This is a genomic window from Tenacibaculum sp. Bg11-29, from assembly GCF_002836595.1.
Lineage (GTDB): Bacteria > Bacteroidota > Bacteroidia > Flavobacteriales > Flavobacteriaceae > Polaribacter.
Genome location: NZ_PJBB01000003.1, coordinates 2555375 through 2613045, shown reverse-complemented (window position 1 = coordinate 2613045; position 57671 = coordinate 2555375). Strand labels below are relative to the sequence as shown.

Annotated in this window: 52 protein-coding genes and 1 other RNA gene (2 of these 53 running past the window's edge); 28 read left to right on the top strand and 25 right to left on the bottom strand. The window is 29.2% G+C overall.

The window, feature by feature from the left end; translation table 11 throughout:
- Together yaaA and CXF68_RS11855 are read right to left on the bottom strand one after the other, a co-directional pair.
- Positions 1–70, bottom strand: the beginning of a protein-coding gene (gene yaaA, locus CXF68_RS11860; RefSeq protein ID WP_101044949.1) for a peroxide stress protein YaaA. Its footprint begins 689 nt before the window's first position; 70 of the gene's 759 nt are visible here — the first part of the coding sequence; its start codon is at positions 68–70; its stop codon lies off the left edge, out of view.
- Between the two features lie 107 nt (positions 71–177).
- Complete coding sequence (locus CXF68_RS11855) at positions 178–954, bottom strand: MBL fold metallo-hydrolase (RefSeq protein WP_101044947.1); 777 nt, start codon at positions 952–954, stop codon at positions 178–180.
- An 82-nt stretch (positions 955–1036) separates the two neighbouring features.
- Here CXF68_RS11855 and CXF68_RS11850 point away from each other — a divergent pair, with 82 nt between their 5' ends.
- The 4 genes from CXF68_RS11850 to CXF68_RS11835 all read left to right on the top strand — a co-directional run bounded on the left by CXF68_RS11850 (position 1037) and on the right by CXF68_RS11835 (position 4126).
- A complete protein-coding gene (locus CXF68_RS11850) occupies positions 1037–2479 on the top strand; it encodes a nicotinate-nucleotide adenylyltransferase (RefSeq protein WP_101044945.1) in 1443 nt (480 codons plus the stop codon).
- Positions 2480–2540: 61 nt separating this feature from the next.
- Positions 2541–3086 (top strand): RNA polymerase sigma factor, encoded by a 546-nt coding sequence (locus CXF68_RS11845; protein WP_101044943.1) that lies wholly within the window; start codon positions 2541–2543, stop codon positions 3084–3086.
- A 33-nt stretch (positions 3087–3119) separates the two neighbouring features.
- Positions 3120–3659, top strand: coding sequence for a hypothetical protein (locus CXF68_RS11840; RefSeq protein WP_101044942.1), 540 nt, complete (start codon positions 3120–3122; stop codon positions 3657–3659).
- A gap of 2 nt (positions 3660–3661) precedes the next feature.
- Entirely contained in the window at positions 3662–4126 is a 465-nt protein-coding gene (locus CXF68_RS11835; protein WP_101044940.1) for a sensor of ECF-type sigma factor, read from the top strand.
- Between the two features lie 18 nt (positions 4127–4144).
- On the opposite strand, the gene CXF68_RS11830 is transcribed toward CXF68_RS11835, so the two are convergent.
- The 4 genes from CXF68_RS11830 to kdsB form a co-directional block, all read right to left on the bottom strand.
- Positions 4145–4342, bottom strand: a complete 198-nt coding sequence (locus CXF68_RS11830) for a hypothetical protein (RefSeq protein ID WP_101044938.1) — start codon at positions 4340–4342, stop codon at positions 4145–4147.
- A 136-nt stretch (positions 4343–4478) separates the two neighbouring features.
- Positions 4479–4745 (bottom strand): hypothetical protein, encoded by a 267-nt coding sequence (locus CXF68_RS11825; protein ID WP_101044936.1) that lies wholly within the window; start codon positions 4743–4745, stop codon positions 4479–4481.
- A gap of 149 nt (positions 4746–4894) precedes the next feature.
- Positions 4895–5581, bottom strand: a complete 687-nt coding sequence (locus CXF68_RS11820) for an HAD family hydrolase (RefSeq protein WP_101044934.1) — start codon at positions 5579–5581, stop codon at positions 4895–4897.
- Positions 5574–6308: a 3-deoxy-manno-octulosonate cytidylyltransferase gene (gene kdsB / locus CXF68_RS11815; RefSeq protein ID WP_101044932.1), complete on the bottom strand. Its 735-nt coding sequence runs from the start codon at positions 6306–6308 to the stop codon at positions 5574–5576. The genes CXF68_RS11820 and kdsB overlap by 8 nt, the downstream gene beginning before the upstream one ends.
- A 474-nt stretch (positions 6309–6782) precedes the next feature.
- Here kdsB and CXF68_RS11810 point away from each other — a divergent pair, with 474 nt between their 5' ends.
- Complete coding sequence (locus tag CXF68_RS11810) at positions 6783–7109, top strand: hypothetical protein (RefSeq protein ID WP_101044930.1); 327 nt, start codon at positions 6783–6785, stop codon at positions 7107–7109.
- 44 nt (positions 7110–7153) lie between these two features.
- On the opposite strand, the gene CXF68_RS11805 is transcribed toward CXF68_RS11810, so the two are convergent.
- Genes CXF68_RS11805 through idi form a run of 3 tightly spaced genes read right to left on the bottom strand, consistent with a single transcriptional unit; the run spans position 7154 to position 9054 of the window.
- A complete protein-coding gene (locus CXF68_RS11805; RefSeq protein WP_101044928.1) occupies positions 7154–8125 on the bottom strand; it encodes a type I phosphomannose isomerase catalytic subunit in 972 nt (323 codons plus the stop codon).
- A 4-nt stretch (positions 8126–8129) separates the two neighbouring features.
- Positions 8130–8543 (bottom strand): 6-carboxytetrahydropterin synthase, encoded by a 414-nt coding sequence (locus tag CXF68_RS11800; RefSeq protein WP_101044925.1) that lies wholly within the window; start codon positions 8541–8543, stop codon positions 8130–8132.
- Complete coding sequence (idi, locus tag CXF68_RS11795) at positions 8536–9054, bottom strand: isopentenyl-diphosphate Delta-isomerase (protein ID WP_101044923.1); 519 nt, start codon at positions 9052–9054, stop codon at positions 8536–8538. Before idi ends, CXF68_RS11800 begins: the two co-directional genes overlap by 8 nt.
- 107 nt (positions 9055–9161) lie before the next feature.
- Here idi and CXF68_RS11790 point away from each other — a divergent pair, with 107 nt between their 5' ends.
- The 5 genes from CXF68_RS11790 (at position 9162) to CXF68_RS11770 (ending at position 15563) form a co-directional block, all read left to right on the top strand.
- Complete coding sequence (locus tag CXF68_RS11790; RefSeq protein WP_101044921.1) at positions 9162–10751, top strand: peptide chain release factor 3; 1590 nt, start codon at positions 9162–9164, stop codon at positions 10749–10751.
- Between the two features lie 30 nt (positions 10752–10781).
- On the top strand, positions 10782–12410 hold the full coding sequence (locus CXF68_RS11785) for a hypothetical protein (RefSeq protein WP_232771647.1): 1629 nt from the start codon (positions 10782–10784) through the stop codon (positions 12408–12410).
- 94 nt (positions 12411–12504) lie between these two features.
- On the top strand, positions 12505–13434 hold the full coding sequence (locus CXF68_RS11780) for a peptidylprolyl isomerase (protein WP_101044919.1): 930 nt from the start codon (positions 12505–12507) through the stop codon (positions 13432–13434).
- 179 nt (positions 13435–13613) lie between these two features.
- Positions 13614–14201, top strand: a complete 588-nt coding sequence (locus CXF68_RS11775) for a hypothetical protein (RefSeq protein WP_101044917.1) — start codon at positions 13614–13616, stop codon at positions 14199–14201.
- A 225-nt stretch (positions 14202–14426) separates the two neighbouring features.
- Entirely contained in the window at positions 14427–15563 is a 1137-nt protein-coding gene (locus tag CXF68_RS11770; protein WP_198553808.1) for an energy transducer TonB, read from the top strand.
- 421 nt (positions 15564–15984) lie between these two features.
- Here the strand turns inward: CXF68_RS11770 and CXF68_RS11765 are convergent, their stop codons facing one another.
- From CXF68_RS11765 to CXF68_RS20595, 5 genes are all read right to left on the bottom strand, one after another.
- Positions 15985–16299: a hypothetical protein gene (locus CXF68_RS11765; protein ID WP_157821915.1), complete on the bottom strand. Its 315-nt coding sequence runs from the start codon at positions 16297–16299 to the stop codon at positions 15985–15987.
- Between the two features lie 507 nt (positions 16300–16806).
- Entirely contained in the window at positions 16807–17244 is a 438-nt protein-coding gene (locus CXF68_RS11760) for a DUF4440 domain-containing protein (protein ID WP_101044911.1), read from the bottom strand.
- A 143-nt stretch (positions 17245–17387) separates the two neighbouring features.
- Positions 17388–20423 (bottom strand): aminotransferase class III-fold pyridoxal phosphate-dependent enzyme, encoded by a 3036-nt coding sequence (locus tag CXF68_RS11755; RefSeq protein ID WP_101044909.1) that lies wholly within the window; start codon positions 20421–20423, stop codon positions 17388–17390.
- A 5-nt stretch (positions 20424–20428) separates the two neighbouring features.
- The gene (locus CXF68_RS11750; protein WP_101044907.1) at positions 20429–20941 is read right to left on the bottom strand and encodes a GNAT family N-acetyltransferase; all 513 of its coding nucleotides are present in this window, start codon (positions 20939–20941) and stop codon (positions 20429–20431) included.
- A 113-nt stretch (positions 20942–21054) separates the two neighbouring features.
- Positions 21055–21198: a hypothetical protein gene (locus tag CXF68_RS20595; protein ID WP_157821914.1), complete on the bottom strand. Its 144-nt coding sequence runs from the start codon at positions 21196–21198 to the stop codon at positions 21055–21057.
- Between the two features lie 745 nt (positions 21199–21943).
- Here CXF68_RS20595 and CXF68_RS11745 point away from each other — a divergent pair.
- Positions 21944–22696 carry a hypothetical protein gene (locus tag CXF68_RS11745; RefSeq protein ID WP_101044905.1) on the top strand — a complete coding sequence of 251 codons (753 nt, stop codon included), beginning with the start codon at positions 21944–21946 and terminating at the stop codon, positions 22694–22696.
- Between the two features lie 55 nt (positions 22697–22751).
- On the opposite strand, the gene rny is transcribed toward CXF68_RS11745, so the two are convergent.
- From rny to CXF68_RS11725, 4 genes are all read right to left on the bottom strand, one after another.
- Positions 22752–24317: a ribonuclease Y gene (rny, locus tag CXF68_RS11740; protein WP_101044903.1), complete on the bottom strand. Its 1566-nt coding sequence runs from the start codon at positions 24315–24317 to the stop codon at positions 22752–22754.
- A gap of 49 nt (positions 24318–24366) precedes the next feature.
- Positions 24367–24473, bottom strand: a non-coding RNA gene (ssrS, locus tag CXF68_RS11735) — 6S RNA.
- Between the two features lie 57 nt (positions 24474–24530).
- Positions 24531–24818 (bottom strand): cell division protein ZapA, encoded by a 288-nt coding sequence (locus tag CXF68_RS11730; protein WP_028889497.1) that lies wholly within the window; start codon positions 24816–24818, stop codon positions 24531–24533.
- Between the two features lie 12 nt (positions 24819–24830).
- The gene (locus CXF68_RS11725; RefSeq protein ID WP_101044901.1) at positions 24831–25121 is read right to left on the bottom strand and encodes a hypothetical protein; all 291 of its coding nucleotides are present in this window, start codon (positions 25119–25121) and stop codon (positions 24831–24833) included.
- A gap of 147 nt (positions 25122–25268) precedes the next feature.
- Here CXF68_RS11725 and CXF68_RS11720 point away from each other — a divergent pair, with 147 nt between their 5' ends.
- The 3 genes from CXF68_RS11720 to CXF68_RS11710 all read left to right on the top strand — a co-directional run bounded on the left by CXF68_RS11720 (position 25269) and on the right by CXF68_RS11710 (position 30505).
- Positions 25269–26960: a M23 family metallopeptidase gene (locus CXF68_RS11720; protein ID WP_101044899.1), complete on the top strand. Its 1692-nt coding sequence runs from the start codon at positions 25269–25271 to the stop codon at positions 26958–26960.
- A 12-nt stretch (positions 26961–26972) separates the two neighbouring features.
- Positions 26973–29417, top strand: a complete 2445-nt coding sequence (locus CXF68_RS11715; RefSeq protein WP_101044896.1) for a TonB-dependent receptor — start codon at positions 26973–26975, stop codon at positions 29415–29417.
- Positions 29418–29596: 179 nt separating this feature from the next.
- On the top strand, positions 29597–30505 hold the full coding sequence (locus CXF68_RS11710; protein ID WP_101044895.1) for a zinc metalloprotease: 909 nt from the start codon (positions 29597–29599) through the stop codon (positions 30503–30505).
- Positions 30506–31081: 576 nt separating this feature from the next.
- Here the strand turns inward: CXF68_RS11710 and CXF68_RS11705 are convergent.
- The gene (locus CXF68_RS11705; RefSeq protein WP_101044892.1) at positions 31082–31306 is read right to left on the bottom strand and encodes a hypothetical protein; all 225 of its coding nucleotides are present in this window, start codon (positions 31304–31306) and stop codon (positions 31082–31084) included.
- A 20-nt stretch (positions 31307–31326) separates the two neighbouring features.
- Positions 31327–32721 (bottom strand): MATE family efflux transporter, encoded by a 1395-nt coding sequence (locus tag CXF68_RS11700; protein WP_101044890.1) that lies wholly within the window; start codon positions 32719–32721, stop codon positions 31327–31329.
- A 112-nt stretch (positions 32722–32833) separates the two neighbouring features.
- Here CXF68_RS11700 and tpx point away from each other — a divergent pair, with 112 nt between their 5' ends.
- The 6 genes from tpx to ribB all read left to right on the top strand — a co-directional run bounded on the left by tpx (position 32834) and on the right by ribB (position 39559).
- Positions 32834–33331 carry a thiol peroxidase gene (gene tpx / locus CXF68_RS11695; protein WP_101044888.1) on the top strand — a complete coding sequence of 166 codons (498 nt, stop codon included), beginning with the start codon at positions 32834–32836 and terminating at the stop codon, positions 33329–33331.
- Between the two features lie 6 nt (positions 33332–33337).
- Positions 33338–33718, top strand: a complete 381-nt coding sequence (locus CXF68_RS11690) for a diacylglycerol kinase family protein (protein ID WP_101044885.1) — start codon at positions 33338–33340, stop codon at positions 33716–33718.
- Between the two features lie 27 nt (positions 33719–33745).
- Positions 33746–36190: a DNA translocase FtsK gene (locus CXF68_RS11685; RefSeq protein ID WP_101044883.1), complete on the top strand. Its 2445-nt coding sequence runs from the start codon at positions 33746–33748 to the stop codon at positions 36188–36190.
- Positions 36191–36225: 35 nt separating this feature from the next.
- The gene (locus CXF68_RS11680; protein WP_101044881.1) at positions 36226–36879 is read left to right on the top strand and encodes an outer membrane lipoprotein carrier protein LolA; all 654 of its coding nucleotides are present in this window, start codon (positions 36226–36228) and stop codon (positions 36877–36879) included.
- Between the two features lie 89 nt (positions 36880–36968).
- Positions 36969–38417, top strand: a complete 1449-nt coding sequence (locus CXF68_RS11675; protein ID WP_101044879.1) for an LptF/LptG family permease — start codon at positions 36969–36971, stop codon at positions 38415–38417.
- Entirely contained in the window at positions 38417–39559 is a 1143-nt protein-coding gene (gene ribB, locus CXF68_RS11670; RefSeq protein ID WP_101044877.1) for a 3,4-dihydroxy-2-butanone-4-phosphate synthase, read from the top strand. Before CXF68_RS11675 ends, ribB begins: the two co-directional genes overlap by 1 nt.
- A gap of 66 nt (positions 39560–39625) precedes the next feature.
- On the opposite strand, the gene CXF68_RS11665 is transcribed toward ribB, so the two are convergent.
- The 3 genes from CXF68_RS11665 to CXF68_RS11655 all read right to left on the bottom strand — a co-directional run bounded on the left by CXF68_RS11665 (position 39626) and on the right by CXF68_RS11655 (position 42641).
- The gene (locus CXF68_RS11665) at positions 39626–40567 is read right to left on the bottom strand and encodes a nitronate monooxygenase family protein (protein WP_101044875.1); all 942 of its coding nucleotides are present in this window, start codon (positions 40565–40567) and stop codon (positions 39626–39628) included.
- 98 nt (positions 40568–40665) lie between these two features.
- Entirely contained in the window at positions 40666–41853 is a 1188-nt protein-coding gene (gene mnmA / locus CXF68_RS11660; RefSeq protein ID WP_101044872.1) for a tRNA 2-thiouridine(34) synthase MnmA, read from the bottom strand.
- Between the two features lie 89 nt (positions 41854–41942).
- Positions 41943–42641 (bottom strand): toxin-antitoxin system YwqK family antitoxin, encoded by a 699-nt coding sequence (locus CXF68_RS11655; protein WP_101044870.1) that lies wholly within the window; start codon positions 42639–42641, stop codon positions 41943–41945.
- A 64-nt stretch (positions 42642–42705) separates the two neighbouring features.
- Here CXF68_RS11655 and CXF68_RS11650 point away from each other — a divergent pair, with 64 nt between their 5' ends.
- Positions 42706–43284 carry an adenylosuccinate lyase gene (locus CXF68_RS11650; protein WP_101044868.1) on the top strand — a complete coding sequence of 193 codons (579 nt, stop codon included), beginning with the start codon at positions 42706–42708 and terminating at the stop codon, positions 43282–43284.
- A 278-nt stretch (positions 43285–43562) separates the two neighbouring features.
- On the top strand, positions 43563–44207 hold the full coding sequence (locus CXF68_RS11645) for a hypothetical protein (RefSeq protein ID WP_101044866.1): 645 nt from the start codon (positions 43563–43565) through the stop codon (positions 44205–44207).
- A gap of 165 nt (positions 44208–44372) precedes the next feature.
- Here the strand turns inward: CXF68_RS11645 and CXF68_RS11640 are convergent, their stop codons facing one another.
- Complete coding sequence (locus tag CXF68_RS11640; RefSeq protein ID WP_101044864.1) at positions 44373–45245, bottom strand: sterol desaturase family protein; 873 nt, start codon at positions 45243–45245, stop codon at positions 44373–44375.
- Between the two features lie 499 nt (positions 45246–45744).
- Between CXF68_RS11640 and CXF68_RS11635 the strand changes: the two genes are divergently transcribed.
- The 3 genes from CXF68_RS11635 to CXF68_RS11625 all read left to right on the top strand — a co-directional run bounded on the left by CXF68_RS11635 (position 45745) and on the right by CXF68_RS11625 (position 48210).
- Positions 45745–46512 (top strand): sensor histidine kinase, encoded by a 768-nt coding sequence (locus CXF68_RS11635; protein WP_157821913.1) that lies wholly within the window; start codon positions 45745–45747, stop codon positions 46510–46512.
- A gap of 1 nt (position 46513) precedes the next feature.
- A complete protein-coding gene (locus tag CXF68_RS11630) occupies positions 46514–47215 on the top strand; it encodes a LytTR family DNA-binding domain-containing protein (protein WP_101044860.1) in 702 nt (233 codons plus the stop codon).
- Between the two features lie 128 nt (positions 47216–47343).
- Positions 47344–48210 carry a M48 family metallopeptidase gene (locus CXF68_RS11625; RefSeq protein WP_101044858.1) on the top strand — a complete coding sequence of 289 codons (867 nt, stop codon included), beginning with the start codon at positions 47344–47346 and terminating at the stop codon, positions 48208–48210.
- Positions 48211–48596: 386 nt separating this feature from the next.
- Here the strand turns inward: CXF68_RS11625 and CXF68_RS11620 are convergent, their stop codons facing one another.
- Positions 48597–49124: a YkgJ family cysteine cluster protein gene (locus CXF68_RS11620; RefSeq protein ID WP_101044856.1), complete on the bottom strand. Its 528-nt coding sequence runs from the start codon at positions 49122–49124 to the stop codon at positions 48597–48599.
- A gap of 450 nt (positions 49125–49574) precedes the next feature.
- On the opposite strand from CXF68_RS11620, the gene CXF68_RS11615 reads away from it, so the two are divergent.
- From CXF68_RS11615 to lpdA, 3 genes are all read left to right on the top strand, one after another.
- Positions 49575–54395 carry a T9SS type B sorting domain-containing protein gene (locus CXF68_RS11615; protein ID WP_101044854.1) on the top strand — a complete coding sequence of 1607 codons (4821 nt, stop codon included), beginning with the start codon at positions 49575–49577 and terminating at the stop codon, positions 54393–54395.
- A 174-nt stretch (positions 54396–54569) separates the two neighbouring features.
- Entirely contained in the window at positions 54570–56345 is a 1776-nt protein-coding gene (gene argS / locus CXF68_RS11610; protein WP_101044852.1) for an arginine--tRNA ligase, read from the top strand.
- 271 nt (positions 56346–56616) lie between these two features.
- A protein-coding gene (gene lpdA, locus CXF68_RS11605) for a dihydrolipoyl dehydrogenase (protein WP_101044850.1) crosses the window boundary here: on the top strand, positions 56617–57671 show its 5' portion. It continues 334 nt past the right edge of the window; only the first 1055 of its 1389 coding nucleotides appear in the window; the start codon lies at positions 56617–56619; its stop codon lies off the right edge, out of view.

The window sequence follows — 57671 nt, the reverse complement described above, 5'->3', positions numbered from 1 at the left end:
GTGTATATAAGTTTGTAATTGCTTTACTTTCAAAATCCAATGACTTTGCTGGAGATATAATAATTTTCATTTAACTAATATTTAATGTGAAAATAAGGAGCTATTTTAAAACTTCAAATTATTCGTAGTAATTTCAATCAATAGTGCTATAGATAATAGTAATGTTGTTATTATTTCTTAAATTTTTAAGCCATCAAAGGCCAAAAAAACATTTTCAGGCAACTCTTTTTCAACTTCTTTATGTAAACCTAATAATTCACTTATATGTGTTAAATATGCCTTTTTAGGTTTAACTTCTGCAATAAACGCCAAAGCTTCATCAAGATTAAAATGTGTTGTATGAAGTTCTTTCCTTAACCCTGTTACTATTAATGTATCTAAATTAGATAATTTATTTTTTTCTTCTTCAGATATTGTTTTAATATCTGTTATATATGCTATATCATTAAAACGATAACCTAATATAGGTAATCGACCATGCATTACCTCAATTGGAGTAATTTTCACATCATCTAAATAGAAAATTTCATGATGTGAGATTATATTGGTTGCTACCTGTGGTGCACTAGGATACCTATTTTCTGTTTTAAAAATATAATCATATCTTCTTTTCAAAACACCAAAAACCCTTTCAGTTACATAAATAGGTACAGCTCCCATTTGAAAACAATAAGGTCTAATTTCATCTAATCCTGCAATATGATCAGCATGTTCATGCGTAAATAAAATTCCGTTTATAGACGCTACCTCTTCACGCATCATTTGCTGGCGAAAATCAGGACCGCAGTCAATAACATAATTAATATTGTCCCAAGAAATAACAATTGAAGAACGTAATCTTTTATCACGAAAATCTTTAGATAACGCTACAGGGTGCTTGCTAGTAAGCATCGGAACTCCAGTGGAAGTCCCTGTTCCTAAAAAAGTTACTTTTAATTCTTTATTTTCTTTCATATTTTAATACAAAAATACAACAAAAATTGTCTGGTAATTCGTATTTTCAGTACATTTGTTGATCGTAACAAAAAACAACAAAATGGCAATTACGCTAAAAGGAGATCAGAAAATAAGTACCGTACCTACAACTAACAGTAAAGCTTTAAAGGTCAACTTAAATGCTCACATTTATGGAACATTTGCTGAGATTGGTGCAGGGCAAGAAACCGTTCGTAATTTTTTTAGAGCAGGAGGAGCTTCTGGTACTATTGCAAAAGCAATGAGTGCTTATGATAAGGATTTTTCTGATGCCATTTATGGAATTGAAAATGATAATCGATATGTTACTGAAGATCGTTTAAAAAAAATGCTTAAGCATGAAATGGATTTAATTGAAGATCGTCTTGATCGTCAAAAACATCCTGATAAATTGTTTTTTAGTTACGCTAATACTGTAGCTACAATTAACTTTACAAAAAAATTTAAAGGACATGGTTGGATTGGTATTCGTTTTCAACTAGACCCGCTTGAAGATTATAATGAAATTATTTTACATCTTCGTTTTAAAGAGACTGATGCACGCCAACAACAAGAAACTTTAGGTATTTTAGGGGTTAACTTGGTTTACGGAGCATATTATTTAAATGATAACCCAAAAGAACTATTAAAATCTTTTTACGATAATATTGATAGTGATCGTTTAGAAATAGATATGGTTAATTTTTCTGGACCTCGTTTTATGTATGTTGATAACCGTTTAATGAGTTTACAATTAGTTAAAAACGGAATGACAAATGCAGTTATGTTTGGCCCTGACGGAAACAACTTACTTCCTGCTCAAGTACTATATAAAAAGAATATTTTAGCATTACGCGGAAGTTATCGCCCTGTTACGAAAGTAAATATGGATATGTTCGAAAGGGCTAAAGAATTATTCTTAGCCGAAAAGAAAGTTAATCCTGAAAAAACACAAGTTATTTTTGAAATCACCTTAAGTAACCTTCGTGCCGAAGGAGAAATTAATGAACGTGATTTCTTAGATAGAGCTGAACTACTTTGTGCTCTTGGACAAAATGTAATGATAACAAACTATCAAGAGTACTTTAGGTTAGTTGATTATTTTAGTGAATTCACTAAAGAAAGATTAGGTCTCGCTATGGGAGTTAACAACTTAATTCAAATTTTTGATGAAAAGTACTATCGTGATTTAAGTGGCGGTATTTTAGAAGCTTTTGGTAAACTTTTTTACAAAGATTTAAAAGTATACATGTACCCTTATAAAGATGAAGAAACTGGTGAATTTATTACCAGTAAAAATTTAAAGGTACACCCTAGAATGAAAGAGTTATATAAATTCTTTAAAAATAATGGTAGACTTATCGATATTAAAAATCTTGACCAAGATAGTTTACATATTTTCTCTCGAAAAGTATTGAAAATGATTAAAAACAACGAAGAAGGTTGGGAAGCAATGCTGCCTGAAGGTGTTTCTGAAACCATTAAAGAAAAACGTTTATTTGGTTGCTCTAGAAAACGAATTTAAAAATAAAGTTTAGTTTTAAACCTTTTAGTATCTTTAAAGTCTAACAGCTAAACAATTTTAGTTGACCGACGAAATTACACTTATAACACAGCTACAAAACAAAAAAACAAAGGAAGTAGCTTTTAAACAACTATTATCGTTATATAAAGAACGATTGTATTGGCATATCCGAAAAATTGTAGTTTCTCATGATGATGCTGATGATGTTTTACAAAACACTTTTATTAAAATTTTTAAAAATATTGAGAATTTTAAAAAAAACAGCAAGCTTTATTCTTGGATGTACCGAATTGCAACTAATGAAGCTATAACATTTATTAATAAAAGAGCAAAAGAAAGAAATGTTGATATAACAGAATATCAACAACAATTAATATCAACACTAGATAGTGATCATTGGTTTACTGGTGATGAAATTCAACTCATCTTACAAAAAGCTATTGCAATTTTACCTCAAAAACAACGATTGGTTTTTAATATGAAGTATTTTGATGAAATGAAATACAGTCAAATATCTGAAATATTAGAAACATCAATAGGTGCTTTAAAAGCATCTTACCATATTGCTGTAAAAAAAATTGAACAATTTATTAAAGACTACAATTAAACCTTTTTAAAAAATTAAAGTCTTAAAATAGAGATGAATAAAACAACAAAAAATAGCACAGACTATATAAACAAAAAAATGGGTAAGAAAACTGGTTTTTCTACTCCTGATAGTTATTTCAATAAAGTAGATGATCGTATTTTATCAATGATAAAACCTACATCTTTATCTAAAGGAATTAACATTTTTTCAACTCCAGACAATTATTTTACTACTGTTGAAGATGATATTTTCGAAAAATTAAATATAAAGAAAACTAAAAATATAAAAGTTATCTCTTTACGTAAAAGAATATTACAGTTTGTTCCTCTTATTGCTGCTGCATCCGTTTTATTATTTATCAGTTTAAATTACCTTAATACTAGTACCACATATGATTTTGAAGATATAACTGAGGCCGATATAACATTTTGGTATGAAAATGGCTACGGAAGTGCAGATAGCAATGAATTAGCGACTGTTATAGATAATTCTGATTTTGATGAAGCTTTTTTAACGACAATAAATGATGAAAGCATAGAGAGTTACCTAAACACAATGGACAACTCAATACTTATAAATGAAATTCAATAATAATGAAAAAAAATATACTCTTACTATTATTTATTACTTTCTTAAGTAACCTACCTGGTCAAGCTCAAGTAAGAAAGCGTAGTTATGAAAAAATTCGCGCTTATAAAATTGCTTACCTAACAGATAAGTTAAATTTAACAGAAGATGAAGCTCAAAAATTTTGGCCTTTTTACAATAAGTACAACAAAAAAATGATGCAGCTTCATAGAGAAGAACATTTTAATATTAAAAAAAACATATTAAAAAATGGTGGTATTGATAGTTTGTCTGAAAAAAAATCAAAAGAAATTTTAAAGAAAATTCAGTTAATAAAGCAACAACAACACGAGATCAAAACTTCTTTTCATAAAAAAATTTCTAAAATACTGTCTTTTAATAAAATTCTAAAATTAGAAATTTCTGAACATGAATTTAATCGTAAACTCATGAAAAAACACAGAGGTAAGAGAAATAAAAAAAGAAGCTAAAAAGCTTCTTTTTTTTTATTATTTCTTAACGAGTCTTAAGCAAACATATAAATCTGGTTTATTTGCCGTAAACTGTCTTAACCAAATAGCTAATTCATCTATTTCATAAGGTAACAACCTATTTAACGCTTTTTCTAGTTCTCTTTTAAATAAATCTGTATTAAAACTCACTTTTTTTAATACAGTTTTAGTGTACTCGTACATTGCTCTCGCCATACTTTAAGGGGAATTTAATCGTTCATATAATCTAAACGTAATTTACGATTTTTTATTCCTTAGTGTATGTTAAATTTTCATAAAAAAAACCGATACTAAATTTAGTATCGGTTTTTTACATTTTACTTATATCTTATTATAAGTTATTTACTTTATTTATCAAAGCAGTTGCATTAGTTTCTAACTCAGTACTAATTGCCTTATAATGAGCTTTTTTATTCTCAACTCCTTTAGCATTAACTTTTTCTAATAAATTATCAAAAACTGCAATAGCTTCATCAATAACTGCTTCAGATTTTGCAGTCTCTTCTTTAGAGTTTAATAACTCCCACATGTAACACTCTTCAATAATATCGCCTAATGTATAATTGATATCTTTTTTTAAATTCTTTATGCTTGCCATAATTATAATTTTGATGCAAAATTAATTTATTTTATCTAATTCAGCTTCAAATTTCTAATAAAATTATTTAGTCTGAAATCTATGACCAAATACTTGGTTATATTTACCACAATTTACATTAACCTTTTATTATTCTCTCTTATAATTTTTTATAAAAAAGTCAACACCTCTGTAATATTTGATACCGTACTGTACGTATTTGTTTTTTGCGCTTCACTTACTTCTTCGTGAGCCCAGGTTGTATGAAATGGAACATGAATTGCAGAAGCCCCTATCTCAACCAATGGTAAAATATCTGATTTTAATGAATTACCAATCATCAATAGTTCTGATGCATCAATATCTAAGTGCTTAATCAATTTTAAATAATCACCTTCTTTTTTATCACTCATCACTTCCGTATGATGAAAATACTTTAAAATACCTGATTTATCTAATTTTCTTTCTTGATCTAACAAGTCTCCCTTAGTTGCTACAATTAATTTATAATTGCCTTGCAATTTTTTTAGTACCTCCTCTACCCCATCTAACAAATTAATAGGCTTTTCAAGCATTTCTTTTCCTATCTCAAGAATTCTATTTATTGTTTTCTGATTAATTTTATAATTAGATAATTCTAAAGCACATTCAACCATAGATAATACAAATCCTTTTATTCCGTAACCGTAAATTTTAAGATTATCAATTTCTTTTTTATATAATTCTTGATGAATTTTATTTTCTGTTTCATAACCTGATAAGAGTTTTGCAAACTCATTTTCAGCGTCTCTAAAATAAGTTTCGTTTACCCAAAGCGTATCATCGGCATCAAAAGCAATTACTTTAATATTATTCATTTTCTATTATTTTTTTTGCTTTTTCTAAATCTTCAGGAGTATCTATACCAATACTTTCTACTGAAGTTTCTATCATTTTTATTTTTTTACCTACCTCTAAATATCGTATACACTCTATTTTTTCTGCTGCTTCAATCGGTGTCATTGGTGTATGATAAAAATCGATTAATGCTTTCTTTCTAAAAGCATACACACCTTTATGCTTATAATAAGTAACACTCAATTCTTTATCTCTATGAAAAGGAATTACACTTCTCGAAAAATAAATTGCAAAATCATTCGTATCTGTAATTACTTTTACATTATTAGGGTTTTCAATATCTTTTATATTTGTCATTGCAACTTTTAAAGATGCTAAATCTATTTCTTCATTTACATCATTCTTAAAAGCTTCAATTAACTTAGATAATGAAACCGTATCTATAAATGGTTCATCCCCTTGTACATTTACAACAATATCTACATCTAAATCTTCTACTGCCTCTGCAATTCTATCAGAACCACACTCATGCGCTTTTACACTTTTTAGAACCTTCCCGCCTTCAGCAGTTATTGTTTTATAAATAACATCAGAATCTGTCACAACGTAAACTTCATCAAATAAATTAGCATCAACAGCTGCTTTATAAGTTCTTAATATTACTGGCTTACCTCCTAAATCCTTCATCAATTTCCCTGGAAAACGAGACGCTTCATAACGAGCAGGAATCATTGCTATTATCTTCATAAATTATAGTTATTTACTATCTTCAAAGATACATATTTAAACAGTTTATTAAAATCATCCAAAAACTTCTTTTAAAATTAAATATTAATATTTTCTACTTTACCTCCTTTTATTATTTTTTTATTACTTTTGATTTTTATGAAAGAACTTTTAAAAACATATATGGTTATTTTAAACACAGCAGGCATTATTATGTATAATATTTGCATGCGTAAAAAATATTCATATGTAATAGAAAGCTCTCAGAAAAATAAGTTTAAACAACGGTTTTAAAACCAACATTTAATACAAACTACAAAAGGTGCTTTTTTAACAAAAAGCACCTTTTTTTTATTTAATAACTTTTAATTTTTATAATAATGAACACATTAGGAAATACTAAGCAAATTTGTATGTACGTAATAAAAACAATGTATTTAGTTAAAAACATCTTTTTTAGAAAATTTAAATCACCTTCTATAACACCTTAATATCATGAAAACTCAAATAATTCATCAAAATAATTCATCATATTTTACCGTTAACAAAAAACAGGTTAACAAAAACAAAACATTAAAAACTTCTATTTTATACAGCAAGGTTGAGTTTAGTGTAAATTCTTCCATCAACCTTTACAAATACTCTAATTTTCACTTCAAGAGTATTGAATTCGATATTTTAAAAAAGGCTTATTTAAACGATAATATTATTATTAAAAATAATATTAAAAAATTAAGTAATACTGAAATTATTTTAAACATAACAGTATCTGTGAAAAAGGAAACCATTTGTAACGCTATTTTTAGCTACAACTTACAATAGTTTTAAATTTAGTACAGGTTTTGTTTTTATTAATTAAACCTGTATTACTTTATATAAACTTCTAAAAGTTTAGCATTTGCAACAATAATATCTACCTTTTTTATACATGCAGGAATTAAAATAGTTTCCCCCATTTCTAACTTTTCTTGCTGGTTTTCATACTTAAATATTGCTGTTCCTTCCACACACATATAAATAACAAAACTATCCTTATCAAAATGTTCTACTGTATAGTTCTTTGTTAAGTGTAAGAAATTGGTTGTGAAATATTTACAGTCTACAATATTCGACGGGTTATTTTTTTTCTTTTGATATTCGGCCTTATAATTTGATTTTGCAGAGTAATCAATAGCATCTAATGCTAGGTCTAAATGTAAATCTCTCTTTCTTCCATTTACATCTTTTCTATTCCAATCAGATATTCGATAAGTAACATCAGAAGTTTCTTGTATCTCTGCTAATAAAATACCTTTCCCTATTGCATGTATTCTTCCTGCTGGCACTAAAAAAGTATCTCCTTTTTTTACATAATCAATATTAAGTAACTCTAACTCATTACCTGAATTTATAGTTTCTAAAAAAGATTTTTTATCTGTTTCTTCAGAAAAACCAACAATCATTTTTGATTTTTTATCTGAATTAACAATATACCACATTTCTGTTTTACCTAAAGAATTATGTCTTCTTTGCGCTAAAACATCATTAGGATGTACTTGTAAGCTTAATTTTTTCTTAGCATCAATAAACTTAATTAATAACGGGAATTTTTCTTGAAAGATATGATAAACCTTTTCTCCTAAAACATCTTGTTTAAATTCCTTTATAAGATCTTTTAAACTTACTCCCTTTAAATCACCATTACTAATTATAGAAACATCTCCATCTACATCAGAAATCTCCCAGCTTTCACCAATATCTTTTTTATCAGATTTCTTATTCAGTAAAGTTTGTAATTTCTCTCCTCCCCAAATTTTAGATTTCAAAATTGGTTCAAATCTTAGTAGTTGGTTTATCATACTATTATGTTCCGTTATAAGTTACGTAATTTCGTGGTGTTTCATATAATGTAATTTCTAAGTCTAAATTTTCAGGAATACTTACACGTAATTTATTAAAGATTACTACAGATATATTTTCGGCTGTAGGATTTAAACTTTTAAACTCCTCTACTTCTATATTTAAGTTTTTATGATCTAGAACATTTTCTACTTTTGTTTTAATCAATTCCCTTAACTTTCCTAAATCATAAACAAACCCTGTTTCTTTATCTATTTCTCCTCTTAAAGAAACAATTAATTCATAATTATGACCATGATAATTGGGGTTACTACATTTACCAAAAACTTCAAAGTTTTTTTCATCAGACCATTTTGGATTAAATAGTCTATGAGCTGCGTTAAAATGCGCTTTTCTATGTACTGTTACTTTAGGCATTTATTAATTTATCATAAGATTCTTTAAATATAATTTTAAACCAAGCAGTATATACCTCAGGGTTATCTTCAATGTCTTTTTTTACTGCTTGTAAAGTCATCCATTTATAAGATTCTGCCTCTTCTTTGTTTATACTAGGCTCGTCATTAAAACTTCCAATCATAACATGATCTAATTCATGCTCTGTTAATCCATTATCAAAAGGAGCTTTGTAAATAAAAGAAAAAACTTCCGTTAACTCACTAACAAAACCCATTTCTTCTTGAAGCCTTCTTTTTCCTGCTTCTAGGTTTGTTTCTCCATCTCTTTGATGAGAACAACAAGTATTTGTCCATAATAAAGGAGAGTGATATTTATCTGCTGCTCGTTGTTGTAGCATTAATTCTTTCTTATCATTAAAAATAAAAACAGAAAATGCTCTATGCAATAATGCTTTTTCATGAGCTTCAATCTTCTCCATTAACCCAATCGGGTTATCTTGCTCATCAACTAAAATTACTTGTTCTTTCATCTTAAAAATATACTTAAAGCAAACTTACAAAAATGATATCAGTTCAACAATTAAACCTTTGAACAGTTAAGCATTTAACCTTATCTTTGCTGCCTTAAAATTTATAGATGAGTTTTTTAGAAGAAATACAAAAAAGACGTACATTCGGAATTATATCACACCCCGATGCTGGTAAAACTACTTTAACAGAAAAATTATTATTATTTGGTGGAGCGATTCAGGAAGCTGGTGCTGTGAAAAATAATAAGATAAAAAAAGGTGCGACTTCCGATTTTATGGAAATAGAACGTCAGCGTGGTATTTCTGTCGCTACTTCTGTATTAGCCTTCATTTATAAAGATAAAAAAATAAATATCTTAGATACCCCTGGTCACAAGGATTTTGCGGAAGACACATTTAGAACTTTAACTGCTGTAGATAGTGTTATTGTTGTAATTGATGTTGCCAAAGGTGTTGAACCTCAAACCGAAAAATTGGTTGAAGTTTGTAGAATGCGTAAAATACCAATGTTAGTATTCATTAATAAATTAGATCGTGAAGGTAAAGATGCTTTCGATTTATTAGATGAAGTTGAACAAAAATTAGGTTTACGTGTTACTCCTATGAGTTTTCCTATAGGAATGGGATATGATTTTAAAGGGATTTATAATATTTGGGAAAAAAAATTGAACCTTTTTTCTGGAGATAATAAAACAAAAATATCAGAAGCTGTTGAGTTTGATGATCTTTCTAATCCAAAATTAGATGAAATCATTGGTGAAACCGCTGCTGAAACGTTACGAGAAGAATCAGAATTAGTATACGAAGTGTACCCTAAATTTAATCAACAAGAATATTTAGCAGGAGATTTACAACCCGTTTTCTTTGGCTCTGCTTTAAATAATTTTGGAGTAAAAGAATTGTTAGATGCTTTTATTGAAATTGCACCTGAACCACAACCTAAAAAGGCTGAAGAACGTTTAGTAGATTCGAAAGAAGAAAAACTAACCGGTTTCGTATTTAAGATCCATGCAAATATGGATCCTAAACATAGAGACAGACTTGCTTTTATTAAAATTGTTTCTGGAACCTTTAAAAGAAACTCTCCCTACCTACACGTTCGTAACGGTAAGAAGATGAAATTCTCGAGTCCGAATGCCTTTTTTGCAGAAAAGAAACAAATTGTTGATGAATCTTTTCCTGGTGACATTGTTGGTGTACATGATACAGGAAACTTTAAAATTGGTGATACTTTAACAGAAGGAGAACAATTAAACTTTAAAGGAATTCCAAGTTTCTCTCCAGAACATTTCCGTTATGTAAATAATGCTGACCCGATGAAATCTAAACAACTATACAAAGGTTTAGACCAATTAATGGATGAAGGTGTAGCGCAGTTATTTACTATGGATATAAACGGTCGTAAAATTGTAGGTACCGTTGGTGCTTTACAATACGAAGTAATTCAATATCGTTTAGAGCATGAATACGGAGCTAAATGTACTTATGAAAACATCGCTGTACATAAAGCTTGCTGGGTAGAAGCTGAAGATGAAAAAAATGACGAATTCAAAGAATTTAAGCGCGTTAAGCAACGTTATCTAGCAAAGGATAAAGAAGGTAAAATGGTGTTTCTAGCAGATTCTTCTTTTACGTTGCAAATGACACAAAGTAAATATCCTACAGTAAAACTGCATTTAACGAGTGAGTTTGAATAACCAATAATTGGTTTTAAGCATTTATATAACATGAATAATAAAAATTACAATGTCATTGCGAGGAACGAAGCAATCTTTTCATCTATTGAGAGATTACTTCGTTTTACTCGCAATGACGTTTTTTTATCTTTTAGCTTTTGTCTTTTATTCTTCACCTTACATAGTCAAGAAAATTTATCCAATTTAAAAGGAAAAGAATTACACAATAAAGTTCGTTTGAATTTTATTCCTGTTGAAATGCCTACCGATAAGTTTCCTAATTTAAAACCTACAATGGGCTTAGCAGGTTTACATTACCAAATACCTATTAACGATTGGTTATATGGAGGAGCCGCATTTCATTTTGCAACTACCGGAGATCAAGGGGGTTTATTTACATTAGGTGCGGAAATAGGTGTAAATAAAAAATTATACAAAAATATTTATTTTGATGCTAACTTCCATTTTGGTGGTGGTGGTGGATACAGAAATCTTGTAAATGATGGTGGATTTATAAATCCAAATATAGGATTACAATATAAAAAGAATAATTATTCATTTGGTATACAATACAGTCATTTAAATTTTTATTCAGGTGAAATAAAAAGTAACTCAGTTTCTTTCTTTGTTGAAATACCAAGTCTTTTACGTTTTACTGATTACAACAAGGCACATCAAGAATTTATAACGAATAATTTATCTTCTGATAATTTTTGGAGTAAATCTATTGTGAAAAATGCCCAGCAAGTACGTTTTGATTTTTTTAAACCTATAGGTAATTCTAAAAAAGATAATGGTACTGCCTTAAATGAGACACTGTATGTTATTGGCTTTGAATATCAAAAATACCTGAACGAAAACATTTTCTTATTTGCCCATACCGATGCTATATATAAAGGTTTACGAGCTGGTTTTATGGATTTGTTCTTTGGTGCTGGTTACCATCCTTATCAATCAAAATACATTAATATTTTTACAAAATTAGGAATCGGTGCAGCTGGTGGTCGTGTGGCTCCAGAAGGCGGGTTAATGGTTTATCCTTCCGCAGGAATTGATTTAAAAATATCTAAAAAATTAGCTTTAAGTGGTCATGCTGGTTACTATCGTGCTATTGCAGGCGATTTAGAAGCCTATACCGTTGGTTTCGGATTAAAATATTTCGGTTTAAATGGCGGAACAACATCCAATGAAAAAAAACACACTAACTTTTATACACAAGGATTACGAATTGAAATTCAAAATCAATTATATTTTGATGTTGCTAAAACGGATGATAAGTTTAAAGCTAAAGAAATCGATCTACAGCTTATCGGATTAAAAGTAAACTATGATCTTAACAAATGGCTGTACATTGCTGGTGAAGCTAGTTTTGCTTACGGAGGTCGTTCTGGTGGTTATGCTCATGGATTAGTTGGAGGAGGAATATATTCTCCTCGTTTTTTAAACCGTAAAGCTCGTGGATTTATTGAATTAATGGCTGGTGCTGGTGGTGGCGCAGGTGTAGATACCGATGAAGGTATTATTATACGCCCTACCCTAGGTTTAAGCTACGATATAACTAATGGAATTGCTATTCTTGCTTCTGGAGGTAAATATTACTCTCCTTTCGGGAATGTAAAATCAAACAATATTAACATAGGTTTAAGTTTTAACCTTTCAACTTTATCTGTAAAAAACTAATTTTGCCTTTAATAAAAATTATATAATAATAATAATAATAAAAACTCTTTCATTTTTCTAGAAATGAAGATACTATAAATAAAAACAGAATACAATGAATAACGGAATTTACGCAAAGTTTACTACGCCTAAAGGCGATATTTTAGTTAATTTAGAATTTGAAAAAACTCCTGGAACTGTAGGTAACTTTGTTGCTTTAGCAGAAGGAAATTTAGAAAATGAAGCAAAACCACAAGGAACTCCTTATTATAACGGATTAAAGTTTCACCGTGTAATTGGTGATTTTATGATTCAAGGTGGTTGTCCACAAGGAACGGGAACGGGAAACCCTGGTTATAAATTTGATGATGAATTTCATCCTGATTTAAAGCATGATGCTCCAGGTAAATTATCTATGGCTAATGCAGGACCTGGTACTAATGGTTCTCAGTTTTTTATTACTCATGTAGCAACTCCACATTTAGATGGTAACCATACTGTTTTTGGTAGTGTTATTGAAGGACTAAATGTAGTTGATGCAGTAGCGCAAGGAGATAGTATGGATGTTGAAATTGTTCGTGTAGGTGAAACTGCTGAAAAATTCAATGCTGTTGAAGCTTTTAGATCTTTTGAAGGATCTCGTGAAAAACGTGAAGTTGAAGAAAAAGCAAAACAAACAGAATTGTTAGATTCTGTTGCTAATGGTTACGATGAAACACCAACTGGTTTACGTTATAAAATTTTACAAAACGGTGATGGTAAACAAGCTACTAAAGGAGCTAACGTTTCTGTACATTATAAAGGACAATTATTAGACGGTACTGTATTTGACTCTTCATACAAACGTAAGCAACCAATCGATTTTGCTATTGGTATGGGACAAGTTATTGCTGGTTGGGACGAAGGAATCCAATTATTAAAAGTTGGAGACAAAGCAAGGTTTGTGATTCCTTCAGACTTAGCTTATGGCGCTGCTGGTGCTGGAGGAGTAATTCCACCAAATGCAACTTTAATTTTTGATGTTGAATTAATGGATGTAAAATAATCCTTAAATATTTAAAATATTTAAAAACTCTCTATTTAAAATAGAGAGTTTTTCTATTTACACTAAATTAACCTTCATAACATTTATTAAATAATTAGTTAAACTACATATGACAGTCGCTTAAAACATAAATGGTTTTTCTTTTTGATCTTTGAAATGTGATAAACAATTATATAAAGATGAAAAAGCTCTCCTTACTTATAGTATTATTAAACTTAAATTTATTTACCATTTACTCACAAGCATCAGTTTGTGAATCACCAGAAGAAACAATTGATGATATAAATGCCATATCAATTAACAAGTGTGAAATAACAGAAAATAAAAAAAAGGCTAGAAAAATAAAAAAAATTAAAGCTGTAAGAAAAAGAGTTATTAGTAAGTCTACTAAAATATCTCCCAACCTATCTAGAAAATTATTATTTGCAATAGTTGAAGAAATACCAATGTTCGAGTCTTGTGTAAAATCGAATCGAAAAAATGATGTTAAATGTTTTAAAGCAAAAATAAATAAACACTTTTCTAAAAAATTTAATGCTGATAAATTTATTAATCAAGATATTGATAAAAAAGTATATCTACAATTTAGTATTGACCTTCGCGGAAGAGTAATTAACACAAAAATAAAGAGCAAAAAAATAAATACTTTATTGCATCGAGAGTTAAATAAAATCATGCACGAATTACCTAGGTTTACCCCTGGAAAAGAAAAAGGTTTACCAGTTATTGTTACATATTCCTTTCCTCTTAACTTAACTCTATATTAATTTTTTGAGTAAGAAAGGCTTTATAAAAAAGACTCAACAATAATCTCTTTAATAGCAAAAAAACCTCTTATTCTCTTCAAAAAAAAGTAAACACTACAATACCAGTGTTTTAATAAAAAAAATAAAACACAAACATATTTGCATAAATATATTTTTTTATGTAGTTTTACAGCATAAATATGTTAACTACTCTTGTTAACACCTTAAAAATAGAAAGAGATTATGATGAAATTCCCCATATTAGTAGCAGCTATGTTTGTATCAATGATAGCCGTTGCACAACAAGAAGTTTGTGAAAACCCTGATGAATCAATTGCTGATCCTAATAGTATTACAAAGTGTGCTATTAAAGATGGTAAAGATGGGGGAAAGAAACAATTATCAATCGAGGTCTCTACTAGAAGACGTGTCGTTCGTAAAAAAAACGAAACTGTTTCTGCTATTGGGGGAACAAGTACTTCTCAAAAAGTTGCTAACATTAAGAAAAACACTTTATTAGTTGGTAAACTTGAATTAGAAGATAATTCTGAAACTATTGAAAGAATTCCGTTTAACCTTGTTGAAGAAATTCCTTTATTTAAAAAGTGTAATAACGTTCCATTGATAAAACAAGCAAAATGTTTTGAAAATCAAATGTCAAAACATATCATGCGTAACTTTAGATATCCTCAAGATGCTATTGATGGAGGTATACAAGGTAGAATATTGGTTCAGTTTACAATAAATGAACAAGGTGATGTAGATGGTATTCAAATGAGAGGTCCTAAAGATGCTGCTTCTCTAGAAAAAGAAGCTAGTAGAATTGTAAGTAAATTACCAAAATTTATTCCTGGTAAACATAATGGTAAATCTGTAAAAGTTAAATATGGAATTCCAATTACTTTTAGACATCCTGATGCTTCTAAAGTTGCAAAGAAAAAAGTAGTAAGAAAAACAGTAATAAAGAAACCTATAAATAAAGTTGCTAAAAAAGAAAAATTAATTACTGATTTTATAAAATTTGATGAAGTTCAAAGCATACCTCAATTTAAAGCTTGTTTAAAAGTTTCTGATGTTCAAAAAGTTAATTGTTTTAACGAAAGAATGGTTAGCCATATTCAAAGAAACTTTAATTACCCAGAAGCTGCTGCAATACAAAATATTGAAGGGAAAGTTTGGGTTCGTTTTATTATACAGAAAGACGGTAAAGTAAGTAATATAAGAATGAGAGGCCCTAAAAATGGTCAATTATTAGAACAAGAAGCTAAAAGAATGGTTACTAAACTTTCTAAATTCGTTCCAGGTAAACAAAATGGAGAACTTGCTAATGTTGAATACTATATACCTATAAATTTCACATTACAATCATCTGAAAATAAATAATTAATCTTATTCTTCTATTAAATAAGATTAGTTGATATCTTTCTATAAATAAAAAAACCAGAGAAATAAATTCTCTGGTTTTTTTATTTATAGAAAGTAATAAAGATAGTATAATACTCTTTTTAACATAAAGTAATTATGGTTAACTCCCCCGCCTCTACACATCACAAAATTAAATTCACAGTTTTAGAAGAATTAAAAGCCTTTAAATTTAATTTACCTCTAATATTTTGACTCAAATATTATATTTATAATAATACTCTTAATCTAAAAACTGCAATTTAAGCTATAATATTAACACAGAGGCATCCCAAAATAGTTCATAACCTACAATAATCTTTATCCGTAGTATTGTGTAATAAAGGCATATAAAATAGATGTGCCGATACCAATATTTAGTTATCATAATATTAACTGGTGATTAATATATTTCACTAGAATAAGAGAATGAATAATTAAATAATTTACCGTCTCCTTTGGTTATTTTAGATATTACTTCTGTAGAAGTGTCAAGCTCTACCTTCTTTAAATCATCAGTATTAAAAATTATTCTTTTTGGGGTTATCATTGTTACGTAAGAACAAACAGCCCAAAAAGGAATTAACAATACAAAATTATTTATCTTAAAATAAAAACGCTCTTGCGATACTAATTCTTGCTCTAGATAGTCTTCTAACAATGATTCTTTATTATTTTTAAAATAGACTCGTTGCCTATTTTCTTTTTTGAACATCATTAGACACACTAAATTTTCACCGTATTTTCCCATGAGTATACAGACTACTACATTCACTATAGTACCTTTATTCTCATATATATAATTATGTAGTTATTCATAAGTCCTATAAATTCGTTTTACCAGAATTATACTATTTTTTAAGGAATATCTATATGCATATTGCTAATATCATACAATGATATGAATTAAAACAAATTACCTTACTCCAATTCGCCCCTTAAAAAACATGATCTTATTATGTCTTATCCTGTATAGCTCACCAAAATCATTAACAAATACAAGTGTATTTTTATAATCTTATTTTTTTTCTTCGTTAACTCTTGTGTTTCCTGTACATAAATAACAGTTCAAATCATAGATTGAATTGATATTACTCACCACCTCTTCCTAATAATATTACATAAATCGTTTTGATTTATTCGGTGAAACCAATACTAATTCTCCAGTTAAAATATTATAACGTTTATGAAAACACTTCTTTAAATAAAAATTTATAAAATTAAATTAACAAGAAGTATCTGCTATTATTTTCCATTTACCTTTTATCTTTTTGAAGATAATCATAAACACCCCATTTGCATCACCAACCTTACGCGTTAAATGATATGCTCCCATAACGAAATAAGCATCTACATTTATTTTAGAAATATCATTTACTTTAAATTTTAATACGCCTGAGTGATCTTTAGTTGGATATCCTTTTTTATAATTTGCTAAAGTCTTTTTCCAACCGTACGTTAATCCATTACTGCCATAAAACTTCAATGAATCACTTTTCCAATACCCTTTCATAAAACCTTCTAAGTCATGATTAGACCAAGCTTTTTCTTGCTTTTTCATTATTGATAAAATTTCTTTTTTATCATTAGCTTCATTATTTTTTTGCGCAAAACTATTTAATGACAACATTATAAATATTATGCATACGTATATTTTATTCATTTTTTTTATTTTTAATTAATATCTTTTTCAGCTTTATTTCTTAATTATCTTCAACATTATTTTAACATATATATATCAGTTACTGGTACTAAAATGAGGTTTACAAATCTAGCATAAGTTACATCAGGAAATTTCTCATTTTTTCAACTATTAAATTGCATCATAAAATCTTCTTTAATTATTTTTTTTAAATAAAATAGCAACTCATTTGCATTTTCTTTAGAAAATATAATAGGTGGTTTTATTTTTAATACATTATTATCAGGTCCATCGGTACTCATTAAAATTCTATGAACTTTCATTCTGTTTGCCAAATAAGAAGCATGCTCTGGTAACGGTTTTTTATCAACATCTACCAATTCAAAACCTAAAAACAATCCTTTACCTCTAACATCACCTATTATTGGATAATTATTTGCTAATTTTTTTAATTCACTTTTTAAATACTTACCAACTACTAATGCATTTTCTTGTAATTTTTCTCTTTTAACCGTCTGTATTACTGCGGTACCAATAGCACAAGAAACAGGGTTCCCTCCAAACGTATTAAAATACTCCATTCCGTTCGAAAATTTATTCGCTACTTCTTGTGTACAAACAACTGCCGCTAAAGGGTGTCCGTTTCCTAACGGTTTACCAATCGTTACAATATCAGGAACTACATTATGTAATTCAAAACCCCAAAAGGTTTCTCCCATACGGCCGCAACCAGTTTGTACTTCATCAGAAATACACAAACCGCCTTCATTGCGGATGTATTCATAAACCTTTGCTAAAAAGCCCTTAGGTAGCTCTACCTGACCACCACAAGATATAATAGGCTCTATAATAAAAGCTCCTACATTTCTTCCCTTTTCTTTAATAGAAACAATTTGTTTTAATACCTCTTTTGCATATTTAGTTACTGCATCATCATCGGTGTATTTTCCTCTAAATGTATCTGGCAGAGGAATAATATGCGTATGTTCAGGAGTTGCTTTCCCTCCTTTTCCATCAAATTTATAAGAGGAAATATCTATACACATATTAGAATTACCATGATATCCAACTTCTGAAGCGATAATATCACACTGTCCTGTATTAGCTTTTATCATTCGTATTGCCAATTCATTTGCCTCAGAACCTGAGTTTACAAAATGTATTACATTTAATTCTGGTGGGAATGTAGCTATTAACTCTTTTGCTAGCTCGTTAATGTTTTCATGTAAATAACGAGAGTTGGTATTTAAAACTGCCATTTGTTGCTGTCCTGCTTTTACAACTGCTGGATGTTCATGTCCTACATGCGCTACATTATTTACTGTATCTATATATTTATTTCCGTATTGATCTATTAAATAAACACCATTACCTCGTACCATTTTTACAGGTACTTTATATTGTAAACTTAAACTTTTACCTAAATGCTCTTTTCTATAAGCTATTAATTCTTCATTGGTTTGTTTAGTCTGTTGATTTAATATTTTTGATTTAAAGAACAAATTTGGGTTAGGGCAAATACTTTTCCAAACATCTATTTCTGAATAATAAGCAACTCCTGGAAAATCATTTTCTAAATTTAACATAGATAACATTACTTGAAAGTGTAAATGTGATGCCCAACTACCATTTTCGTTTGAATTACCTAAATACCCTATACAATCTCCTTTGAAAATAGCATCTCCTACTTTTTTATTTTCTAAGCTTTCTTTTGATAAATGTCCGTAAAGTGTATAAAACTCTAAAGTATTAATTTTATGTTTTAAAATTATAAGCCCTCCATATTCTTTAAATTTATCATTATTAGTTACTGTTGTAATAGTTGCGTTAAACGGACTATGTATAGGTGTTTCAGCAGGCAACCAAAAATCAATACCCAAATGCGTAGTTCTGCTTTCTTTTCCGTTATTACCTACACGATCATAATCACTAGATGTATATAACGATCTTGCTTCTAAATATCCGCCAGCTATTATTTTTGTAGTATATTCTTTTTGTAACTGATTTAATTTAAATTGAAATAATTCTAAATCGTTAAATTCGGATGTATTTCCTAACCATAAACTCGCTACACTTAAATCTAATGGATAAATTGTTTCTTTTTTTATTGATGGAAACAATGCCGAAAATGATACATTTTGTTCTGAAACCCATTCTTTAAATTCTTCTTCTTTTGGGTGTGCTGAATAGTCACATGCTTTTCTGAATGAATATTCAGCAAATTCTGATGACACTTGCATCCATTTTTTCAAGACTTCCCATGCTGGTTTTTCAGAAATTAATAAATACGTATTATCTGGTTCTTTTTGCTTATTAATTGCCGATTTTGTAACAGAAATCACCAAACGCATAGCAATTACTGTATACAAATGCTTTAATTCTTCTTCATTTAAAGAAAACGATGCATGATATCCTTTAATTATCGGTAAAGCTGCCTGTAATGGATTATTATGATGCATTATTGCATAGGCACAAGTAATGGCAACATCATTAATTATTTGTGTGTAAATAGCATCCCCATAATCAATCGCCGCTTTTACTTTAGGGCTAACAAGACTATTTGAAACAATAATATTGTTATCGTTAGCGTCATTATGAACTACTGCTTTTCTTAATGTTTCATAAGAACTTGATTCTTTTTTAAATTTATCTTGAAAATATTGAAGTATTGTTTTTTCTTCTTTATCAAATAGATGGATATACTCGGTAGTCCAAAGTGCTTGTGCTACATCCCATTCAAACTTTCTATTTCCTTTTAAATGCTCAAAACCTTCTAACGCTTTTGTTAACTTACCGCATTGTTCACCTAAACTATATCTTAACTCGTTTAATTGCGGGTTTACACTACTCCAAACTCTTCCTGAAATCCAAGATAATAAACGAACCTTACGTTCGTTTCCAAAATCATCTGTTATATTAGATATTGTTTTGCCGTTTTTATTCTTAATTACTTTTGGGGCAAGTAAATCTTTTCCTTTTTTTTCAACTTGTTGTAATATTTTTTGTTGAAAATCTAAATAACTTTCATTTTCATTTGGGCGAGATATTTTCAATATAAATAAATCTTCTCCTTCAACTTTAATTCTAAAATTAAAATCAACTTCACCAGGTAATTCTTTAGCTTTACCATTTATATTAAACTCTTGTAATAATATATTTTCTGCTTGTTGGGATGTTATTTTTATTTTATCGTAGTTCATTTTATTTATTGTAATAGTTTTTCAAATGCTAATCGACTATCTCCATTCGTTACAGTAATAATACCACAATATATATAACTTAACTTATTTAAAATGTGCTGCATTCCTAAATTATCATTATGTGTATCTATTCTCATTGCAGGAATTTCTTGCTTTTTTAAACTCGCTTCGCAATATGAAATAATATGTTTTGCTATACCTTTATTCGTTGTTTTTTGAGAAACAGCAACACGATGAATAACACCGTATTTTGCTAAATTATTAGTAAGCCATTCACCATCTATAATACTATAATTTGGTTCTTTATTTGTTGTAAACATAAAAGTTGCAATAATTTTCTGTTCTTTATTTAATATAACATAGCTTTCATTATTTTTAATATCATTTAAAATTTGAACCTCATTTGGGTATCCATCTTGCCATTGATCAATATTTAATGAAGCTAAAAGTTTTTGAGCTCCTTTAATAATTTTCATGATACTTTCTGAATCACTTATAACTGATAATCTAATTTTCATCTTATTTATTTTGTAATAACATAATTATATGTACTTCACTCCAGCTAAAGTTATTTGCTTTTAAACCTTCATCTGTTATAGCGTGGTAATTTTCTCGAATAGATATTTCTTTACTATAAAACACATTTTACTCCTTTTATTATTTGAATAGCAGCTTTAATAATTTTTTTATTTTTATCTATTGATAAAGCTAATGTATTTAAATATAATTTTTCAGCAAATAAATATGAGTTTAAATCTACCCTTTCTTCATTCATTGAATAGCTTCCTTCTGCTTTTTTTAAAATTTTGGCAACATAAAAACGAATTGTGTTATCTATACCTCCCTTCCACTTTCACATAATTAAACTCCCACCGGTCTAAACTTCTTAATTTAAAAAACATGATAATACCTCATTGGTCGTATTACTTATTTGATATTTTTTTTAATTCTATTATGATTACAAAACACATTTTCATTAATAAAACGATCAACTGTATTAGAAATTTTATTCCTAACACTAAATGTATTGAATTCTTAAAAACTATATTCAATACCATCAACCTATAGAGTAAAATAATACCTATTATAATTAAAATAATATCACATAATACTCTCAATAACGAATTTATTTAACTTCAAAATAGTTTCTCTATAATTATAGTGTTAATAAAATTTAAACACTGACCTATTAAATTAATGGAAATGGCTAACTAATCGCATTCTATATTTTTTTAATCTTATCTTTTTATAGTTATCAATCCAAATTAGCAACCTCTAATAAGATAATTCTTTCAGCTTTATACAAAGTATATACTACTTGTACTATAATAGTTCATTAAAATATAAGAATTCTTAAAAAACGTAAACACCTAAAAACAAAAAGAATACCCACAAACAAGACATACTTTTACAATATTTTGATTCTTCAATAATATTTTATGGCACGTTCTTTGAAATTAAGAGTATAACGCGGTAGCCGAAAAGCATATAGAGTAGGCATAACCCTAAGATTATCAATTATGAGAAAAGGGATACTTTTATTATTAGCAATCATATCATTAGCCACAGTAAACGCAAATAACATAAACAAATCAATTAGTGAAATTGGGGTTACAAATCGTTACGACGACGCTGTTACCTTTATTGAAAGAAATGTTGAATTTCATGTATACTTAAATGGAGATTTTGATTACAACACTCATTATAAAAATACTAGATATACAGATTACTACGGAAAACGTATTAAAACCAATCATGGTGTACGAATTGAACGTGATTATAAAGGTAGGGTAAGACGTGTAGGAAGTACGTTCATAAACTACGATATTAGAGGAAATGTAAAGAGAATTGGCCGTATTTATATAGATTATAGCTTTGGAAAACTTTCAAAAGTTGGAAATTTAAAAATTAGATATGATCGTTGGGGAAACCCTAAATTCTATGGAAATGTAAAGTACAATGATTATTGTAGTAGTGATGACGACGATGATTATGATTATCATGGTAATGATGACAGAAACATAGATATCGACATTAATATTGGTAATGTTTTTGATTATGATAATGTTTACTTTTACAAAAGAGGTTTTAGAAACAACTATCGTAAATATAAAGAAGATAATAACTTTTTTTATTACAGAGCAGTACCTAATGCAAAAACAGGAAAACGTGGTAAACTTCTAAAAAGACGTAAAAATAAAAATTACTTTAAGAAAAAATACTCTAAAAGAACAACTCCTGAACAAAAAGGGAAATCTAGAAGAAATAGATAAACAAAAAAGCCTCATCAAAAATGATGAGGCTTTTTTAATATTCTTTATTATATAATTACTTAGCTACATTTACAGCTCTTGTTTCTCTAATTACTGTAACTTTTACTTGTCCTGGATAGGTCATGTCATTTTGTATTTTCTGAGAAATATTAAATGATAATTCAGCTGCTTTTGTATCATTTACTTTAGCACTTTCAACCATAACTCTTAACTCACGTCCTGCCTGAATAGCGTATGCTTTTTGAACACCATTAAAGCCAAAAGCGATATCTTCTAAGTCTTTTAAACGTTGAATATAAGAATCTAATACTTGGCGACGAGCTCCTGGTCTTGCTCCTGAAATAGCATCACAAACCTGTACTATTGGTGATAATAAACTTTTCATTTCAATCTCGTCATGGTGAGCTCCAATTGCATTACATACATCTGGTTTTTCTCCAAATTTCTCTGCCCACTGCATTCCTAATAAAGCATGCGGTAATTCACTTTCAGTTTCTGGAACTTTACCAATATCATGTAATAAACCAGCACGTTTAGCTGCTTTAGCATTTAAGCCCATTTCAGATGCCATAATACCACATAGGTTTGCTACTTCACGCGAGTGTTGTAATAAATTTTGACCATATGATGAACGGTACTTCATACGTCCAACTATTTTAATTAATTCAGGATGTAAACCATGAATACCTAAGTCGATAACTGTACGTTTACCAACTTCTATAATTTCTTGACCAATTTGTTTTTCTGTCTTCTTAACAACTTCTTCAATTCTTGCGGGGTGAATTCTTCCGTCTGTCACTAATTTATGCATTGATAGACGAGCAATTTCTCTACGAACAGGGTCAAAACATGATAATATAATTGCTTCTGGAGTATCATCAACAATAATCTCAACACCTGTAGCTGCTTCTAAAGCACGAATATTACGTCCTTCACGGCCAATAATTCTACCTTTAACATCATCCGATTCTAAATTAAAAACTGATACACAGTTTTCAACAGCTTGTTCTACACCTACTCTTTGAATTGTATTTAATACAATTTTACGAGCATCTTGTTGTGCTGTCATTTTAGCTTCTTCAACAGCATTTTGCACAAATGACATTGCATCTGCCTTTGCTTCATCTTTTAATGATGAAACTAACTCGGTTTTTGCATCTTCTGCTGATAAACCAGATATTTTCTCTAGCATATCTACATGATGCTTATGCATTTTATCTAACTCTGATTCTTTTTTATCTAAGAACTCTAATTTATAGTCAAAATCTGCTGCTTTTTTCTCAACAGATTTGTTTAATTTTTTATTTTTATCTAGTTCTGAAGAAACTTGACTTTCTTTATCTCTAACTCTTTTTTCTACATCAGAAATCTTTTTTTCTCTAGAAAAAATCACTTTTTCGTGTTCTGATTTTAATTCAATAAACTTTTCTTTAGCTTGTAAAATCTTGTCTTTCTTTATTGCATCTGCCTCTACTTTCGCTTCTTTTACAATATTTCTAGCCTCTTTCTTTGTTTCTTGTATTAACTTATTAGCATTCGACTTTTCTAACATTTTAGCTATAAAAAAACCTATCGCTAATCCTATAATTCCTGCTAATACAGGAAATAATATTCCATCCATAATTTTAATTTGATTGTATAAAAAAAGCCTACATTAATATGGGTTTTATAAACTCCAGAAAACAGGTTTAGGACTAACTGGTTTATCAAGGATCCGAGATAAATCGGCATGCTTTACCAACCAAGACTCATCCTTTCTAAATAAATAGTGTTGAGTTTAACAAACAATGTACTAATGTAGGCAGTATATTAATAATTATTATTTTAAAGAACGTTACAAATGTTTATCTAACAAGTTAGTTAAATCATTTATTTTATTTACTATTTCAATTGTATCTTTAGTATTGGTTAAAGATTCTATTTCAAATTTAGATGCAAATTGCAATGCGCACATTGCCAATACATCTTGTTTATCTGCTACCGCATAATTTTGTTCAAACTTAGCTATAAGATTATTAATACTTTTTGCCGCCATACGCATCCCCTGTTCTTCATTAGTATCTTTAACACTCAACGGATACGTTCTTCCTGCAATAACTACATTAACTTTAATCTTTGCCATGTAAAGAACTTTTTATGAATTCAAAAGAGTAATGCATTTATCAATCTCTCGAACTAAGGTATTTATTTTGAGTTTTGTTTCTCTTGTATTTTCGTTACTGCCTTCTATAGTTTTAGCAATTTTCAGCAATCGATATTCCTCCTGCCCTCTTTTTAACTGCTCTTCTTTTTCTTGTATTAAAATATGTAACTTTGCATTATTTTGAAGCAATACCTGGTTTTCTTCTTTTAAAAAATCATACTTATAAAGTATTTCTTTTATCTTATCTTCCAGTAAATGAATTGCTTCTAAATGGTTACTCATTTATTTTTGAGAATAAAACTATATCTACAAAGTTATTATTTTAGATTTTAAATAGCAACTATTTCATTGATTTTTACCAAACAACTGGTTATAAGACATCTAAGTGTTTAGCATAAATTTAGTATTTTTGTTAAAAACTACTGTGATTTGAAATTATATTTTACTACTTTTTTTCTACTTTTTTTTTATTTTGGTAATGCTCAAAAGCAATATCCAAAAAATTACTTTTCTCCGCCTTTAAAAATACCTATTATATTATCAGGTACTTTTGGAGAGTTACGAAGTAATCATTTTCATTCAGGAATAGATATTAAAACTCAAGGTAAACAAGGTATTCCTATTTACGCTCCTGCAAACGGTTATGTTTCTCGTATAAAAGTATCGCAATATGGTTTTGGAAAAGCTTTATATGTAGAACATCCAAATGGTTATACAACTGTATATGCACATATCAAAAAATTTGCTCCTACTATTCAACGATATATAAAAGCTATTCAATACAAAAAAGAAAATTATCAAACGGGTAATCTATTTCCTAAACAAGATAAATTCCCTCTAAAAAAAGGTGAAATTATTGCGTATACTGGTGACACTGGTAGTTCAGGTGGTCCGCATTTACATTATGAAATTAGAGACAATAAAACCGAACATATTATAAACCCATTACTTTTTGGTATTGATCCTAAAGATGATAAATCTCCAACATTTCAAAAACTAATTGCATATCCTTTAAATGGCCAATCGAGAGTAAATAACTCTAACTTAAAATCGGTTATTTCATTTAAAAAAATAAAAGACAATAATTACATAAGTGAAAGTATTACTGCTAGTGGTATTATAGGTTTTGGAATTAGTGTTTTTGATCGATTAAGTGAGGCCTTAAATAAAAACGGTATTTATAGCTTAGAAATGAAAGTAAATGGTAGTACCGTTTATTACCATGATGTTGAAACTTTTTCTTTTGCAGAAAGTAAATATATTAATTTATTAATTGACTATAAGCATTACAAAACTTATAGAGACAAAGTTCAAAAAACTCATAAAGTAAATGCAAATCGTTTAAGTTTATATGAGGGTTTAGTTAACAATGGTAAAATTACGATTATCAATGGCGCAAGTTACAATGTTGATATTATTGCTAAAGATTTAAAAAATAACGTATCATCTGTTAGAATACCTATTAGAGGTGTTGAAAGTAATTTAGTTTTCAAACAAAAAGATACGACCAACTATAAAATTGTTGCTAAAAATTTTCATAAATTTAATTTAAACAATGTTACAATTGCTTTTCCTAAAAACACTTTTTATGAAGATTGTTTTATAGATTTTTCTATTACAAATGGTATTGCTAAAATTCATAACCCAACTATACCTCTAGATAAAAGATATACATTAACATTTAATACTTCTTTTTTAAATGAAAAACAAAAACAACAAGTATACATTGCTAATGTTACGAATTCTAAATACCCTAGGTATACGTCTACAAAAAAGAAAATTGATAAAATATATACCACTACAAAAAACTTAGGTAATTATACTTTACTTTATGATACTACAAAACCAATAATTAAGTTATATAACTTTAAAGATGGCCAATGGCTTTCAAAAAACAAAACTTTAAAAGTAAAGATTAAAGATAGTAAGTCTGGTATTAAAAATTACAGAGCTTCTATTGATGGAAAATGGATTTTAATGGAATTAAATCATAAAAAAGGAATACTTACCTACGATTTTACTGATAAAAAACTAGTAGGTAGTAAACATATTTTTAAACTTGTAGTATCAGATAATGTTGGAAACATAAAAAAACTTTCTGCTACCTTCTTTAAAAAATAAATTATAAAAAAATTGAAAAAACTACTTCTTTTACTAATATTCCCTTCACTTGTTTTTGCTCAAAAAACAGCAATTATAAAAGGAACAATAACAAACAAATTTAATACGCCTATTGAAGGTATTGCTATATCATATTTATCTGAAGGTACAACAACTAATGCTAATGGTAATTATAGTTTTAGTATTCCTATGCGTAAAACGGTTACGGTAGTTTTTAGCCATGTTTCTTATAAAACAGTTACAAAAAAATTTACTTCTCGCGGAAAAAAAATAATTCGCTTCTCTCCTACCTTTAAGTTTAAATCGCAAGAATTAGAAACCGTTGTTCTTAAGAATACAAAGAAAGAAGCTGAGGGAATTATAAAGATTTCGACCAATAAAGTTAAAAATATTTTAGGGGCTAATGCTGGGGTCGAAAATATTTTAATGACTTTGCCAGGAGTTAGTAATAATAACGAGCTAAGTACACAATATAATGTACGTGGTGGTAATTTTGATGAAAATTTGGTTTATGTTAATGGTATTGAAGTATACCGACCTTTTTTAATTCGTTCTGGTCAACAAGAAGGCTTGAGTTTTATAAACCCACACATGGTTCAAAATATTGATTTTTCTGCTGGTGGTTTTCAAGCAAAGTATGGCGATAAACTTTCTTCGGTATTAGATATTACTTATCGAAAACCTACTAAGTTCGGAGCTAAAATAGATTTAAGTTTGCTAGGCGGAAGCTTTACTATTGAAGATACTTTTTTTAAGAATAAACTAAGTGCTATTGTAGGTGTTCGTTACAGAGATAATAGTTTGTTTGTTAATAGTAAACAGGTTGAAGTAAATTTTAGACCAACTTTTACTGATGTACAGAGTTTTTTATCTTATAAAGTAAATGATAAACTTACTTTTAATTTTTTAAGTAATTTTTCTTTAAATAATTACAATTATAAACCATTAACTCGAAAAACTCGCTTCGGTACACTTGCAAATCCATTAGAATTAATTGTTTATTATCAAGGACAAGAACAAGATAAATTTAAAACACTCTTTGGTGCTTTCTCAACCGATTATAAAGTAAATGATAATTTAAAAATAACAGGAACTGTATCTTCTTTTAATACACAAGAAGAAGAATATTTTGACATTGCTGCATCGTATCACCTAGGTGAAGTTGATAGTAATATTGGTTCTGAAAACTTTGGTGAGGTTGCTTTTTCACAAGGTATTGGTTCGCAAATTAACCATGCCCGTAACGATTTAGATGCCTTAATTAATAATATTCAAATTAAAGCTACTCTAAAAGATGGTAATAATGAATGGAAAATTGGTACGAAATATCAGACCGAAAACATTAAAGATCGCATACGTGAATGGGAAGTTATTGACTCTTTAGGGTTTTCTGTTCGTCCTCCCCATCATACAGGTAACAATCAACCGTACGAACCTTTTACTGGACCAATCGAACCATTTAAAAATGTTAGGGCTGAAAATGAAGTAGACATCAATCGTTTTTCTAGTTTTTTACAATTCAGTAGAAAAACAGCATGGAACAATCATGAAATATACATGAATATTGGAGTGCGTGCTCATAGTTGGAAAGTTACAACAAGGTTAGAAAGTTCTAAAAATCAATTTATTTTTAGCCCGAGAGCCCAATTTGCTATTAAACCTGATTGGAATAAGGACATGCTTTTTAGAATTTCTGGTGGTTGGTATTCTCAACCTCCTTTTTATAAAGAGTTACGTGATTTTAACGGACAGGTGCACCCGAATGTAAAAGCGCAAAAATCTATTCACTTAGTTGCTGGTAATGATTATAGTTTTACTATATGGGAGCGTCCTTTTAAACTAACTACCGAGTTATATTATAAAAATTTAACTGATGTAAATTCTTATTCGGTAGATAATGTGCGTGTTCGTTATCGTGCTGATAATGTAACGAATGCTTATGCCTATGGTTTAGATGTTCGTTTAAATGGTGAATTTGTTCCTGGTAACGATAGTTGGGTAAGTTTTGGATATTTAAAGACCGAAGAAAATATTAATAATCAAGACTATATTGCAAGACCAACAGATCAACGTTTAAAGTTTGGGGTTTTGTTTCAAGATTATGTTCCGAACATACCTGATTTAAAAGCCTATTTAAATATTGTTTACAATACGGGGCTTCCTGGTGGTGCTCCTGCATATTCTGATGTATATGAATATCAAAGTAGATTAAACGATTATAAACGTGCTGACGTTGGAATATCTTACATTTTCACAGATGCTAGTAAAAAACATTCTACTGGTTTTTTACGAAATTTTAAAGAATTAACTGCTGGTTTAGAATTATTCAATCTTTTTGATATTCGTAACTCGATAACAAATACTTGGGTTCGTGATGCATACAGTAAACGGCAATACGGAATACCCAATTACATGACTGGAAGAGTCTTAAATTTTAAAATTGGAATGCAGTTTTAAAATTTAGTTCTTACTTTCTTTTGTCTTTAAAAAAGGAAAAAAATATAGATACACATTACTATCAGAAACTATTTTAATTCTTTTACTTGCCTAAAGCCTGTTCATTTTATGAAACCAATTAGTTATTAAATATACCTTTGCTAAACTCTTCATATAATATTACAAACCCCAATTATACAATGAATAAAAAAATAGCAATTTTTATTACAATCAGTTTCTTTTTATCATGCTCTAAACATGACAAAATTCCTGTTGTAAAAAATCCTACTATACCTTCAACTGAAGTTATTACAATTCCGATTGTTGTTCATGTAATTAATTATACACCAGCCCCATTTATAATTAGTGATGAAAAAATACACTCACAAATAGTTGTTTTAAATAAAGATTTTCGAAAATTGAATCCAGATCATTTAAACACCCCTAATGAGTTTATTAATTTAGTTGCTGATGTTGGTCTTGAGTTTCATTTAGCTACTGTAGATCCAAATGGAAAACCAACCACCGGAATTATTAGATCAGAAAGCACTATAATTGCTGGTAATGGTCAACAAACAGGTGATCAAAAAATTGAAGATTTAGCGCTATATTTTACTAAAAAAGGAGGGCAAGATGCTTGGCCAAATGATAAATATTTAAATATTTGGATAGCCGATTCTTCAAATCGTTTCGGAAATTTAGGGCTTCCTGGGTATGCCAACCCTCCTGGGTCAGACCCTAGAATAGATGGTGTTGTAATGGATCCTAGAGTATTTGGTACCCTAGAGCCATTAGTTCCGTATAATAATTTAGGGAGAACAGCCACACATGAAATTGGTCATTGGCTAAATCTTAAACATATTTATGCAGGCGAGAAAAATTGTGATACTTCAGATCTTGTTGATGACACACCTAATCAATATGAATCATATTCAGGAAAACCTACTTATCCTCAGACCTCATGTGGTAGTAATGATATGTTTATGAATTTTATGGATTATGTTGCTGACGATGCAATGTATATGTTCACAGAAGGACAAAAAGAAAGAATGAGAGCACTCTTTAAAGAAGGAGGACTTAGACGTGATCTATATTTAAATATTAAATAAATAATTATTGTGCAATCCTATAGTTTTAAAAAATAATAATAAAATAAGTTCCGCTCGTGCGAACGTCTCATTTGTGAAGTTATGAAAATAAAAATTAAAAGAATATAAAAATATATTAGTTTTGATAATTTAAAAGATCTTTTCTTTTCTAATGAGAGTATATAATAAATGCGATCGACACACTTACCATAATAGAGTATAAACTAATGTATACATAAAGTCATAATTATTATAGATACCGGAATCTTGCCCATTTAATAATATCCGATAAAAATTATTTGAATTTTGATGGTATTGGCCTTTTAAATGAATTAAAAAAAGCACAAAATATGTTACTAAATATGTATTAGAACAGCAGTTTAAAAAAGAAGTTATTGAGATTTCGAATAACAAGAAAACCGTTAAAATAGCTAAAAAACTATATATTAAAGGTTGAATTCAAGTCATAAACTCAATTGTTTTTATAAAAAAATGAGCTTGATTAATTATCAAACTCATTTCTATTAATATAGTACTTAGTCTCATGTTTTGCTGTATTTATACACGAAAACACCTGGTAAGACTAAACATAAATAATTAGTCTAAACCTTCCATTTCTTTATCATAAAATTCACCCGCTTTATCCATTAAGTCAGCAAGTTCGGTAGTAACGTCCTCTTCTTTCTCTCCTGTTAAATCTTCAAACCACTCTACTTCATCATCTTTTAAATTAATTAAAAAACGCGGATATGCTGTATGTAATACAAAAACATCTTCCGGATGTTCACTATTATCTGCTAATAAAAATTTTGGTAAATTCATGAAAATGTATTTTTTATATTTTATTCTTCCGTAGTAATTACAGAATTTTTTTTAATCAATTTTAAAGTTAATCTATTAAATCTAATAAATAATAAGATAGATGCAGTAGTTAAACCAGCCAATAAGCCTAACCAAATACCAAAACTACCATAAGTTTCTTTAGTACCAAAAAAATAACTAATAGGAAACCCAACCATCCAATAAGATACAAAGGTAATAATTGTTGGAATTTTCACATCTTGTAACCCACGTAAAGCTCCTAAAACAACCACTTGAATACTATCTGATATTTGAAAAAATGCTGCTGCTATTAATAAATTTGCTGCAATTTTCATTACCTCCATATTATCTGCATAATTTTCAACATCACTTAAATCTACATATAAATTAGGAAGTGATTTATTAAATAAATAAAAAAATGTTGCAAATCCTACCGCTAAAATAATCCCTAATAAAAAAATAGAAAAGGCTATTCTTCTAAGATCTGAAAATTTTTGTAAACCCTTTTGATTTCCTACTCTTATCATAGATGCTACGCTTAACCCCATAGCAACCATAAATGTCATTGATGATAAATTTAATGCTATTTGATTTGCTGCTTGCGCATTTTTACCTAATAAACCACTTAACCAAATAGCTGCAGTAAATATACCCACTTCAAAAAACATTTGCATAGCACTTGGTGCTCCCAAATTAATTATTTTTCGTAGCATTAATTTATCAAGTACAAATAATTTAATATTGGTTACTAATTTTTTCGAATGCTCTTTTCTTTTTAACATCCACCAAAGGTGTAATACCATAACCAATCGAGAAAGTAATGTTCCGTATGCTGCACCTACAATTCCCATTTCTGGAAAACCAAATTTCCCAAAAATTAACAAATAATTTAAAATAACATTTAAAACATTTGCCAAAATTGTAGCATACATAGGATAACGCGTCATCGACAAACCATCACTAAACTGTTTAAACGCCTGAAAAACAATCATTGGTATTAAAGAAAAAGCAACTAAATCTAAATATGGAATTGCTAGCTCTACAACCTCTAAAGGTTGTTTCATTAAATACATTAAAGGTTTTGAACAAAAAACCAATAAAAACATTAAAATCCCTATAGCAGTACATAAAAAAAGTCCGTGTTTGAATGTAGATTTGGCTTCTTTAAAATTATTCGAAGAATCTGCTTCAGCAACTAAAGGTGTTATTGCTGTTGAAAAACCTATTCCTAAAGACATTGCTATAAACATAAAGCTATTCCCTAAAGAAACCGCTGCTAATTCTGCCGTTCCTAATTGCCCTACCATAATATTATCTACAAAACTAACAAAGGTATGCCCTAACATTCCTAGCATTACAGGTGCAGCTAGTTTCCAATTGTATTTAAATTCTGATGTATATTGCTGTAAATTCAAAACTTCATTTATTTCAAGACGCGAAGATAACTTTTTTAGTAGTCGACTGCGTTTATCTTCTTCATTTTTTAATTAATTTAATTACCTTTGATTTTTATAAAACAAATAGAAAATGGCTTCAATAACACTACAAGGAAATACAATAGAAACAATAGGAAACTTACCAGAATTAGGTAGTAAAGCAATCGACTTTTCTTTAGTCGCAACCGATTTATCAATTAAAAAACTAGCGGATTTTTCAGGTAGCCGATTAATATTAAACATTTTCCCTAGTGTTGATACTGGTACTTGCGCTACTTCTGTTAGAGAATTTAACAAAAAAGTTGCCGATTTAGATAATACAAAAGTTTTATGTATTTCTAGAGATTTACCCTTTGCACAAGGTCGTTTTTGTGGAGCTGAAGGTATTGAAAATGTTGTGATGCTATCTGATTTTTCAGCAGGTAAATTCGGTAAAAATTATGGCTTAGAGGTTAAAAATGGACCTTTAGCAACTTTACATTCACGTTGTATTATTATAATTAACGAAGAAGGAACTATTACCTATACTGAACAAGTAAATGAAATTGTTGACGAACCAAATTATGAGGCTGCTTTAAAAACTTTATAATACTTTATGAAAAATCCCAATGATGGTTTTATCAAAGGAAGGTTGCGTAGTATAACGTTTGCTTTAAAAGGAATGTGGTTATTAATAACCACTGAAGATAGCATTAAAGCGCAACTTTTTTTTGGTTTAATAGCTACACTTTTAGGTTTTTATTTTAATATTTCAATGACTGAATGGGTGGTTCAATGTATGCTTATTGGCATGATTTTAGTTGCCGAATCTTTAAATACCGCAATTGAAAAAGTAGCTGATTTTATACATCCTGATTATCATGAAAAAATAGGTTTTATAAAAGATATAGCCGCTGGAGGCCCTGCTTTTGCAGCCTTAGCATCGTTGATTATTGCGGGTATAATTTATATTCCTAAAATAATAGCTATATTGTAACATTCAATATTTTTCTAATATAAATACATGGCAAAAAAAAAGACAACAACTCAAAAGAAACAACCTATAAGCAATTCAATTAAAAAAGTTTCTTCTTTTTTTTCATACAGACATAATCAAACCATTTTAGGAGCATTTTTAGTGCTTTTTTCGATATTTTTAACGATTGCATTTATTTCTTTCTTCTTTTCATGGCAAGAAGATCAAAGTGCATTATCACAATTTTCTAACAAAGCAATTCCTACTAAAAACTTACTAGGAAAGATAGGCGCTAAACTAAGTAACTTTTTTATTTTTAAAGGATTTGGTTTTGGTGCTTTTGTTTTACCCTTCACTCTATTTTTAACAGGTTCAAGAATATTATTACATACAAATTTAAAAAGAATAATAATTTCTTGGAATTGGGGGCTATTAACCATGCTTTGGCTTTCTACAGCTTTAGGTTTTATTGAGAAAAAAAATGCACTTCTATCGGGAATTATTGGCTTTGAACTTAACGAATATCTACAAACTTTTTTAGGAAAAACAGGGTTAATTATCTTATTAGTTTTCTTTTTAATTGCATACTTAATTATTCGATTTAGTATTACACCTGAAGAAATTAACGAAAAAATAAAAAAATCTAAAGAAAAAGAAGCCGCAGCTAATGCTTCTAAATATGAAGCGATAAAACAAGCTTCTAAAGAAACAAATATTATAAACGAAGATGAAAAGAAATTAGAAAATGAGAAAACTAATTTTGAAAAATCTGTTGAGGATTTACAACCAACCATTGTAAAACACTCTGAGGTAAATACGACTACCGATACGAGAAAAGAAGAAATAACTTTAGAAGTAAATCAAAAAGAAGAACCTTCTATAAAAGTTTCGGAAGAAACAATAAAAGAAGTTGAAATTGCTATTGAAAAAAGTTCGGAAGAAAAAAGTGTTACCGAAAACTTATCAGATCAATTAGTTAAAGATTTTGGAGAATTTGACCCTACTTTAGATTTAGGTAACTTTAAATTTCCAACATTTAACTTATTAAAAGAATATAACGAAACAATTTCTATAGATCCAGAAGAACTTGAAGCAAATAAAAACCGAATTGTAGAAACTCTAAAAAACTATAAAATTGGTATTGCTCAAATTAAAGCTACTGTAGGACCAACAATTACATTATATGAAATTGTACCTGAGGCTGGAATTAGAATTTCTAAAATTAAAAACCTAGAAGATGATATTGCCTTATCACTTTCGGCATTAGGTATTCGTATTATTGCCCCTATTCCAGGAAAAGGAACTATTGGTATTGAGGTTCCTAATAAAAAATCGACCATTGTATCGATGCACTCAGTTATTTCATCTAAGAAGTTTCAAGAATCTCAAATGGAATTACCAATTGCTTTAGGTAAAACTATTTCTAATGAAACCTTTGTTGTTGATTTAGCAAAAATGCCTCACTTGTTAATGGCAGGTGCAACTGGTCAAGGTAAATCTGTTGGACTAAATGCTGTGTTAACATCATTACTATACAAAAAACATCCTGCTGAAGTTAAATTTGTTTTGGTTGATCCTAAAAAAGTTGAACTAACATTATTTAATAAAATTGAACGTCATTATTTGGCTAAATTACCAGACAGTGAAGATGCTATTATTACAGACACGACCAAAGTTGTAAATACACTAAACTCTTTGTGTATAGAAATGGATAATCGTTACGACATGCTTAAAAACGCAATGGTTCGTAATATAAAAGAATACAATACTAAATTTAAAACAAGAAAATTAAATCCTGAAAATGGACATAAATTCTTACCATATATTGTTTTAGTTATTGATGAATTTGCTGATTTAATTATGACTGCTGGTAAAGAAGTAGAAACACCTATTGCTCGTTTGGCTCAATTAGCACGTGCTATTGGAATTCACTTAATTGTAGCTACTCAAAGACCTTCTGTAAATGTAATTACAGGTATAATAAAGGCTAATTTCCCTGCACGAATTGCCTTTAGGGTAACTTCTAAAATTGATTCTAGAACCATTTTAGATGCTGGTGGAGCAGATCAATTAATTGGTCGTGGAGATCTGTTATACACAGCTGGAAATGATTTAAATAGAATTCAGTGTGCTTTCGTAGATACTCCTGAAGTAGAAAAAATAACAGATTTTATTGGTTCTCAACGTGCCTACCCTGATGCTTATTTATTACCAGAATATGTAGGTGAAGAAGGTGGCACAAATGTTGATATAGACATTGCAGACAGAGATAAATTGTTTAAAAATGCTGCTGAAGTTATTGTTACAGCACAACAAGGTTCGGCATCGTTATTGCAACGTAAATTAAAGTTAGGTTACAATAGAGCTGGTCGATTAATTGATCAACTAGAAGCTGCAGGTATTGTAGGTCCTTTTGAAGGAAGTAAAGCAAGACAAGTATTAGTTCCTGATTTTGTTGCTCTTGAACAATTATTAGCAAATGAAAAAAAATAACAATCATAAAAATTTCCAAAACGGAAGAAAATAAAATGAGAAAAATAGGATTATTATTTATCGGATTATTTATTAGTTTAAACATGATAGCTCAAAGTACTTCTTCTGAAGCTAAAAAATTATTAGACGAAGTATCTAGTAAAATGGGAGCTTATAATAATATGGTTATCGGGTTTAACTCTTCTTTAATCAATAGAGAAGCTGGTATTACTAACGACCCACCAATACGAGGAGAGATTACACTTTCTGGTGAAAAATACAATTTAGATTACTTAGGTAACAATTTTGTTTTTGATGGAGAAAAATTAGTTATTATTAATCAAGAAGAAAAAGAAGTAACCATTTCTAATGGTGATTTAGAAGAGGAAGATGGATTTATTTATCCATCTAAATTATTAACTTTTTATAAAGAAGGTTACATCTTCTCAATGGGAAGGTTAAATAATAATAATGGTCGAAAAGTTCAATTTGTAGATTTAACACCTATTGATAGTAATTCAGACATTATTAAAGTTCAATTAGGTATTGATGCTAAAACTAAACATATCTATAAATTAGTTCAAATAGGATCTAACGGAGCGGAAACTACTTTTACAATAACTAGATTTAAAAGTAATCAGCCTATTTCTAAAAACTTATTTTTATTCGATAAAAGCAAATACACAAAACAAGGCTATTTTATCGATTAATTTTATAAAACCAAGTTTTGTTAATGACTTTTAATATCATTAACAAAACTTTTGTTTTTTTATTCACCTAACCTACTACCTTTGTTTCTGTGAAAACATTAGACAAATATATTTTAAAAAGCTTCTTACGACCTTTTTTTGCGACATTCTTAATTATACTATTCGTTTTAGTAATGCAAGTTTTATGGCTTGCTTTTGATAATTTTGCAGGTAAAGGAATTAGTTTCCTAATTATTCTTAAGTTTCTTTGGTATACAACACTTCTTGTAATACCTCAGGCACTACCTATTGGTGTTTTACTTTCTTCTATTATGACATTAGGGAGTTTATCTGAGAACTATGAATTTGCAGCAACAAAATCTGCAGGTATTTCATTACCTAGAATAGTTAGACCTTTAATCATTTTAACCTTATTTTTAAGTGTTATAAATTTTGTGTTTTTAAACAATGTATACCCATATGCAATGTTAAAACAGTTAAACATGAAGGTTAACATAAAAAACAAACAACCAGCAATTGCTTTAGTCGCTGGAAGTTTTAATGCTGACATTCCTAATTTTCAAATTAAATTTGATGAAAAATATGGCGAAGATGATAACCTTTTAAAAAAGGTAATTATTTATGATTTATCAGCAAAAAAAGGAAACAATAAAATTATAACTGCTAAAAAAGGGAAAATATTCTCTGAAGAAGGTAGTAAATACATGACCCTAGTTTTAGAAGATGGCTATTACTTTGAACATCATATTAAGAATGGAGTACCGTATAAAGAAAAGCTAAAAATGCCAGCTTCCCATGCCTATTTTGATGAATATACTATTAACATCGATATATCTACAATTAATGATGACTTAGGAAAAGAAAGATACAAAACACAATACAACATGTTAAGTTTGGGGCAGTTAAAAGATACGATACCAACCATGAAAAAAAATTACGATATTTTTCTTTCGAGCAGGGCTAAAAACTTGTTTTTAAATATCGATATACAAAATTTACATTCTTATCCTGATTCATTAATTAACAAAAAACTTTTACCCAATATTCTCGAAAATTTTGACATTTTAGAACAACAAAACATTATGAATGTGGCTAGTTCTAAAATTAAACGTACTATAAATAATAATAAATCAAATAAGGAATCTTTAAAAAGAAAAAGGAAATACCTTAATTTGTACGATGTAGAATTTTTTAACAGAATTGCTTTTTCATTTTCTTGTTTACTACTGTTTTTTATTGGTGCACCATTAGGGTCTATAATAAGAAAAGGAGGTATGGGACTGCCAATGATTTTAGCTATTGCTATATACGTACTCTATTTTTTCTCGAACACTTTTGGTAGAAACTTAGCTGAAGAAAGCTCTATAACAGCTATAACTGGCTCTTGGCTAAGTGTATTTTTAATGTTACCTTTGGCTCTAATATTAACCTTTAGAGCAAGTAAAGACAAAGGTTTATTTGATATTAAAGGTTTTATTGCTGCACTTAGTAATTTATTTAAAAACATATTCTCTAAAAAGAGAAAACAACATAACTAATGACAACACAAACATCAGCTAAGACTCAATTAAACACTATTGAAGAAGCTATACAGGATATTAAGGACGGAAAAGTTATTATTGTAGTAGATGATGAAGATCGTGAAAACGAAGGTGATTTTTTAGCTGCTGCAGAAATGGTTACTCCAGAAATGGTTAACTTTATGGCTACTCATGGTAGAGGTTTAATATGTACACCTCTTACTGAAAATCGTTGTAAAGAACTAGAGTTAAACATGATGGTTAACAATAACACCGATCCTATGGAAACCGCTTTTACCGTTTCTGTAGACTTACGAGGAAAAGGTGTAACCACAGGTATCTCTGCTTCTGACAGATCTAAAACGATTAAAGCTTTGATGGATCCAGAAACAAAGCCTTTTGATCTTGCACGTCCTGGACACATCTTTCCTTTAAGAGCTAAAAATGGTGGTGTTTTAAGAAGAACTGGACATACTGAAGCTGCTATAGATTTTGCCCGCTTAGCAGGTTTACAACCAGCTGGAGTTATCGTAGAAATAATGAACGAAGATGGTACTATGGCTCGTTTGCCTCAGTTATTAAAAGTAGCAAAGAAATTCGATTTAAAAATTGTTTCTATTGAAGACTTAGTTGCTTATAGAATGGAACATGATTCTTTAATTGAAAAGAAAGAAGATTTTAATATTGAAACTCGTTTTGGTGAATTTAGGTTAAGAGCGTATCAACAAACTACCAATAAACAGGTTCATATTGCTTTAACTAAAGGAAGCTGGACAAAGAGTGATCCTATTTTAACCAGAATAAACTCAACTTTAGTTAATAATGATATCCTTGGTACTTTAACTAATAATGCTGATAAAAAACTTGACCAAATGTTTAGCGTTATTAATAAGGAAGGTAAAGGTGCTATTCTTTTTGTTAACCAACAAAGTCAAGCTTTAAATTTATTAAACAGATTACGTGGTTTAAAAGAAAATCAAACAAATGGAGAAATGAAAGCTCCGAATGTTATCATGGATAATAAAGATTTTGGTATTGGCGCTCAAATATTACATGATTTACACATACATAAACTTAAATTAGTTTCTAACACTAAACAAACCAAGCGTGTTGGTATGATTGGATATGGCTTAGAAATAGTTGACTATGTAAACTATTAAAATGGTTGATACATCATAAAAAAAGCAAGCTTAGTAAGCTTGCTTTTTTTATGATGTATTATTAACTTATAAAATACTCATTAATGATTTAGCCTCATTAAACTCATTTACAATTTCCTCTACAACCTCTTTGGCTGATTTTATTTCATGAATAATTCCTGCTACTTGTCCAATTTCAAGCTCTCCTTCTTCTAAATCTCCTTCAAACATTCCCTTTTTAGCTCTTGCACGACCTAATAATTCTTTTAGATCCTCTATTGATGGGTTTTGTTGATATAACTCTTGAACTTCTTTATAGAATTTATTTTTAACCAAACGAACTGGTGCCAATTCTTTTAAAGTTAAATGAGTATCGCCATCTTTTACATTAACAATAGTCTGTTTAAAATTATCATGAGCAGAAGACTCTACGGTCGCAGCAAAACGACTACCTATTTGTACTCCATCTGCACCCAAAACCATAGCGGCTAACATTCCTCTACCAGAACCAATACCTCCTGCTGAAATTACAGGAATTTTTACCTGCTCTTTTACCATCGGTATTAAAGTAAGCGTAGTTGACTCTTCACGTCCGTTATGACCTCCTGCTTCAAAACCTTCACAAACTACAGCATCTACCCCTGCAGCTTCTGATTTTAAGGCAAACTTTACAGAACTTACTACATGTACCACTGTAATTCCTTTTTCCTTTAAAAAACTAGTCCAAGTTTTAGGGTTTCCTGCTGATGTAAAAACAATCTTTACACCTTCTTCAATAATAATATCCATTATTTTTTCAATATCTGGATACAACATTGGTACATTAACTCCAAATGGCTTATTAGTTGCTTTCTTACATTTTTGAATATGAGTACGTAAAACATCAGGGTACATTGATCCTGCCCCTATTAGTCCCAGTCCACCAGCATTAGAAACAGCAGAAGCTAGTTTCCAACCACTCACCCAAATCATTCCTCCTTGAATAATTGGATATTGAATATTAAATAATTTGGTTATTTTATTTTGCAAAACTAACTTCTATCAGGTCGAACGGAGTCGAAACCTTATTTAAAATATTAATTTAAAATTGACTGCTCGACTCCGCTCGAGATGACAATTTTACTTTTTTAAGAAATTACTCCAGATCCTAAAAGTTCTTCCTCTTTATACCATGCAACAAATTGCCCTTCTTGAATAGCTGATTGAGGATTTGTAAACTCTACATACAAACCACTATCAACTTTATGTATGGTCGCCTTTTCTAATTTCTGACGATAGCGAATTCGTGATTCGACTTGCATCTCTTCACCTGATTTTAACTTTAAATCTTCCCGAACCCAATGCAATTCTTCATTTGAAACAAATAAAACATTTCTATACAAACCTTGGTGATTTTTTCCTTCACCTGTATAAATTACGTTTTCATTAACATCAGTTTCAATTACGTATAACGCCTCTTTAGTACCGCCTACATTTAATCCTTTACGTTGTCCTTTTGTAAAATAATGAGCTCCATCATGCTTACCAACAATTCTACCATCTTCTTTTTTATAAGAGAATTTTGTTGCAAAGTAATTTAACTCAGCTTCTTTATTTTCAAAAACTGGAATTACACGATTATACTGTTCAAAACTTGTAGGAACTTGAATTATAACTCCCTTTTTTGGTTTCAGTTTTTGTTGTAAAAAATCAGGTAAACGAACTTTACCTATAAAGCATAATCCTTGAGAATCTTTTTTATCTGCAGTAATTAAATCGGCTTCTTTTGCAATTTCTCTTACTTCTGGTTTTGTTAACTCTCCAATAGGAAACATTGCTTTAGCAAGTTGTTTTTGTGATAACTGACATAAAAAGTACGACTGATCTTTATTCGTGTCTTTTCCTGCTAAAAGTTTGTAAACTGGCTTACCTTCAATTATTTCTTCATCTTTTCTGCAATAATGACCAGTTGCTACATAATCAGCTCCTAGGCTTAGTGCGATGTCCATAAAAACATCAAATTTAATTTCTCTATTACATAAAATATCAGGATTTGGCGTACGCCCTTTCTCATATTCATTAAACATATAATCTACAATACGTTCTTTGTATTGCTCACTTAAATCTACAGTCTGGAAAGGGATTCCTAATTTATCAGCAACAATCATTGCATCATTACTATCTTCTAACCAAGGGCATTCATCTGATATGGTTACTGAATCATCATGCCAGTTTTTCATAAACAGACCAATTACTTCATAACCTTGTTCTTTTAATAAATATGCTGTTACGCTACTATCTACACCTCCTGAAAGTCCTACTATTACTCTTTTCATTCTTTATTATTGAAGCTGCAAATTTACGAATAAGTTTCTATTTTTATAATGGTTAAAACTAATAGAACTATCAATTAAATTGATAGCTATTAATCATTATTCTTAAGATCCGATAATTTCTCTTTTTTCTTTTTATCAACTATTTCACCATCCATATAAAAATCCCACTTCCCTACTCTTTTTCCGTTTTTATACATTCCTTCTTCCTTTATACCTCCTTTTAAATCGTAATACTTAGCTTCGCCTTCTAACTTACCATTAGCATAAATTACTTGTTCAATTAAAATAGCAGAATCAGTAAATGTTTTAGAAACTCCATTTTTCATCCCTCCTACATATACAGATTCTTGAGTCACATTTCCATTAGGATAATAATTTTTAAGAACCCCATCTAACTTACCTTCTTTATATTCTTCTTCAGAAAAAATCTTCCCATTTGTAAAATAATAAAACCACTTGCCTATACGGTTTTTACCTACCATTGCTCCTTCACTCTTCAACCTACCTAATTCATTATAAAACTTAACAGAAGCGGTATCATTAGAAAAAACTTTTACAATTACTGGCTGTGAAGATGATTTTTTAGAATAGAACTTAAAATTCCCTATTTCTTTTCCGTTTTTAAACACTCCTGAATAACGAATTTTTCCATTATTATAAAATTTCTTCCACACACCCGTTCTTTTTCCACTAGCATCAAACTTATTAAATTTCTGAGCATTTACAGAAACCGTAAAATAAACTGATAATAAAAGTGCTATTGAAAATTTCCTTTTTATATTTAACATTGATAATTATTTTTTACTAAGTAAAATAACTTATTGAATTCAAAAATACACAAACCGTACCAATATGAGTATTGATTTTTTAATTTCTGTTTTAAACGACATGAAAACCGCTGCAAAAGTAAACAGAGATAAAGCTTCAAATATTGTATTGGAACACCCGAAATTACTTATACATTTAGTTGATTTAACTTTTGATATAGATAATAAACTATCAATTAAAGCTGCCTGGGTATTAGAATGGATTTGCACACATCATGGAGTTACTCACATTTATCCCTATATTAATGTTTTTGTTAAAAATATTTCAACACTTCATTTTGATAGTGCTATTAGACCATGCGCCAAAATCTGTGAACACTTAGCAGCTGCATATACATCTAAAAAAGAAAATGAAACACAATCCGTATTAACTCAAGAACATATCGATTTAATTATTGAAACTGGTTTTGATTGGTTAATTACTGATCAAAAAATAGCCGTACGTGCTTACATCATGAATACCTTGTATTTGTTTGGACTACAAAAAGAGTGGGTTCACGCTGAATTAAAACATTTAATTAGTACTAAGATTATTCACGAAAGTAAAGGATGTAAAGCTCGTGGAAAATATATTTTAAAAATGATTGAGAGATACAAAATTTAATTCATGTCTTTAAAACATCAGCCCTTTACTGAACATAAAAACAAGTAATTTATTATTTTAAATATTTAAACGGCTATAGAACTTACCAACTCTTTGTTTTTTTACACAAAATTTAGTTTTATTTTCACTAAGCATAAAAGGATAAAAGGATAAATATATGATGACAATATGTTTTTACATATATATAACGAACAAACACACATATACACTATTGATAAAATGAGTTAACACCTTAACCTTCTTAGTTAATAAATATTTTGTATATTTGAAATAAAAACATGAAAAAAATTATCTTTTTTATTATAATTTTATCTTTTCATACTGCATCTTTTGGTCAAAAGAAGTTAAAGAAAATTGAACTTTCAGGGTTTGTTACCGATTATAAAGCCAAACCTATAAAAAATGCTTATATATTAATTGACTCTATTAAAACTAAAATAAAGACTAATAAAAAAGGTTTTTACAAAGTAGTTATTTCCAAAAAAAATAAACTGATTACAGTTTTCTCATCAAATCATGGACTTTTAGAGATGGACTATCTTGGCCAAGATAAAATAAATTTTATTTTTCCAGAAAGTATTAAAAAAATTTCTAATAGAGATTTTTTTAAATTAGGCTATCAAAAGAAAAGAAAAAAATCAAATGATTATTCCAATTATAGTGATGTTTTTCAATTACTAAAAAACAAGTTTTTTAATGTTCTAGTATCTGGAGAGGATGTATGGATAAAAGGAGGTGGAATTTCTATTTCTAATGGAAATCCAGGATTAATTAAACCACTCTTTATTGTTAATGGAATAATCGTAAATGACATATCAAATATATCCCCTTCTGATATTAAATATATTTCAGCAGAAAGAACAAAAACAAGTCTTTATGGATCTAGAGGAGCTGGAGGTATTATTAAAATTAAACTTAAATAAAACCAGGGTCTAAAACAAGAATAAATCATGAAATTAGTTTTGATTAATTACTTATATAAAGACAGCACTACCTGATTATACAATGATTACCCTATACTTATTTTAAGTAGCAAAATATTTGATTCATATCGAATCAAGATATAGATTAAAACAATTGGCGCTGTTTTAGTTTAGATATCTCGTATGCTTTGCATCTGGGTAATTATTTTTATCCAAATTCGTAGGCTTTCTATAACCTACAAAAGGTTGTTTCAATAATTCTTTTAAACTTGAATTCTTTTCTTTATCAGGAAACGTATCTACTCCGTACACAATTTTCTCTCTATCCAGTTCCATATAAGTCCCTAATAATCGATCCCAAACAGAAAAAATATTTCCGTAGTTAGAATCGGTGTATGGTAACATATTATGATGATGTACTTTATGCATATCTGGTGATACAATTACATAACTCAATAATTTATCAAGTTTTTTCGGAATTTTAATATTTGCATGTGTTAATTGTGTAAATAGTAATGACATTGATTGATACAACATTATAATTGCTACTGGGGTACCTACTAAAAAAACACCTAATAATGTAAATGTGAAACGTATCATACTTTCTAAAGGATGATGCCTGTTAGCTGTAGTTGTGTCTACTTTATGATCAGTGTGATGTACTAAATGCACCATCCAAAGTACTTTTACTTTATGTTCGGTAAGATGTGCTAAATAAGCCCCAAAGAAATCTAAGAAGAATACACCTAAAACTACATATAACCATAAAGGCATTTCAGGTAACCAATTAATTAATCCAAAATTATTTATTTGTACCCAATCTGCAGTTTCCACTAATAAAAAAGCCAACATGAAATTTATAACAATTGTTGTTGCTGTAAAAAACAAATTAGGAAAAGCATGTTTCCATTTATTGTATTTAAATCTAAATAAAGGAACAGCACTTTCTAACAACCAAAAAAAAGTAATTCCGCTAATTAAAATAAAACTTCGATGTATAGACGGAATCGTCTCAAAATAATTAATTATGGTTTCCAATATGAGTGATTTTAATGCAAATTACAAAAGAAGACTTAAAGTATTACAAGAAAAAAAAGATTAAAAGAACTATTATTTTATAAATCAGATTGATAAACAGTAATTCCGTTTAAAATAACTTGATTTATATTTTTAAAACAAAACCGCTTTATAGATGCTTAATACCTATTTATACCCATTTACTCTTTTAACAGCTATTTAAATTTTTTACAGATTTAATTTTAAGTATTTTTATCGCATGAATTTGAATAAAAAAAGGATATTAAATCATCTTTTATTTTGGGTAGGAATTTTTCTTTTTTATATTTTTTCATCCACAAGTAGAGAATTGTTTTTACTAAATATAAAAACGACACTTTTTAAGCTCCCTTTATTAATACTAGCAACCTATAGTTTTAATTATTGGCAGGTACCTAAATATCTAAATAACAAGAAATATCTAGCTTTTATAATTTCTTCCATTATAATTATAATATTATTAGTGCTATTATTTAGGTTTATGGGCTATTACTATTTAGATAAGTTTTGTATTGATGGCCCTTATCCATTTATAAGTTTAGAAGATTTCCCTCTTTATATGTTATCTTTCCATTATCCTTCTTTTATAATGTATTTTTATAAAGTAAATAAACAACAACAACAAGAAAGAGAGTTATTACATCAACTCGAAAAAGAAAAAGTATCTACAGAGCTTAAGTACTTAAAAGCACAACTAAATCCACATTTCTTATTCAATACTTTAAATAATTTATATTCTTATGTAATTACAAAGTCTCCAAAAGCTCCAGATATGATTTTGCAATTATCAGAAATTCTGGATTACATACTTTATAAAAGTCAAAATAAGTTTGTCTCATTGTCTGAAGAAGTAAAAGTTATACAAAATTATATTGCATTAGAACAAATTAGATATGGAGATCGTCTAAAGGTAAGTTTTAATAAAGAAATGTCCGAAAATCCAACTCAAATCTCACCATTACTTTTGCTTTCTATGGTAGAAAACGCTTTTAAACATGGAGTTAGCGGAAGTATAAAAAAACCAGAAGTTAGCATATCTTTAAAACAAAATAATTCTGAATTAAAATTTAGTATTTGGAATACGAAGATTGAAAATAAAGAGAGTAATAAAACAGATGATTATAAAACAGGTATCGGCCTTGTTAATATTCAGCGGCAGTTAAACCTAATATATCCTGAGAAACATCAATTTACAACAGAAGAAACCGACACTTATTTCTCTCTTCAGTTAAATTTAAAACAAACTTAAAATGGTTAAATGTCTACTTGTTGATGATGAATCACCAGCGATTAATCTTTTAGAAAATTATATAAAAAGATTAGATAATTTTCAAATTATAGCAAGTTGCTATAGTGCTATTGAAGCTTTTGAAGTTATAAAAAAAGAAGATATAGATTTATTATTTTTAGATATCGAAATGCCTGTTTTAAAAGGATTAGATTTTCTAAAAACCTTAAAAAACCCACCTAAAGTAATTATTACAACTGCCTATAGAGAATATGCTATAGAAGGTTATGATTTAGATATTGTAGATTACCTTTTAAAACCAATTCCTTTTAAACGATTTGTAAAAGCTATAGATCGTTATTATGAAAGAGTACAACTTCCTTTTAAAAATAAATTAGAAAAAAAGGCAGACAATTCATTTTTTTATGTGAATGTGAATAAAAAACAAATTAAAATTATTTTTGATGATATCTTGTACATAGAAAGTCTTAAAGATTATGTTAGAATTCACAGCAAAAATCAGCGGCTTGTTGTTAAAAGTAATATTGGTAAAATTGAAGAACAACTTTCTAAATCGCTTTTCTTAAGAGTACATCGATCTTATATTATTTCACTTGATAAAATTACTGCATTTACACAAAAAGATATAGAAATAGGAAACATTGAAATCCCAATTGGCTCAAGCTACTCAACGGAAATTTTAAAAATAATATCTAATTCTTAAATCCATTTAAAACAGTTCTTAGATACTTATCACTTCTTTATCTTCATTTATTCTCTTAAGCTCTATTTTCTTTAAATTTCACAGACATATATTATAGTTTAGTATTAACTATAACTAAATATATACATATGAAAAGTATTAAACACCTTATTTTTATTTCATTTTTATTAAGTTTCATTTCTTGTCAAGAAAAAAAAACAGATAGAGAAATAGAAGATGAATTTGCTCAAAAATATGCGCCAAAAGACTTAGAAACTTATGGTTTTACATTGGCTGTAGATTCAGAATTACCTGAAGTACATCAGCTTCTAAATGATTTGGAAAAGAATTTTTATTTTTATGGAGATAAAGATGAGTATGAAAAAAAAGCAGCAAGAATTATGGAATTGGATCCTGAATATCCAAGTGGTGTTTTAATGGGTGGGTTTTATGAAACAGATTCTGAAGCGTATAAGAAAAAAGTAACCAAGGCATATAATCTTTCTAAAAAAACAACATTAAAATCAGAACGAGATCTCATGCAAGCAGAATATTCTCTTTTGGTTGAAGAAAATTATTTAAAAGCACAGAAATATTTTCAAAAAGTAGTAAATATGTATCCTAATAGTGCTGCTGCTATATGGTCGTTAGGTATGGGATACTACTATAATAATGAATATGACAAAGCTTTGGAATGTTATAAAAAAAGCACAGAGTTAATTCCTAATTTACCAAAAGGATATGAATTTATGTCTATAATGTATTTAATGAAAGGAAATAAAGAAAAAGCTTTAGAACATCTAGAACTCGCTAAGAAATACGGAGCAAATGCTAAAAATGACATCTACTTTTCAGAATATGAAAACCTATTATATTACAAAGTTGGACTATATGATAAAGCCATGAAATCTATTGAAAAGGTACGTACTTATGGAGAACATTTTAAAAATAATGAAAGTTTAAAAAACACCTATATTGCAGCAAAAAAGAAGTTTGATTCTATTAATAGAAAATAATTACATTTTAAAGTTAAAAAAGACTGTTTAAGATATCTTAAACAGTCTTTTTTATTAAATAAAAATAGATTTAAAGTCTTTTTAATTATAGGGTTCTTTTAATTTCAGGGAAAAATTATAGAGAGAAGGCTTAAAACCCGTACTAACAGCATTTATTATTCATGGGCTGTTATTTCTATATGAGCTTTTTATAAATTGAAAAATCTTATTAATCTAATTCTTAAAATAAAATTCCTCTTCGCTCCTCATTGAGAATGACATTCGTATGTATTACTTCAAGTAATTTTCATTTTTAGGAAAAAATTGTGTTGAGATATTTTACAAGAAAATGGATTCCTGTCTACGCAGGAATGACAAATGAATATAAAAATTTAAGATTATAAAAATTAACCTAATCGTTTAATTTTTTCGTTAGACCTAACTGGTAAACGTTTTTTTAGTTCTTCAACAATTCTATATGTTGCAGGACAGATAGCTGTATTTGCTATCGTTAAATCTGAAATCTGAATAAATTTCTTACGGTTTGTATGAGGATATTCTGAACATGCTTTTGGACGCACATCATAAATGAAACAAGAGTTATCACTTTCATCAAAAAATGAACATGGAGCTGTTTTTAACACCATAAAATCATCTTTATCACGCTCTAAATATTGGTTTTCAAAATCACGAACCTTCATTTTTAAATGCTTAGAAATTCGCTCAGTATCTTTATCTGTAAAAATTGGACTTGTCGTTTTACAACAGTTACCACAATCTAAACAATCTGTTTTTGCAAATTCCTTCTCATGTATATCTTGTACTACAACATCGAAATTTTTAGGTACTCGCTTTTTTATGGTTGCAAAGTATTTTTTATTCTGCTTCTCTACGTCTGCAGCTAATTTTTCTAAATTCTCTAAATCTTTATCCATACTGCAAAAATAGACATATAAACCGTTAGAATCAGTTTAAATATAACCTTCTAAGTTTTAAAATAATTTATTATAAACATCTCTACTTAGCTCTGATTCTTAATTATAAAAAAACAATACATTTTTAACAATAAATAAACTATTAAACAAGTTAAGAATACTCTAAAAATGTTTTCTATAAAAAACCTTACTAGTTGGTCTTTTTTACAGAAAACAAACATACCCTAACATCTAAAAGTATACTATATTAACAAAAACCTAGACTATATTACGAATAAAGCACGTAAGACCTATAAAATAATAAATATAAATTAATTTTAACGTACATTAATTGACTTTAACACAAATTAATATTTAATAATACTTTATTACCATGTTAACCTTATTTTAAAATTAATTTAAGAAACTCTAGGTAATCAATTATTGTAGAAACTAAAACAGACTACTTTTATGTTTTTTAAGAAATTTTCCTTTTTTATCTTTTTCTCCCTTATTTTAATTATTCCGCTTGCGGCTCAACAAAATACCCCTGCTACTTGTATCAGTTTAAAACGCCCAGAAGCTATCACGCTACAAGAATTTAATCAACAAAGAAAATCTTTATCAAAAAACACTGCTGCATTAAGACCTGCTGGCACAACTGCCATAGTACAAAGTGTTCATAACACCATTGCTAAATGGGAATCGGGTTCTTATTATCGCTATGATATTGGCACAAGTCCTGGTGATAATAATATAAATAGAGGTAGTTTATTAGGTGCTAATGCTAAAAATACACGAGGACATTCTTATGAAGAACTAAGAAAATCTGCAATAATAGAAGGTACACCTAATTTTAATTTAGGAGACACTTTTTATATTAATCTATACAACTTTAGTGGTGATACCAATCCTTGGGTTTCACAACCGATGTCTTTTAATGTAGAAACTTTAGGGACTGCAACCAATGAAGTTACCATTAATATTGAAATGGGATACGGTGTGAATGGTTTAGGCCCTTTTGCTACTTGGCAAAGAGATAAAATGCAAGCTTTTTATAGTAGAGTTAACCCTATTCTAAAAGAAGTATATGGTGCACCATCTAGAAATCATACCGTTAATATTGTAAACGACGGACTCGCTATTGGAACTAACACCTATTACAACGGTCCAAACCAAATAAGTACGACTTATAGTGAAAATAATGGTGATTTATCGCAACCTCGTTTAATGATTCATGAGTTGTTACATGGCTATAGAGATAATGTTGTTATAAGTAGTGATGATGAATGGCATTATACTCCTGTACTTAGTGGCTTTGAAGAAGGAATGGCAGAAGCTGTTGCTCTTATTGTTATGGATATTTTTATTGAAAGATATCCTAATTTTTTTAATGCTGATGAATTTAAAGTTCACTGGGGGCACTCTCGAGGAATGCCTTTTGATTGGGATTACGATTTTCAAAATCACGAACAATTAACCACAACCGATTTCTTTTCAAGTGATATTGGTACAGGTGCACATTGGGAAAGATATGGAGCAGCTCAAACAGCTATGCAAAAAATATACATTGAAGATAAAGACGTTTTTAAAAAGTTTAATACAGAGTATTACAGAAGATTAACTGCTGACTATACATTATTACCTACTAGAAATTTAATAATAAATATTTTTGAAACTATTTTACCAGAAGTTGAAAGAACACCAATAACAGAATGGATAAATAAACAACGTATTTTAGATTGTAAAGTAGTGCCAGGTAAAAAAGTACATCTATTAACTTTTCAAAAGGCAGATCAAGGGAGGATTCAAACAACTGACAATAGACTACATATTTATGATACCCAAAATAATGTAAATGGTAGTGAATGGTCATGGAATATTATTAAACCACGTATTGATGCCAATAATGATCCGTCTGAAAGATGGTATGTTCAAAGTAATAATATTAATGGTCAATTACAAATTTATAATTACGACGGTACACTACATCAGCCATCCATAGCTATCAAAAATGATAAAGCTGCTAGAAAACAAGGATCTCCCGCTTATTTAGGCCCATACCAAGGCCCCAATATTTACGAATATAATGGTGCTTTTACAGCTAATGATGGTAAAGGTATAGGCTCACAACCAGGTGGAGGGAAACGACCTGTAGGTATTGAAAATCATAATTTCACAGCAACAAACACCCCTAACAGAGCGCATGGAGATTTGTTTAATGCTAATAATCAACCAGATCCTACTTCTCAACTTATTAGTGGTTTAGAGGATTTCGGTTTATACAGATATGATATTACTTTTGAAGGAGGTAATTATGCAGGTACTTATTATAGATTACACGGTACAGACCTTGTTGGAAAAGACGGACTTATTGGTGGTATAAAATCAGAAGATGACACCAATCAAATTAAAGGAAAATTAATTATTGAGCATGAAAATTTTGGCGAAGAACCTGAAATAACGATAGATAACGGGGCATTTATAAAAGATCGTTTATGGACTAGTATTCCCGCTACAGCTCAAAGACAAGGAGGAAGAACAGATAGAAGGTATTCTGAAAAAGGTAAAATACATGCCATATATGTTAGTGAAGATTGTACACAACAAAAAATTGATTTTAGAAACATTACCTATGGTGATGGTTTAGCAGGAAGTCAGTTATTTTTATTTACCGTAGAAAATTTTCAAGACATAGAATACAAAACGCAACCTGAAATAACAGTGTGTAAAGACAATGATTTTACTTTAAATGTTACAAATAACTTTGAAGATATACTTGATGGTGATACTAGAATATCATACCAATGGTTAAACCCAATGGGTATAGAAATAGCGACTACAAAATCATATGTATTTACCAATGCCCAAAAAGTCGATGAAGGTATTTATACCCTAAAAATAAGTTTCTTTGGATGTGAAATAATTAAAACCACAAACATAATTGTAACGGATGATACGTTTACTGTTACAACGCCAACAACACTAGAACTGTGTGAAAATCTTACTTTAAATATAGCTGCTAACGATATTTCTGGAGCTACTTACGCTTGGAGTGGTCCAAATTCATTTACAGCAACAACTAAAGACATAGAAATATTGAATACTCCGCTAACTGCAGCAGGAGATTATATTGTTTCAGCAACAATAGTAAACTGTTCAGGTGCTAATGAAACTTTAACTAGCACAACAACTGTAACAGTAAATTCAACTGTAACTCCAACATTTACATTTACAACAACTTACTGTTTAGGGGCAACAGCGGATATACTACCTATAACATCTGATAATGGAATTACGGGTGCTTGGAATACAACAACTATTGATACAAACATAACTGGAACTACAAATTATGTATTTACCCCCGATAACGCAAATCAGTGTGGTGAAATAGTAACTATTCCAGTAAGAGTTAACACAAGTATTAATATTACTCCTACATTTACTTTTATAACTACTTATTGTGAAGGTGCAACTGCAAATACATTACCTACAACATCTGATAATGGAATCACAGGAACCTGGAATACAACAACTATTGATACAAATATAACTGGAATTACAAATTATATATTCACTCCAAATAATGCTAATCAATGCGGTGAGGCAGTGTCTATTCCTGTAACAATCAATACTACAGTAGCACCCGTATTTAGTTTTGCAACTACTTATTGTGGAGGTGCAACCACGAATACATTACCTACAACATCTGATAATGGAATTACAGGTACTTGGAATACAACAATTATTGATACAAATATAACTGGAGCTACAAATTATATATTTACTCCAAATAATGCTAATCAATGCGGTGAGGTAGTGACTATCCCTGTAACAATCAATACTACAGTAACACTCGTATTTAGTTTTGCAACTACTTATTGTGAAGGTGCAACTGTAAGTGCATTACCTACAACATCTGATAATGGAGTCACAGGTACTTGGAATACAACAATTATTGATACAAAGATAACTGGAGCTACAAATTATATATTTACTCCAAATAATGCCAATCAATGCGCAACACCTGTAACCATTACAGTAACAATTAATGCAACAGCAACACCAGTATTTAGTTTTTTAACTACTTATTGTGAAGGTGCAACTGCAAATGCATTACCAACAACATCTGATAATGGAATTACTGGTACTTGGAATACAACAACTATTGATACAAATATAACTGGAACTACAAATTACACTTTTACACCTAGTGGAATAAATCAATGTGGAGAAGTGTTAATTATTTCTGTAAAAACGAATCAAAATTCTTTTACACTTGCACCTGTAACATCTATAACTATTTGTGCAACACAAACATTAAACATAAGTGCTGAGAATATTACTGGAGCAACTTATAGTTGGTCAGGACCAAACGGATTTACAGCAATCACAAAAGATATTCAAATACCAAATATAATGACTAATGCAAACGGGAATTATACTGTTTTTGTTACTAAAACAAGTTGCTTAGGTATTGTTGAAACTAAAGAAGTTACAACAGTGGTTACTGTAAACGAAAACACGTTTACTATTAACCAAAACACTACTCCTATTGAAATTTGCGAAACAGAAACATTATTGCTTAGTACTAATCTTATTAGTGGAGCAGATTATAATTGGTCAGGGCCAAATGGTTTTAATGCAAGTACTAGAGAAATTAACATACCTAATATTACCACAACTAATGCTGGTAATTATACCGTTTTTGTAAGCGCCATGAATTGTACAGGTATCCTAGAAACCAAAAAAAGTACAACAAACGTTATTGTAAACGAAAGTTTTAAAGTAGCAACACCTACTACATTAATTACATGTTTTACTGAAGAAATAGCTATTGATATTAACGATATAATTGGAGCAACATATAGTTGGTCAGGACCAAATGGATTTACTGCTAATACTAAAGATATGCTAATATCAAACGCTACTCTTGCAATGGAAGGTGATTACACTATTTCGGTAACAGCACCTAACTGTATGGGAGCTATAATTACAAAAACCAGTACAACAAAAGTAACTGTTAATATTTGCACAAAAATACCATCATATTTCACACCAAATGAAGATGGTAAAAACGATACTTGGGAAATAAATAGTGCATTAATTCCTTTTTCATTTATTAATATATATGACAGATATGGTAAATTAATTAACAAACTTACCCCTCAAAATAATAATTGGAATGGTTATTATAATGGTCAAAAAATGCCTTCTACTGATTATTGGTACCTAATAGAGTATGTTAACAAAAAACAAGATACTGGTAACTTTAGTTTGTTGAGAAAATAAAAAACATCCTGATTAACAAACTGCTACCCAATAAATTTTTCTTAAATTATTGGGTAGCTTTTTTTATGCCTGATAAAAAAAACAAATAACTAAACCCTTTTATAAATTGTTAGTTTCACTTTTAATATCATCCAAATAAATTATGTAATTTTGTTGCTCAATTTTCAACAACTAATGAGCATACAAACCTTAATAGAAGCCAAAGTAAAAGAAGGATTTTTAACCTTATATAATATAGAAATTCCTACTGTAGAATTTCAAGCAACTCGTAAAGATTTTGAAGGAGACATCACTGTGGTGGTTTTTCCTCTTTTAAGGTACAAAAAAGGAAACCCTGTTCAAATTGGTGAAGATTTAGGTAAGTTTTTAGTTGAAAACGTAACCGAAATCACAAACTACAACGTAGTAAAAGGATTCTTAAACTTAGTGATTAACGATAGCTTTTACACTAATTTTTTCAATCAAATCACAAAAAATAGTTCTTACGGGTTTATTACACCTTCGGCAGATGATTCTTCTCGTATGGTTGAATACTCATCTCCTAACACAAACAAGCCTTTACATTTAGGTCATGTACGTAATGTATTATTAGGGTATTCGGTTGCTGAAATATTAAAAGCTTCGGGTAAAAAAGTTTACAAAACTCAAATAATTAACGACAGAGGTATTCATATTTGTAAATCGATGTTGGCTTGGGAGAAATTCGGAAACGGAGAAACTCCAGAAAACACAGGCTTAAAAGGAGATAAATTAGTAGGTAATTATTACGTAAAATTCGATCAAGAATATAAAAAAGAAATTGCAATATTAGTTGCTACAGGAGTTTCTGAAGAAAATGCTAAAAAGCAAGCTCCACTATTTATTGAAGCTCAAGAAATGTTACGTAAATGGGAGGCTGGAGACGAACAAGTTGTTTCACTTTGGAAAGAAATGAACTCTTGGGTTTACAAAGGTTTTGATGTTACTTATAAAAGTATTGGAGTAGATTTTGATAAATTATACTACGAAAGCAACACCTATTTATTAGGGAAAGATGTTATTGATGAAGGCTTAAAAAGTGGTGTTTTCTTTAAAAAAGAAGACGGTTCTGTTTGGTGCGATTTAACAGAAGATGGTTTAGATGAAAAATTGGTGTTACGTTCAGACGGAACAGCAGTTTACATGACACAAGATATTGGTACCGCTATTCAGCGTTCTAAAGACATGCCAGATGTTGGCGGAATGGTTTACACTGTTGGTAACGAACAAGATTATCACTTTAAAGTATTATTCTTAATCTTAAAAAAATTAGGATACTCTTGGGCAGAGCAATTGCATCATTTAAGTTACGGAATGGTAGATTTACCTTCTGGAAAAATGAAATCTCGTGAAGGAACAGTTGTTGATGCTGATGATTTAATGGATGAGATGACGAATACTGCTCGTACAATTTCTCAAGAATTAGGAAAGTTAGAAGGATATTCTAACGAAGAAAAAGAAGAACTATATAGAATTATAGGTTTAGGTGCTTTAAAATATTTTATTTTAAAAGTAGATCCTAAAAAGAGAATTTTGTTCGACCCAAAAGCATCGGTAGATTTTCAAGGAAATACAGGACCTTTTATTCAATATACCTATGCAAGAATTCAATCAATCTTAAGAAAAGCAAATTTCGATTATTCGAAAGAAATTGCTATTGATTTACATGAAAAGGAAAAAGAATTAATAAAGCAGTTAGAATTATATCCTGAAATAATTCAGCAAGCAGCCAAAAATTATTCACCAGCAGTTATTGCTAATTACACATACGAATTAGTAAAAGAATTTAATTCTTTCTACCAAAACGTACATATTTTAGGAGAAGAAAATCAAGATAAAAAAGTATTTAGAGTTCAGTTATCTAAAAAGGTAGCCGATACTATAAAATCAGCATTTAATTTATTAGGAATTCAGGTTCCTGAGAGAATGTAGAAAATTAACAAGTACACGCGTTAGGGATTGAAGTGGCATCCTTTTTAAAAAATTATAATAACACGTCATTACGAGGAGAAACGACGAAGTAACCTCATTAAGTTAAGAGATTGCCACAGTTTACAAAAAGTAAATTTTGCAATGACATTTTTTAAAAAGATATAACGGAAAGCTCGTTCGAACGCCAAAATTATCGATATAATTTTGAGAAGAAAAGAACTTGAAGTGACATAAATAAAAATAATAAACAAACAACAATAAAGACATACACATGAAATACGACGTATTAATAATAGGAAGTGGTCCTGGAGGATATGTAACTGCAATTAGAGCATCTCAATTAGGATTTAAAGTTGGAGTAATTGAAAAAGAAAGCTTAGGTGGAATTTGCTTAAACTGGGGGTGTATTCCTACAAAAGCATTATTAAAATCTGCACAAGTTTATGATTACTTAAAACATGTTGATCAATATGGTTTAAAGGCAGAAGCTATCGATAAAGATTTCGAAGCTGTTATTAAACGTAGTCGTGGTGTTGCTGAAGGAATGAGTAAAGGTGTTTCTTTTTTAATGAAGAAAAACAAAATTGACATCATTAACGGTTTTGGTAAAATTAAAACTGGTAAAAAAGTTGATGTTACTGCTGAAGATGGATCTGTAACTGAATATAGCGCCGATAATATTATTATAGCAACAGGTGCTCGTTCTAGAGTATTACCTAATTTACCACAAGATGGTAAAAAAGTAATTGGATATCGTGAAGCAATGAGCTTACCAAGTCAACCAAAATCTATGATTGTTGTAGGTTCTGGTGCTATTGGTGTTGAATTTGCGCATTTTTACAACTCAATGGGAACTGATGTTACTGTTGTAGAGTTTATGCCAAATATTGTTCCTGTTGAAGATAAAGATGTTTCTAAGCAAATGGAACGTTCTTTCAAAAAAGCTGGAATTAAAGTAATGACAAGTTCTTCTGTAGAGTCTGTTGATACTTCTGGTGATGGTATAAAAGCTACTGTAAAAACTAAAAAAGGAGAAGTAATTTTAGAAGCTGATATTTTATTATCGGCTGTTGGAATTAAAACGAATATTGAAAACATCGGTTTAGAAGATGTTGGTATTATTACTGATAGAGATAAAATTTTAGTAAACGACTGGTACCAAACTAACATTCCTGGGTATTATGCTATTGGAGATGTAACTCCCGGGCCTGCACTAGCACACGTTGCTTCTGCTGAAGGAATTACTTTGGTTGAAAAATTAGCTGGTGTACATACCGAAGCTATCGATTACGGAAACATTCCTGGTTGTACATATGCTACTCCAGA

Bases quoted from the DNA above. Each gene is read 5' to 3' on its own strand.
- CXF68_RS11855 (WP_101044947.1), bottom strand. From the start codon at position 954: ATGAAAGAAAATAAAGAATTAAAAGTAACTTTTTTAGGAACAGGGACT.
- CXF68_RS11850 (WP_101044945.1), top strand. From the start codon at position 1,037: ATGGCAATTACGCTAAAAGGAGATCAGAAAATAAGTACCGTACCTACA.
- CXF68_RS11840 (WP_101044942.1), top strand. From the start codon at position 3,120: ATGAATAAAACAACAAAAAATAGCACAGACTATATAAACAAAAAAATG.
- CXF68_RS11835 (WP_101044940.1), top strand. From the start codon at position 3,662: ATGAAAAAAAATATACTCTTACTATTATTTATTACTTTCTTAAGTAAC.
- CXF68_RS11830 (WP_101044938.1), bottom strand. From the start codon at position 4,342: ATGGCGAGAGCAATGTACGAGTACACTAAAACTGTATTAAAAAAAGTG.
- CXF68_RS11825 (WP_101044936.1), bottom strand. From the start codon at position 4,745: ATGGCAAGCATAAAGAATTTAAAAAAAGATATCAATTATACATTAGGC.
- CXF68_RS11820 (WP_101044934.1), bottom strand. From the start codon at position 5,581: ATGAATAATATTAAAGTAATTGCTTTTGATGCCGATGATACGCTTTGG.
- kdsB (WP_101044932.1), bottom strand. From the start codon at position 6,308: ATGAAGATAATAGCAATGATTCCTGCTCGTTATGAAGCGTCTCGTTTT.
- CXF68_RS11810 (WP_101044930.1), top strand. From the start codon at position 6,783: ATGAAAACTCAAATAATTCATCAAAATAATTCATCATATTTTACCGTT.
- CXF68_RS11805 (WP_101044928.1), bottom strand. From the start codon at position 8,125: ATGATAAACCAACTACTAAGATTTGAACCAATTTTGAAATCTAAAATT.
- CXF68_RS11800 (WP_101044925.1), bottom strand. From the start codon at position 8,543: ATGCCTAAAGTAACAGTACATAGAAAAGCGCATTTTAACGCAGCTCAT.
- idi (WP_101044923.1), bottom strand. From the start codon at position 9,054: ATGAAAGAACAAGTAATTTTAGTTGATGAGCAAGATAACCCGATTGGG.
- CXF68_RS11790 (WP_101044921.1), top strand. From the start codon at position 9,162: ATGAGTTTTTTAGAAGAAATACAAAAAAGACGTACATTCGGAATTATA.
- CXF68_RS11785 (WP_232771647.1), top strand. From the start codon at position 10,782: ATGAATAATAAAAATTACAATGTCATTGCGAGGAACGAAGCAATCTTT.
- CXF68_RS11780 (WP_101044919.1), top strand. From the start codon at position 12,505: ATGAATAACGGAATTTACGCAAAGTTTACTACGCCTAAAGGCGATATT.
- CXF68_RS11775 (WP_101044917.1), top strand. From the start codon at position 13,614: ATGAAAAAGCTCTCCTTACTTATAGTATTATTAAACTTAAATTTATTT.
- CXF68_RS11770 (WP_198553808.1), top strand. From the start codon at position 14,427: ATGAAATTCCCCATATTAGTAGCAGCTATGTTTGTATCAATGATAGCC.
- CXF68_RS11765 (WP_157821915.1), bottom strand. From the start codon at position 16,299: ATGATGTTCAAAAAAGAAAATAGGCAACGAGTCTATTTTAAAAATAAT.
- CXF68_RS11760 (WP_101044911.1), bottom strand. From the start codon at position 17,244: ATGAATAAAATATACGTATGCATAATATTTATAATGTTGTCATTAAAT.
- CXF68_RS11755 (WP_101044909.1), bottom strand. From the start codon at position 20,423: ATGAACTACGATAAAATAAAAATAACATCCCAACAAGCAGAAAATATA.
- CXF68_RS11750 (WP_101044907.1), bottom strand. From the start codon at position 20,941: ATGAAAATTAGATTATCAGTTATAAGTGATTCAGAAAGTATCATGAAA.
- CXF68_RS20595 (WP_157821914.1), bottom strand. From the start codon at position 21,198: ATGAATGAAGAAAGGGTAGATTTAAACTCATATTTATTTGCTGAAAAA.
- CXF68_RS11745 (WP_101044905.1), top strand. From the start codon at position 21,944: ATGAGAAAAGGGATACTTTTATTATTAGCAATCATATCATTAGCCACA.
- rny (WP_101044903.1), bottom strand. From the start codon at position 24,317: ATGGATGGAATATTATTTCCTGTATTAGCAGGAATTATAGGATTAGCG.
- CXF68_RS11730 (WP_028889497.1), bottom strand. From the start codon at position 24,818: ATGGCAAAGATTAAAGTTAATGTAGTTATTGCAGGAAGAACGTATCCG.
- CXF68_RS11725 (WP_101044901.1), bottom strand. From the start codon at position 25,121: ATGAGTAACCATTTAGAAGCAATTCATTTACTGGAAGATAAGATAAAA.
- CXF68_RS11710 (WP_101044895.1), top strand. From the start codon at position 29,597: ATGAATAAAAAAATAGCAATTTTTATTACAATCAGTTTCTTTTTATCA.
- CXF68_RS11705 (WP_101044892.1), bottom strand. From the start codon at position 31,306: ATGAATTTACCAAAATTTTTATTAGCAGATAATAGTGAACATCCGGAA.
- tpx (WP_101044888.1), top strand. From the start codon at position 32,834: ATGGCTTCAATAACACTACAAGGAAATACAATAGAAACAATAGGAAAC.
- CXF68_RS11690 (WP_101044885.1), top strand. From the start codon at position 33,338: ATGAAAAATCCCAATGATGGTTTTATCAAAGGAAGGTTGCGTAGTATA.
- CXF68_RS11685 (WP_101044883.1), top strand. From the start codon at position 33,746: ATGGCAAAAAAAAAGACAACAACTCAAAAGAAACAACCTATAAGCAAT.
- CXF68_RS11680 (WP_101044881.1), top strand. From the start codon at position 36,226: ATGAGAAAAATAGGATTATTATTTATCGGATTATTTATTAGTTTAAAC.
- ribB (WP_101044877.1), top strand. From the start codon at position 38,417: ATGACAACACAAACATCAGCTAAGACTCAATTAAACACTATTGAAGAA.
- mnmA (WP_101044872.1), bottom strand. From the start codon at position 41,853: ATGAAAAGAGTAATAGTAGGACTTTCAGGAGGTGTAGATAGTAGCGTA.
- CXF68_RS11655 (WP_101044870.1), bottom strand. From the start codon at position 42,641: ATGTTAAATATAAAAAGGAAATTTTCAATAGCACTTTTATTATCAGTT.
- CXF68_RS11650 (WP_101044868.1), top strand. From the start codon at position 42,706: ATGAGTATTGATTTTTTAATTTCTGTTTTAAACGACATGAAAACCGCT.
- CXF68_RS11645 (WP_101044866.1), top strand. From the start codon at position 43,563: ATGAAAAAAATTATCTTTTTTATTATAATTTTATCTTTTCATACTGCA.
- CXF68_RS11635 (WP_157821913.1), top strand. From the start codon at position 45,745: ATGGGCTATTACTATTTAGATAAGTTTTGTATTGATGGCCCTTATCCA.
- CXF68_RS11630 (WP_101044860.1), top strand. From the start codon at position 46,514: ATGGTTAAATGTCTACTTGTTGATGATGAATCACCAGCGATTAATCTT.
- CXF68_RS11625 (WP_101044858.1), top strand. From the start codon at position 47,344: ATGAAAAGTATTAAACACCTTATTTTTATTTCATTTTTATTAAGTTTC.
- CXF68_RS11620 (WP_101044856.1), bottom strand. From the start codon at position 49,124: ATGGATAAAGATTTAGAGAATTTAGAAAAATTAGCTGCAGACGTAGAG.
- CXF68_RS11615 (WP_101044854.1), top strand. From the start codon at position 49,575: ATGTTTTTTAAGAAATTTTCCTTTTTTATCTTTTTCTCCCTTATTTTA.
- argS (WP_101044852.1), top strand. From the start codon at position 54,570: ATGAGCATACAAACCTTAATAGAAGCCAAAGTAAAAGAAGGATTTTTA.